42 protein-coding genes and 1 pseudogene are annotated in these 57,671 nt (G+C 57.3%); 15 read left to right on the top strand and 28 right to left on the bottom strand.

The annotated features are described in order from the left end of the window. Positions 1 to 9: 9 nt before the first annotated feature. On the top strand, positions 10 to 1,065 hold the full coding sequence (locus tag RZ35_RS00205) for an NAD(P)-dependent alcohol dehydrogenase (protein WP_026741489.1): 1,056 nt from the start codon (positions 10 to 12) through the stop codon (positions 1,063 to 1,065). 143 nt (positions 1,066 to 1,208) lie between these two features. Here RZ35_RS00205 and bcsG read toward each other — a convergent pair whose 3' ends face one another. From bcsG to bcsE, 3 genes are read right to left on the bottom strand one after another with little or no spacing between them, the layout of a single operon-like run. Continuing rightward, positions 1,209 to 2,870 carry a cellulose biosynthesis protein BcsG gene (gene bcsG / locus RZ35_RS00200; RefSeq protein ID WP_026741488.1) on the bottom strand — a complete coding sequence of 554 codons (1,662 nt, stop codon included), beginning with the start codon at positions 2,868 to 2,870 and terminating at the stop codon, positions 1,209 to 1,211. A 2-nt stretch (positions 2,871 to 2,872) separates the two neighbouring features. Next, entirely contained in the window at positions 2,873 to 3,058 is a 186-nt protein-coding gene (locus RZ35_RS00195) for a cellulose biosynthesis protein BcsF (protein WP_026741487.1), read from the bottom strand. After that, on the bottom strand, positions 3,055 to 4,596 hold the full coding sequence (gene bcsE, locus RZ35_RS00190; protein WP_026741486.1) for a cellulose biosynthesis protein BcsE: 1,542 nt from the start codon (positions 4,594 to 4,596) through the stop codon (positions 3,055 to 3,057). Before bcsE ends, RZ35_RS00195 begins: the two co-directional genes overlap by 4 nt. A 214-nt stretch (positions 4,597 to 4,810) precedes the next feature. Here bcsE and bcsR point away from each other — a divergent pair, with 214 nt between their 5' ends. From bcsR to RZ35_RS00160, 7 genes are all read left to right on the top strand, one after another. After that, on the top strand, positions 4,811 to 5,017 hold the full coding sequence (bcsR, locus tag RZ35_RS16990) for a cellulose biosynthesis protein BcsR (RefSeq protein WP_071999713.1): 207 nt from the start codon (positions 4,811 to 4,813) through the stop codon (positions 5,015 to 5,017). Further along, the gene (gene bcsQ, locus RZ35_RS00185; RefSeq protein WP_026741485.1) at positions 5,008 to 5,739 is read left to right on the top strand and encodes a cellulose biosynthesis protein BcsQ; all 732 of its coding nucleotides are present in this window, start codon (positions 5,008 to 5,010) and stop codon (positions 5,737 to 5,739) included. Before bcsR ends, bcsQ begins: the two co-directional genes overlap by 10 nt. Beyond that, on the top strand, positions 5,736 to 8,330 hold the full coding sequence (gene bcsA / locus RZ35_RS00180; RefSeq protein ID WP_026741484.1) for a UDP-forming cellulose synthase catalytic subunit: 2,595 nt from the start codon (positions 5,736 to 5,738) through the stop codon (positions 8,328 to 8,330). The genes bcsQ and bcsA overlap by 4 nt, the downstream gene beginning before the upstream one ends. 19 nt (positions 8,331 to 8,349) lie before the next feature. After that, positions 8,350 to 10,653, top strand: a complete 2,304-nt coding sequence (gene bcsB / locus RZ35_RS00175) for a cellulose biosynthesis cyclic di-GMP-binding regulatory protein BcsB (protein ID WP_026741483.1) — start codon at positions 8,350 to 8,352, stop codon at positions 10,651 to 10,653. Then, positions 10,650 to 11,762 carry a cellulose synthase complex periplasmic endoglucanase BcsZ gene (gene bcsZ, locus RZ35_RS00170; protein ID WP_026741482.1) on the top strand — a complete coding sequence of 371 codons (1,113 nt, stop codon included), beginning with the start codon at positions 10,650 to 10,652 and terminating at the stop codon, positions 11,760 to 11,762. Before bcsB ends, bcsZ begins: the two co-directional genes overlap by 4 nt. Continuing rightward, a complete protein-coding gene (gene bcsC / locus RZ35_RS00165) occupies positions 11,744 to 15,241 on the top strand; it encodes a cellulose synthase complex outer membrane protein BcsC (RefSeq protein ID WP_026741481.1) in 3,498 nt (1,165 codons plus the stop codon). The genes bcsZ and bcsC overlap by 19 nt, the downstream gene beginning before the upstream one ends. Before the next feature lie 224 nt (positions 15,242 to 15,465). Next, the gene (locus RZ35_RS00160; RefSeq protein ID WP_051625413.1) at positions 15,466 to 17,073 is read left to right on the top strand and encodes an EAL domain-containing protein; all 1,608 of its coding nucleotides are present in this window, start codon (positions 15,466 to 15,468) and stop codon (positions 17,071 to 17,073) included. 45 nt (positions 17,074 to 17,118) lie between these two features. On the opposite strand, the gene RZ35_RS00155 is transcribed toward RZ35_RS00160, so the two are convergent. Continuing rightward, positions 17,119 to 18,270, bottom strand: coding sequence for an alanine racemase (locus RZ35_RS00155; protein WP_026741479.1), 1,152 nt, complete (start codon positions 18,268 to 18,270; stop codon positions 17,119 to 17,121). A 224-nt stretch (positions 18,271 to 18,494) separates the two neighbouring features. Between RZ35_RS00155 and RZ35_RS00150 the strand changes: the two genes are divergently transcribed. Next, the gene (locus RZ35_RS00150) at positions 18,495 to 19,610 is read left to right on the top strand and encodes an acyltransferase family protein (RefSeq protein ID WP_081825669.1); all 1,116 of its coding nucleotides are present in this window, start codon (positions 18,495 to 18,497) and stop codon (positions 19,608 to 19,610) included. A gap of 85 nt (positions 19,611 to 19,695) precedes the next feature. On the opposite strand, the gene RZ35_RS00145 is transcribed toward RZ35_RS00150, so the two are convergent. After that, positions 19,696 to 20,862 carry a pyridoxal phosphate-dependent aminotransferase gene (locus tag RZ35_RS00145; protein ID WP_026741477.1) on the bottom strand — a complete coding sequence of 389 codons (1,167 nt, stop codon included), beginning with the start codon at positions 20,860 to 20,862 and terminating at the stop codon, positions 19,696 to 19,698. Between the two features lie 385 nt (positions 20,863 to 21,247). Between RZ35_RS00145 and RZ35_RS00140 the strand changes: the two genes are divergently transcribed. Both RZ35_RS00140 and ggt read left to right on the top strand, forming a co-directional pair. Beyond that, a complete protein-coding gene (locus RZ35_RS00140; protein WP_026741476.1) occupies positions 21,248 to 23,524 on the top strand; it encodes a molybdopterin-dependent oxidoreductase in 2,277 nt (758 codons plus the stop codon). A 196-nt stretch (positions 23,525 to 23,720) separates the two neighbouring features. Then, positions 23,721 to 25,484: a gamma-glutamyltransferase gene (gene ggt, locus RZ35_RS00135; RefSeq protein WP_026741475.1), complete on the top strand. Its 1,764-nt coding sequence runs from the start codon at positions 23,721 to 23,723 to the stop codon at positions 25,482 to 25,484. A gap of 83 nt (positions 25,485 to 25,567) precedes the next feature. Here ggt and RZ35_RS00130 read toward each other — a convergent pair whose 3' ends face one another. Continuing rightward, positions 25,568 to 26,584, bottom strand: a complete 1,017-nt coding sequence (locus RZ35_RS00130) for a Ppx/GppA phosphatase family protein (RefSeq protein WP_051625412.1) — start codon at positions 26,582 to 26,584, stop codon at positions 25,568 to 25,570. Between the two features lie 928 nt (positions 26,585 to 27,512). Between RZ35_RS00130 and RZ35_RS00125 the strand changes: the two genes are divergently transcribed. After that, positions 27,513 to 28,703 carry a multidrug effflux MFS transporter gene (locus tag RZ35_RS00125; protein ID WP_026741473.1) on the top strand — a complete coding sequence of 397 codons (1,191 nt, stop codon included), beginning with the start codon at positions 27,513 to 27,515 and terminating at the stop codon, positions 28,701 to 28,703. Between the two features lie 56 nt (positions 28,704 to 28,759). On the opposite strand, the gene fdhE is transcribed toward RZ35_RS00125, so the two are convergent. From fdhE to RZ35_RS00105, 4 genes are all read right to left on the bottom strand, one after another. Next, the gene (fdhE, locus tag RZ35_RS00120; protein ID WP_026741472.1) at positions 28,760 to 29,683 is read right to left on the bottom strand and encodes a formate dehydrogenase accessory protein FdhE; all 924 of its coding nucleotides are present in this window, start codon (positions 29,681 to 29,683) and stop codon (positions 28,760 to 28,762) included. Between the two features lie 439 nt (positions 29,684 to 30,122). Next, the gene (locus RZ35_RS00115; RefSeq protein ID WP_026741471.1) at positions 30,123 to 30,458 is read right to left on the bottom strand and encodes a YgaC family protein; all 336 of its coding nucleotides are present in this window, start codon (positions 30,456 to 30,458) and stop codon (positions 30,123 to 30,125) included. Positions 30,459 to 30,526: 68 nt separating this feature from the next. Beyond that, complete coding sequence (locus RZ35_RS00110; RefSeq protein ID WP_051625424.1) at positions 30,527 to 31,258, bottom strand: glutamine amidotransferase; 732 nt, start codon at positions 31,256 to 31,258, stop codon at positions 30,527 to 30,529. A 236-nt stretch (positions 31,259 to 31,494) separates the two neighbouring features. Beyond that, complete coding sequence (locus RZ35_RS00105; RefSeq protein ID WP_026741469.1) at positions 31,495 to 33,087, bottom strand: ABC-F family ATPase; 1,593 nt, start codon at positions 33,085 to 33,087, stop codon at positions 31,495 to 31,497. Positions 33,088 to 33,267: 180 nt separating this feature from the next. On the opposite strand from RZ35_RS00105, the gene RZ35_RS00100 reads away from it, so the two are divergent. Continuing rightward, on the top strand, positions 33,268 to 34,146 hold the full coding sequence (locus RZ35_RS00100) for a PhzF family phenazine biosynthesis protein (RefSeq protein ID WP_026741468.1): 879 nt from the start codon (positions 33,268 to 33,270) through the stop codon (positions 34,144 to 34,146). Between the two features lie 118 nt (positions 34,147 to 34,264). Here the strand turns inward: RZ35_RS00100 and RZ35_RS00095 are convergent, their stop codons facing one another. The 15 genes from RZ35_RS00095 to lrhA all read right to left on the bottom strand — a co-directional run bounded on the left by RZ35_RS00095 (position 34,265) and on the right by lrhA (position 51,431). Beyond that, entirely contained in the window at positions 34,265 to 34,576 is a 312-nt protein-coding gene (locus RZ35_RS00095; protein WP_026741467.1) for a DUF883 family protein, read from the bottom strand. Between the two features lie 157 nt (positions 34,577 to 34,733). Then, positions 34,734 to 36,197, bottom strand: a complete 1,464-nt coding sequence (nuoN, locus tag RZ35_RS00090; RefSeq protein ID WP_026741466.1) for an NADH-quinone oxidoreductase subunit NuoN — start codon at positions 36,195 to 36,197, stop codon at positions 34,734 to 34,736. A gap of 6 nt (positions 36,198 to 36,203) precedes the next feature. Beyond that, a complete protein-coding gene (nuoM, locus tag RZ35_RS00085) occupies positions 36,204 to 37,739 on the bottom strand; it encodes an NADH-quinone oxidoreductase subunit M (protein ID WP_026741465.1) in 1,536 nt (511 codons plus the stop codon). 99 nt (positions 37,740 to 37,838) lie between these two features. Further along, positions 37,839 to 39,689: an NADH-quinone oxidoreductase subunit L gene (gene nuoL / locus RZ35_RS00080; protein WP_026741464.1), complete on the bottom strand. Its 1,851-nt coding sequence runs from the start codon at positions 39,687 to 39,689 to the stop codon at positions 37,839 to 37,841. Further along, positions 39,686 to 39,988 (bottom strand): NADH-quinone oxidoreductase subunit NuoK, encoded by a 303-nt coding sequence (nuoK, locus tag RZ35_RS00075; protein WP_026739918.1) that lies wholly within the window; start codon positions 39,986 to 39,988, stop codon positions 39,686 to 39,688. Before nuoK ends, nuoL begins: the two co-directional genes overlap by 4 nt. Further along, complete coding sequence (gene nuoJ / locus RZ35_RS00070; protein WP_026741463.1) at positions 39,985 to 40,530, bottom strand: NADH-quinone oxidoreductase subunit J; 546 nt, start codon at positions 40,528 to 40,530, stop codon at positions 39,985 to 39,987. The genes nuoK and nuoJ overlap by 4 nt, the downstream gene beginning before the upstream one ends. A gap of 10 nt (positions 40,531 to 40,540) precedes the next feature. Further along, entirely contained in the window at positions 40,541 to 41,083 is a 543-nt protein-coding gene (gene nuoI / locus RZ35_RS00065) for an NADH-quinone oxidoreductase subunit NuoI (RefSeq protein WP_026739920.1), read from the bottom strand. A 14-nt stretch (positions 41,084 to 41,097) separates the two neighbouring features. Beyond that, positions 41,098 to 42,075, bottom strand: coding sequence for an NADH-quinone oxidoreductase subunit NuoH (gene nuoH / locus RZ35_RS00060; RefSeq protein ID WP_026741462.1), 978 nt, complete (start codon positions 42,073 to 42,075; stop codon positions 41,098 to 41,100). Next, complete coding sequence (gene nuoG, locus RZ35_RS00055; RefSeq protein ID WP_026741461.1) at positions 42,072 to 44,798, bottom strand: NADH-quinone oxidoreductase subunit NuoG; 2,727 nt, start codon at positions 44,796 to 44,798, stop codon at positions 42,072 to 42,074. The genes nuoH and nuoG overlap by 4 nt, the downstream gene beginning before the upstream one ends. Positions 44,799 to 44,917: 119 nt before the next feature. Then, entirely contained in the window at positions 44,918 to 46,267 is a 1,350-nt protein-coding gene (nuoF, locus tag RZ35_RS00050) for an NADH-quinone oxidoreductase subunit NuoF (RefSeq protein WP_026741460.1), read from the bottom strand. Continuing rightward, positions 46,264 to 46,794 (bottom strand): NADH-quinone oxidoreductase subunit NuoE, encoded by a 531-nt coding sequence (gene nuoE, locus RZ35_RS00045; RefSeq protein ID WP_051625411.1) that lies wholly within the window; start codon positions 46,792 to 46,794, stop codon positions 46,264 to 46,266. Before nuoE ends, nuoF begins: the two co-directional genes overlap by 4 nt. Positions 46,795 to 46,796: 2 nt before the next feature. Then, positions 46,797 to 48,596, bottom strand: a complete 1,800-nt coding sequence (nuoC, locus tag RZ35_RS00040) for an NADH-quinone oxidoreductase subunit C/D (protein WP_026741459.1) — start codon at positions 48,594 to 48,596, stop codon at positions 46,797 to 46,799. 100 nt (positions 48,597 to 48,696) lie between these two features. Then, positions 48,697 to 49,371, bottom strand: a complete 675-nt coding sequence (locus tag RZ35_RS00035; RefSeq protein WP_026739926.1) for a NuoB/complex I 20 kDa subunit family protein — start codon at positions 49,369 to 49,371, stop codon at positions 48,697 to 48,699. Positions 49,372 to 49,385: 14 nt separating this feature from the next. Next, positions 49,386 to 49,841, bottom strand: coding sequence for an NADH-quinone oxidoreductase subunit NuoA (nuoA, locus tag RZ35_RS00030; RefSeq protein ID WP_164477200.1), 456 nt, complete (start codon positions 49,839 to 49,841; stop codon positions 49,386 to 49,388). A 639-nt stretch (positions 49,842 to 50,480) separates the two neighbouring features. Further along, positions 50,481 to 51,431, bottom strand: a complete 951-nt coding sequence (gene lrhA, locus RZ35_RS00025; protein WP_026741457.1) for a transcriptional regulator LrhA — start codon at positions 51,429 to 51,431, stop codon at positions 50,481 to 50,483. Positions 51,432 to 52,682: 1,251 nt separating this feature from the next. Here lrhA and RZ35_RS00020 point away from each other — a divergent pair. Continuing rightward, entirely contained in the window at positions 52,683 to 53,897 is a 1,215-nt protein-coding gene (locus RZ35_RS00020; protein WP_026741456.1) for a pyridoxal phosphate-dependent aminotransferase, read from the top strand. 147 nt (positions 53,898 to 54,044) lie between these two features. Beyond that, positions 54,045 to 54,644: a 5'-deoxynucleotidase gene (yfbR, locus tag RZ35_RS00015; RefSeq protein ID WP_026739930.1), complete on the top strand. Its 600-nt coding sequence runs from the start codon at positions 54,045 to 54,047 to the stop codon at positions 54,642 to 54,644. Here the strand turns inward: yfbR and RZ35_RS00010 are convergent. From RZ35_RS00010 to RZ35_RS17860, 3 genes and pseudogenes are all read right to left on the bottom strand, one after another. Beyond that, complete coding sequence (locus RZ35_RS00010) at positions 54,639 to 56,480, bottom strand: SLC13 family permease (protein WP_036152231.1); 1,842 nt, start codon at positions 56,478 to 56,480, stop codon at positions 54,639 to 54,641. The genes yfbR and RZ35_RS00010 overlap by 6 nt on opposite strands. Before the next feature lie 107 nt (positions 56,481 to 56,587). Beyond that, positions 56,588 to 57,244, bottom strand: a complete 657-nt coding sequence (locus tag RZ35_RS00005; RefSeq protein WP_026741454.1) for a sugar phosphatase — start codon at positions 57,242 to 57,244, stop codon at positions 56,588 to 56,590. 106 nt (positions 57,245 to 57,350) lie between these two features. Then, a pseudogene (locus RZ35_RS17860) lies at positions 57,351 to 57,585 on the bottom strand (hypothetical protein); the annotation flags it as partial. Positions 57,586 to 57,671 lie beyond the last annotated feature (86 nt).

Here is a 57,671-nt window from a genome sequence, read left to right as displayed (position 1 = left end):
AACAGGAGAATGAACATGAAAGNGCTCGGTTATGCCGCTAAGTCCGCCCAGGCCCCTCTGGCGCCGCTTGAGTTCACCCGCCGCGAACCGCGACCTGACGATGTCGTCATTGAAGTCTTGTACTGCGGCGTCTGTCATTCCGACCTGCATCAGGCACGCAACGACTGGGGAATCAGCTTTTATCCGCTGGTGCCCGGCCATGAAGTCGTTGGTCGCGTCACCGAGGTCGGCAGCGAGGTGACCCAGTTCAAACCGGGCGATCTCGCGGGCATCGGCTGCATGGTGGACTCATGTCGCGAATGTCAGCCCTGTCGGCAAGGTCTGGAGCAGTACTGTGAAGAGGGAAATATTCAGACCTACAACGGACACGATCGCCACGATCACCTGCCGACCTACGGCGGCTATTCGCAAAAAATCGTCGCGTCGCAGGACTTCGTGCTGCGGATCCCGGACAGTATCGATCTGAAAGCCGTCGCTCCGCTGCTGTGCGCGGGCATCACCACCTGGTCGCCGCTGCGCAAGTGGAACGTGACCAAAGGCAGTAAAGTCGCCGTCGTGGGGCTAGGCGGTCTGGGTCATATGGCGCTGAAGTTGGCGCATGCGATGGGCGCGGACGTTACGCTGTTCACCCGCAGCAAGAGCAAAGAAGCCGACGCTCGCCGTCTGGGCGCGCATCACATCGTGCTCTCATCCGATCCGACGCAGATGGAAGCGGTGAGCAACCACTTCGATCTGATTATTGATACGGTGCCTTACGAGCACGACGTGAATCCGTATATGACCACTTTGGCATTGGACGGTACGCTGGTGTTTGTCGGCCTGATCGGCAACGTCGAACCGGCGCTAAGCACAATGCCGATGGTGTTAGGCCGCCGCTCCATCGCCGGCTCCTGCATCGGCGGAATTGCGGAAACACAGGAAATGCTCGATTTCTGCGGCAAGCACGGCATTGTCTCTGNCGTCGAGGTGATCGATATCCAGCAGATCAACCAAGCCTATGAACGGCTGCTCAAAAGCGACGTGAAATATCGCTTCGTCATCGACATGGCCTCGCTGAAGGCATGACAATCAAGCGTTAATCCTCGGCGTATCCAGCAGCCCGCATCGTGATGAGATTCATGGCGATGCGGGCCGTTTTTATTACAGGCAAAAAAAGCGCCGAGGAGCGATCCACGGCGCCATCGCCAGAACGCTCACGGTCGTCAGCGTCAGGGGTAGTTCACCCAGTCGCCGCCGTTGAGTCGTATCCAGGTTTTCCCCTGATAACGCATGACCACCGCCCCGTCGTTTTCTGACACTACCGGCGTCTTCGGCAGATTGTCGGTCAGGACAGACATATTGACGTTGGCCGCGTTAAACACCTGGCCATCTACCACGCGGGAAATCAGCTCGGACAGCGCCAGCATACTGGTCGGCGCATCGACGCGCAGCGGCTGCTCCTGATGCGGCGCTTTCATCCCAGCGAACAGAATGCCCACCGGCACATGCGTGATACTGGGGCTCGGGATATCCCTCAGACCGGACATCTGCATCTTGTCGCCCGCCAGCGCCGCGCCGTGTTCCGGCACGACGATCACCATCACCCTCCGTCCCGACTCATCGAGCTGGCGCATAAAGGCTTCCAACTGATCGAACATCTGCTGCGCTCGCGGCTGATACGGCGCGGATCGCGTCGTCCCCAGTTCGCGCGTGCCGTCATGCAGCGGGATCATGTTGACGAAGGTCGCGCTGCGCGTCTCATTACTCTGCTGGCGGTCATCAGCCCAGCGTTGCATCAGCTGCGCGTCGTTGAATACCGGCGTGCCATCGAAAGAGGTATAGGCCGGCGCTATCCCCGCCTGAGACAGCAGCGGCGCCCCGATCCCGCCCTGCTCACGCAGGGACTTCAGGTAGTTGCCGAAATTACCGGGGTGATCCAGCATTAACTGCTGACGGAAGCCCAGTTTTTCCAGATTTTCGAATAGATAGCAGTGATCCGCCGTCGGCTTGTAGATCTCGCTGTGCGGCGTCTGACCACAGCTGGCGCGTAGCAGACGGATGCCCGCAGGGCCGCTGTAACCCGTCGCCGAATTGTAGTTGCCGAGCAGAATATCGAACCGTTTCCACAGCGGATGATGACGGAGCTGCACCGTGTCCAAGTCAGACCACGACAGCGAGCAGATATTGACGATCAGCACGTCAAACGGCTGCGAATCCGCCGGGAGCGTTTCAGGAAAGTGCGTAACCCGCAGCTTTTCCTGCGCGTAAAATCGCGACAAAAAGGCCGTCAGATTGGCGCTCGTCGGCGGCGCGCTCTCGTCGAGTCCATCCGCAGAGGCGTTGGGCGCGCCGGGCTGCGGCGCATTGGAGTTGATGACCACTTGGGGGGTGGCGGCCGTCGTCGGCAGCAGTGAAAACGCCGGACCGGCAATATTGATCATATTGATCCAGCACAACATGGCCGTCACCAGCACGGTAACGCGCACCCACTGGGCGATAAACAGGTACAGAACCCACATCACAAACGCGCAGGCCACCATCCGGCCATTGATGAATCGATCCGCCAGATCGAGCAGATAATCGCCCGAAAACTCGGTAAGCTGCTCTCCCTGACTGAGAATAGTTTGAATCCCCGGCAGCCAGGTGTCGTGGTAAAGCAACGCGATCCCGACGGGGATCGAGATCCACTGACGCAGGCGGCGCAGGCGCTGAGACGGCAGCGGAAAAACCAGCCAGCATAGAAAGACCAGGTTATCCAGCGCGTGAAAGTTAAGATAGCCGAACCACAGCAGTGCGAACTTCAGCAAGAAATAGAAATTCCAGCCGCCCAAACCTCGCCAGCAGCTCCAGGAGGACGCCCCATTGGACGCCGCTTGTTTTACTTCAGTCATGATTATTTCACATCCGATTGTGAAGATTTTCGCCGCCAGGTTCCCACATATTTCATCGCGCGCGACGGCGTCAAACGATAAATAATCCCCCGCCAACGAGCAGACAGCCTGCGGGGAAAAAGCGTTCTCAACACTAAAATAGTCAGCAGGAAGAGAATGCCTGCATGCATGATTTCCATCAGGTTCATTTGTCCGTTCCTTTTCCCTGCGCCAGTGCGATGCGTTGCGGTACCCGTCGCGGCGCTGGCGGTGCCGATTCAGTTTTCGTCACGCGTACGGCAGCGTCGGCCGCCGACGNACGCGGAACCCTCGCCCCCATCAGACGGATTTCCGACAGAACAGGCAGATCTTCACACCAGACCTGACGCTCGGAGAACATCTCGTCGCACGGCAACGGGAAGATGGACGCCAGCGCCGTTTCAAGATCGTGCAGATGGCAGGAAAATAGGAAAAGGTATAAGCGGTTATCCATCACCGTGAACACATCGCCGTTACGCCGGGTTTTGCACAGCGTCAATGCCTGCTCCGCCCGCAACTGGCTCACTGGTGTCAACGCCACCAGCACACCTTTGCTGTTTTCCGGCAGCAGCGGGTCGTTCATCAGCAGCGTCACCGTATGACAGAACATTTCAAGAGCCATAAATCCTTTCTGGCGCAGCGGCTGCTGCAGCTTCCGCAGTACACTGAAATCTTTCGGCACGTCGCGTTGATAACGTTGCCCTTGCAACCCTTCGAGCATCATCAGAAAGCGCGACAACGAAGTGCCAAACGGCACGATAATATTGACCCCGCAGGCTAGCAACAGGCGCTCGTCGTTCTGACGCTGACCGACCTCCATCTCGCGAACGACAATCTTCAGTCCGGGGCCGCGAAGGCTGCGCAGTCGGTGGATATGGCGAGCCAGCCCGCCGGTCTGATCGTTGTGGCTGAGGCTGAAGATCACCGTCGCGGAATCGGCCCCTTCGGCCTGTGCATAAACCCGCTCGTTGCCGTCATGTAATTGCCACTGGTCCGATAATGGGGGCGCCCCTTCCAATACGCTGCGTTCGGCAATAAAAATATGTTCGTCATTTAAGGTTAATGGCGCGNTTTGCTCTTCTTTTTTCATCAACGAAAAGCGATTTTGCTCAAAATTTAACGCTAACTGTCGGTCTGCCAGTAATCGCGTAGCGTTATACCACCAATGTATTCTGTATTTCCAATTATCTTTTGGATATTCGAGACAGGAAAGACCATTTAAATAACAAAATAGGCCATGCAGATGATCACTGAGGGAGATTATTTTTCTTCCGTAAGTAATAATTAGCAATGAAATCTTTTTCCTTTTTAATACACTTTTTACTCTTTTTAACCACTCAGACAATTCTGAAGACGTTAATTTATCCCAATCACTAACCTCGGTATAAAACAAAACCAAGCGAGGAGTAGAGGAGGATGAAAATAGACGTAAAAAATCTTTATCCAACTTCAATAATGCTCTGTTGGTTTGCGGTAATGAATACATCGGAATACGATTCGGCCCTGAAGTCAGCGGCGGAGTCAGCAGCTCCTGCGGCGCGGTGGCTGAGCTGAGCAGCGTCACCGCTGACTGGGCGCTCATGACCTGCCGCGCCAGTGCAATAGCATCTTCCTGCCGTTGAACCGTAATCCAATAACACCCTGCCGGTTGAATCAGCATTAATTCATCCGGCAGTTGTTCTATTCCTAACGTAGAAAAATATTTCATAGGTTGTTTTTTATAATAGAGAGAACAAAAACGACGTTATCACTTGTCGTTAATTTTAAATTAAATGTAATATACTCAACAATGATTACCTTTTATCCCATTAATTATGGCAACGAACCACCCTTTAGCTCACAATGCAGATTAATCCGATAATTATAATTAAGCCAAAAGCTTTATTCTTAATCAATTATAAAATGATAACCATCAGTGGACGATGAAAAGAGAAAACGCCGTTTATAAAAATTCGGGTTGCCTACACCCGCAAAATGACATTGCCATATTGAATAAAGTTTTTTCATTAGCGCCTATTCGGTATGTCGATATTGCCAGAGAAAATCGTCTGGCCAGAATTATTGCGCGCTGGTCTTTACTGCATGAATTTAATTCCAGACAGCAAGAGAATCGTGACCCATGCCAATAATTGCTTTCCAGGGAATACGCGGCGGCGCTGGAACCACCGCACTCACTTCCGCGCTGGCCTGGGCTATCAACCAGAGCGGTGAATCGGTCATAGCGTTGGACTTTTCTCCCGCCAACCAGCTTGGTACCCAATTCAACACGCCGGTGTCCTACTGCGACGGCTGGATGCGCGCAACGCTGGACGATGGTGACTGGCGGGAAAACGCCCTGCGCTATCTCTCCGGCCTCGACTTCATCCCGTTCGGCCGCTTGGACGCCGACGAGCAGATGCGCTATCAGACGTCGTCGGATTTCCTTCAGCCCTGGATCGACGATCGCCTGAAGGGCCTGCGTCAGGACTACCGTTGGATTCTGCTGGACGTACCGGCGCATCCGCTTCCGTCAACGCAGCAACTGCTACACGCGGCAGACCGGGTGATCCGCGTGATCACGCCGGACGCCAACTGCCACCTGCGTCTGAATCGCGACCCCGTCGACGCCAACAACCTGTATCTTATTAACCGGTTCAACGTCAACAGCGCCGTACAGCGGGATCTGCACCAGCTGTGGAGCAGCACGCTGCAATCGCTGCTTCCGGTCATCGTCCATCAGGATGAAGCCCTTTCCGAAGCGATGATGATGAAGCAGCCCGTTGGAGAGTATCNCCCATCCAGTCTGGCGTCGGAGGAGGTGGCGACGCTGGCGACCTGGCTGCAATTGAACGTGACGGAGCGAAAAGCATGAATCTACTACGCTGGCTGCTCTGTCCGCCGATTCATCAGGCGCTACAGCGCCGCTACCACAGCTATCGTCACAGAGGCGTGTCAGGCCCGACGGCGTGCTTGCAGTGTCTGTGGGTGGTGCTGGCGTGGACTTTCTGTCGTCTGGAAACCCCCGCCTGGCAGCGCATTATCGCCGAACGGCATCAGCTGTTTCCACATATCGCCTCTCAGCGACCGCGACCGCTGGACGCGCTGCGTTATCTGCTGCAACTGGCCTGGCTGCTGCTGGTTTTCCCCAACGACGCCCGGCGTTCTTCGTTCAGCTGGCTGCTGAACGGCCGTCGGCGTCTCTACCGTTGGTTTGACGGCCTGCCGGAACGCGCTTTCCAGCGCAGGCTCCCTGCGCGAGCCGAGCGCCAGGTCAGTCGGCTGCCGCTCTGGCTGCGACGGCTCACTCTCATCGGCTGCGCAATCCTCGTCGGGCTGCTGGGACTGCTCTGCATCTCGCAGCCGTTTGATATCGCCACCCAGTTTATTTTCGTCCTGTTGCTGTGGGGCATGGCGATGGTAGTGCGTCGGCTGCCTGGCCGTTTGCCGACCATCATGCTGATCATGCTGTCGCTGACCGTCTCCTGCCGTTATCTCTGGTGGCGCTATAGTTCGACGCTCAACTGGGACGACCCGGTGAGTCTGGTCTTCGGACTGCTGCTGGTCGTCGCCGAAACCTACGCCTGGGGCGTATTGGTTCTGGGCTATTTTCAGACGCTGTGGCCGCTGCACCGCCAGCCGGTCGCCCTGCCCGACGATCCTGGGGTCTGGCCGACGGTCGATCTACTGATCCCCNCCTACAATGAACCGCTCAGCGTCGTCAAACCCACGCTCTATGCCGCGCTGGGCATCGACTGGCCGCAGGACAAGTTGACCATCTACGTACTGGATGACGGCGACCGACCGGAGTTTCGCGAGTTCGCCGACAGCATCGGCGTTCGCTATATCGCGCGCACCACTCACGAACACGCCAAAGCCGGCAACATCAACCACGCCCTGCGCACCGCCTGCAATAGCGAATACGTCACCATTTTCGACTGCGACCATGTGCCGGCGCGTTCCTTCCTGCAGATGACGATGGGCTGGTTCCTGAAAGACCCGAAGATGGCGATGTTGCAAACGCCGCATCACTTCTTCTCGCCGGACCCGTTCGAGCGCAATCTGGGCCGTTTCCGGCGTACGCCAAACGAAGGCACCCTATTCTACGGACTGGTGCAAGACGGCAACGACGTCTGGGACGCCACGTTTTTCTGCGGCTCCTGCGCCATCATCCGCCGCAGTGCGCTGGATGAGATAGGCGGCATCGCCGTCGAAACCGTCACGGAAGATGCGCACACCTCGCTGCGTCTGCACCGACTGGGCTACTCGTCGGCCTATATCCGCATCCCGCAGGCGGCCGGGCTGGCGACGGAGAGCCTGTCCGCGCATATTGGCCAGCGCATCCGCTGGGCGCGCGGCATGGTACAGATTTTTCGTCTGGACAACCCGCTGATGGGGAAAGGGCTGACCTTCATGCAGCGGCTGTGCTATGCCAACGCCATGCTGCACTTTCTCTCCGGCATCCCGCGACTGATCTTCCTGTTGGCCCCGCTGGCTTTCCTGCTGTGCCATGCCTACATCATTTTTGCGCCAGCATTGGCCATCGCCATTTACGTACTGCCGCACATGCTGCATACCAGTCTGACCAACTCCCGCATTCAGGGACGCTATCGTCACTCGTTCTGGAGCGAGGTATATGAAACCGTGTTGGCCTGGTATATCGCCCGGCCCACCACCGTCGCACTGTTCAATCCCAACAAGGGCACGTTCAACGTGACGGCCAAAGGCGGTTTGGTGCCCCAGAAACACCTCGACTGGGTGATCACCCGCCCTTACGTCATGCTGGTGCTGCTGAATCTGGCAGGGCTGGTCATGGGGTTCTGGCGGCTGTACTGCGGTCCGCAGCACGAGGTGCTGACGGTGGTCATCAGCCTGATCTGGGTGCTGTACAACATGGTGATCCTCGGCGGCGCCGTTTCCGTCGCGGTCGAAGCCAGGCAGTTGCGCGAGTCGCACCGTGTAGACATCAATATGCCCGCCGCGCTGGCGCGGGAAAACGGCCATATGCTGCCCTGCACGCTGCGCGATTACTCAGACGGCGGCGTCGGCGTAGAGCTGCGGGAAGAACTTGCGCTGCGCGCGAAAGAAAAGGTGTTTCTGATACTGCAACGAGACGGTCAGGAGTTCTATTTCCCTTGTTATGTCCAACGCACTCTCGGACGCGCAGCCGGAATTCGGCTGCACAATCTGACGACCGAGCAGCAGGTCGACTTCATTCAATGCACGTTTGCTCGCGCCGACACCTGGGCGCTGTGGCAGGACAGCTTCCCNCAGGACAAACCCCTGCATAGCCTCGCGGATATCACCGTGCTGGGTTTCAAAGGTTACTTACGTCTGGCCGAGTACGGACCGCCCCGATTACGGCGGCTGTTCATGATACTGACGACGNTCGTCGCCTGGATGGCTTCATTTTTTCCCCAACAGGTCAGGATCAACTCTGCCGGCACGTCCGGCCAGAAGGCATGACCACAATGATGATGACACAATGACAAGAAGATTACGTTGGTTCACTTTTATACTATTTGGACTCTCTCCAATCACTCATGCGGACGTGCTCTCCGAGCAAGCCGCCCCGGCGGATACGGTTGCCGCCATCGATAATGTCGCGCCGCAGAGCATGTCCGAGCAGACGGAGGCTTCGGCCCCGCTGCGCGACATCCTGCTGCCGTTCAGTCGTCTGGCTCCCCCTCCGGGCAGCTTCCAACTGCAAGGGATGCGTCCCGACGGTCAGATAGAATTCGGCGTGCGCAGCGATGAGCTGGTCACCCGGGCCGTACTGCAACTGAGCTATCGACCGTCGCCCGCACTACTGCCCTCACAGTCGCACCTACAGGTATATCTCAACGACGCGCTGGTAGGCGTTGTGCCCATCACGGCCGAACAACTGGGTAAGAATAACCAGACCCAGCTGGCGCTGGACCCGCGTTTTATTACCGATTTCAACCGCGTCCGGCTGTCGCTGGTGGGCCATTACAGCAACCAGTGCGAAAACACCACCAACACGGCGATCTGGATGGCGGTAGGTCAGGACAGCGCGATGAAACTGACATTGCAAAAGCTGCCGCTCAAGAACGATCTCTCTCACTTTCCGGAGCCATTCTTCGACAGCCGCGACACTCAGCCGCTTCAGCTACCGGTGGTCTTCTCCGCCCGCCCTTCGACGACCGAACAGCGCGCCGCGGCCATATTGGCGTCCTGGTTCGGCGTCAAAGCCGATTGGCGCGGACAACGTTTCCCGGTGCTGTATAACCAGCTGCCGTCGCATCAGCACGCCGTCGTATTCGCCACCAACGCGCACCGCCCGGACTTCCTCAAAGATTATCCGCTGGTCGACAAACCCACCGTGGAGATCCTCAGCCAGCCGGACGATCCGTACAACAAAATGCTGCTGGTGCTGGGCCGGGACGACAGCGATCTAATCACCGCCGTTCAGGGGATCGCTCAGGGCGATGTCCTGCTGCGCGGCCAGTCCGCCACCATCGACAACGTCCGTCAGTTAGCGCCGCGTCTTCCTTACGACGCGCCGAACTGGGCGCATACCGACCGCCCGACCCATTTCTCCGAGCTACAGCAGTATGACGCGCAATTTCAGTCGGACGGGTTGCAGCCTTCGCCGATCTCCCTGCTGCTGAGACTGCCGCCGGATCTGTATCTGGTGCGCGAGCGCAGCATCGATATGAATGTGATGTACCGCTACACCTCGCCGCGCCAGAATGACGGCTCTCGCCTGGCCGTGAACCTGAACAATCAGTTTGTGCAGGACGTGCCGTTGACGACGAAAAACAGCAGCGGCCAGTGGCTACTGCACGTCCCGCTGATTCAGGGACAGCAGGACACCAATACGGCGGTGACGCTGCCCGCGCTGCGCCTTGGGGCGGCGAACCAGCTGCGTTTTGACTTCGACTACGCCGCCCACCAGATCGGCGGCATTCAGGAAGAGCGCTGCGAAACCGTGATGCCGGTCGCCAACCACGTAGTGATCGACGGCGACTCGACCGTCGACTTCTCCGGCTATCGCCACTATCTGGAAATGCCGTCGCTGCGCGCCTTCGCTAACGCCGGCTTCCCGTTCAGCCGCCATGCGGACCTGTCGCAGACGCTGCTGCTGGTGAACGCGCACCCGCAGCCGGCCCAAATCAGTACGCTGCTTAACGTGATGGGCAACATCGGCGCACAGACCGGCTTCCCGGCCCTCAACGTTCGCATTGCAGACGACTGGGAGCAGGCTGAAAACCAGGACGTGGATCTGCTGATGATCGGCGGACTGCCGGACAATCTGCGCGAAGGTCACGACGTGAATCTGCTGGTGGACGCCACCAAAAGCTGGGTGAAGAAGCCGCTGCGTCAAATGGCGTTGGATACGTCGGTCGCCGCCTCCGAGCGTAAGGCTGAAAGCCAGACCACCATCGTGTCCGAGGGACCGATGGCCGCTATCGTCAGTTTCCAGTCCCCTTACCACGATCAGCGCAGCGTCGTCGCGCTGCTGGCCGATACCCCGCGCGCCTACGCGCTGCTGAATGACGCGCTGAACGATACCGGCAAACGCGCCGCTATCTTCGGCGCCGTCTCCATTATTCGCGAGTCCGGCGTCAATAGCCTTCGCGTGGGCGATACCTGGTTCGTGGGCTACCTGCCGTGGTGGGAAAGCATCTGGAGCGCGATGTCGTCTCATCCCGTCTGGCTGGCCTCCCTCGCCATCTTCATGGTTATCCTGTTGGCATTGATAACTTGGCGACTCATGCGCCGTATCAGTCATCGTCGCCTCGACGACGAGGACGCCTCGCTGTGAAACGGCTGACCGTTTACTGCTGTGGTTTGCTGGCGCTGTGGTTCAGCAGCGTCACAACCGCAGAGTGCCGCTGGCCGCAGTGGGAGCAGTTCCGGCAGGCCTATATCAGCGCCGACGGTCAGGTCATCGATCCTAACGAGGGCGATCCCATCACCACCTCCGAAGGACAAAGCTACGCGCTGTTTTTCGCCCTGGCGGCGAATGACCGCGACAGCTTCGACCGCATACTGACCTGGACGGAAACCCATCTGGCGAACGGCGATCTGACGCTGCGCCTCCCCGGTTGGCTGTGGGGACGCGATGCCGCGACCGGTCGCGAGACGCTGTTGGACGATAACTCCGCGGCAGACGCCGACCTGTGGATCGCCTATTCGCTGTTACAGGCCGGAAAGCTGTGGCAAAGCCGCACTTATCAGGTCATGGGCACCCTGCTGCTCCAGCGCATCGCCCGGGAAGAAACGGCCGAGATCCCCGATCTTGGTCCGGTACTGCTGCCGGGCAAACATGGTTTTGCGTCCCAGACAAGCTGGACGGTGAATCCAAGCTATCTGCCGCCGCCGTTGCTGGCCAGCTTCGCCGAGCAATCCAGGCTCTGGTCTCGCCTGCATCGCACGACAATCAAGCTGTTGATCGATACCGCGCCGCGCGGATTCTCGCCGGATTGGATCGTCTGGACGTCGGGAGCGGGCTGGCATTTCGATGAGACCAAAGGCCCGATCGGCAGCTATAACGCCATTCGGGTCTATCTCTGGGCCGGAATGCTGGAGGATGGCGATCCGGACAAGACGCCGCTGTTGCAGGCGTTTATGCCGATGGTGCGCTATGTGGAAGCCCACGGCGCGCCGCCGGAACGCGTCAACGTCAGTTATGCCGCCGGCGATCCCCTCGGCAACGTCGGCTTTTCCGCCGCGCTGCTGCCGCTGCTCCAGCACTCACCCGCCCTGTCCGACCAACGCCAAAGAGCGTGGAATTCCCCTTTTAGCGAAAAGGCCTATTACCGCACCGTTCTGACCCTGTTCGGCACCGGTTGGGACAGCCACTTTTTCCGCTTTTCGCCACACGGCGATGTCATCCCCGCCTGGAAAGAAACATGCGTAACATCAAGATAAACTGGCTGCGATTCATGCTGCCTGCCCTCGCCGGACTCTCTGCCGCGCCCGCCGTATCCGCCGTCTCTGCGCCCGTTACGGATCACCAACGCGGCATTTTGCCCGTCAGCTGGCTGCTGCAACAGGTTCGGATGGGGGAAACCACCCACCAACTGGAGCTGGTGAAGCAGTCGCTCTATCGGCTGGAAAATATCGCGCCCGATAACCCGGACGTCCTCGCCGCCCTGTTGCGGCACGCGCTGATGCAGAGCGATAGAGACAAGGCACAGAGTTACATGGACCGGCTGAACGCCGAGGCGCCGAACTCCGCGGCCGCCCGTGAGTCCGCGGTCAGTATGATGCTGGCGACGGCAGAAGGCCGTCAGCAGTGGCAAGAGGCCCGACTGCTGGCGGCCTCGGGTCGGTTGGTGGAGGCGCGCGCGGCCTACGACGCGCTATTCAACGGCGTTTATCCCACCGTGGATACCGAGTATGAATACTGGCGGCTGGTCGCACGCATTCCCGGTCAGGAAGCGCTGGCCCTAAGACAGCTACAGGCTATTGATCGACAATACCCCGGCAATGTCAGCGTACGGATGCAGATTGCCCGGATGCTGTTTACGCGGGACGATGTGCCGCAAGCCGTCGCCACGATTCGGACGTTGGCCGGCGATGCCCGTGGGCGCGATGACGCCGCCGAGCTGTGGCTTAAGTACATTAAAGCCGATCCGATTACCGACGACAGCGTGGCGCAGTTGCGCGACTACCTGACAACGTTCACTTCCGGCGATGGATACGAAAACGGGCGGCAGGAGCTGGATCATCAGCTGAAGCTACTGGCCGACCCGGTGTTTCAACAGCGGGCCGCCAGCCTGACCCGCATCGCGCGAGGTGAAGGCGCCACGGCCATCCCCGCGCTACAGAAGGCGCTGCGCGCTAATCCTAACGATGCCGAAGTGCTGGGGGCGATGGGACAGGCGCTGGCGCGCAGCAATCAGCGCGCCGCCGCGGTCCGCTATTTTGAGCAGGCTATCCAGGCCGACAGCATGAGCCTTAAGGTCGCCAAATGGCGAAGCCTGCTGCAATCCACTCGCTACTGGCTGGCTCTTGATGGCGGAGACAGCGCGCTCGCCGCGCGGGATCTTGACACCGCCGAGCGACAGTACCGGCAGGCGCGNTCACTGGATGACGGCGATAGCGATGCGGTGATCGGGCTTGGCGACGTAGCGCTGGCTCGCCATCATCCCAGCGCGGCGGAACAGCTATACCGTCAGGCGTTACAGATGGACAGCAACGCTACGGCGGCGCGGCGGCTGGTGACGCTCTACCAGCAGGAATCGCCGCAGAAGGCGATGGCGTTTATCGAAAACGGACTCACGCCCGCGCAGAAACACGCCCTGCTCGCCACCCTCAACGCGCTGCGCAGCGACACGCTGCGGGCCGACGCCGACCGACTGGCCGCTCAGTCCCGCTGGACGCTGGCGGTCGAGAAGTACCGCGAGGCGATGGGCTTCGCGCCGAATGATGTCTGGCTGCACTACCGCCTGGCCACCGCGCTGCGCGCCGCCGGACAGCCGCAGGAAGCCGACCGTGAAATGGAGGCGATGTCGCGCCAGCAACCGCACGACGCCACCCGTCTTTACGCCTACAGTCTCTATCTGTCCGGCAGCGATCGGGCACATCGCGCGTTAGCGCTGCTGAACAGCGTGCCGGAAGCTCGTCGTGAGCAGAGCCTGCAGGATTTGATGAACCGCCTGCAACAGGAAGAGATTTATACCCGCGCCTATGCGCTGCACGCCGCCGGACTGGATGCGCAGGCGCACAGCCTGTTGTCCACGCTGCCCGACACGCCGCGCCGCGACATCGTGCAGGCCGACTGGGCGCTGGAGCAAGGAGAGGCGAATACGGCGCTAACCGGGTATCAGCACGTACTGACGCAAGACCGGTTCAATAGCGACGCGCGCATCGGTCAGGCAGAAGCGCTCGCCGCTCTGGGCCGTGGACAGGAAGCGCAGGCGACGCTGAACGCGTTGTCGGCGAGTCCCGTCGCCCCCTCGCTGGATCAAGGCAGGCGTACCGCCAATCTGTGGTGGCGACTGGGTGAACCACAGCGGGCCGAATTACTGTATACGCAGTTGAAGCGCCGCGCCGCGCAGACGCCGCCCTCCCCGGACGGCGCGCGGGTTTACCGTGACGCCGCCAGTCTCGCCCGCCAACAAGGGCATCCCGACGAGGCGCTGGAGGACTATCGTCAGGCCATGGTCGACAGCGGCATCACCTCGGCCCCGCCGAGCGATAACGCCGCCCTCACCGCCTTGACTCGCCTGCGCCCGCAAGACAGCTGGCTACAGCGCTCGGTGCGTGCCGACGCCGCCTCGCTCTATCGCCAGCAGGACAGCACGCTGTCGATGGCGCAGGATTATTCGCGCAACAAGGGGACCGGCGGTCAGTCCGACTTCACCGCGCATACCACCATGCTGCAAGGGGAAACGCCGGTTGCCGACGGGCGGGGATTCCTGCGCGTAGACCACGTCGCCGTCTCCGCAGGGCAATTCAGCACCGCCAACGGCACGCATACCAGCCTGTTCGGCACCTGCGCGGACTCCGGATGCAGCCGCGATCTGACGCAGCGCGCGGAAGGTGTAGCGCTGGGCGCAGGCTGGCGCAATCAGGACTGGACTGCGGATGTGGGAACGACGCCGATTGGTTTTCGCGTTCTGAACTGGGTCGGCGGTATCAGCCGTAAAACCGACGTCCACAATGTGGGCGTGACGCTTACCGCTTCCCGCCGTCCTATCTCCAGCTCGCTGCTGGCGTTCGCCGGCGCGCGGAACCCAGGCGTCGGCAACAGCAACACCTGGGGCGGCGTCGTGGCGACGGGAGGCTCGATCGGTCTGAGCTACGATCACGGCGGCGATCAGGGTCTGTGGGGAGACATCAGCGCGCATCGCATCGACGGTAAAAATGTCGCCGAAAATCAGCGACAACGCTTGATGGGGGGATACTACTATAAGCTGATCAACGAAGATCATCGCCGCGTGACGGTCGGTTTCAACAGTATGTTTTGGCGTTACCAGAAAGATCTCAGCGGTTACACCTACGGGCAGGGCGGCTATTACAGTCCACAGCGCTATTTGTCGCTCGGCGTGCCGGTTACGTATCGGCAGCGCTTGGATAACTGGTCGTTGGATTTGGGCGGCTCAGTATCATGGTCTCGTTCTAAAACCACCGGTCAGCGGCGCTATCCGATCTACCCCGGATTTTTCAGCGATCAGGCCTCGGCCAACGGCAGCAGTCAGGGGATCGGCTACACCTTGCAGGCACAAGTGGAGCGACGCCTGACGGATCATTGGATGCTGGGCCTCGGCGTCGATATTCAGAAAGCCAAGGATTATACGCCCAGCCATGTACTTCTCTACTTGCGCTATTCGAACGCGGGCTGGCAAGGCGATATGGCTATGCCGATTCAGCCGATGACGCCTTACGCGGATTTCAAATAGCCTCTTTTTCGGCGCGGTCTCCGCGCTGGCGTTGCCCCTCTCCGACCTGCCGTTTGGCAGGTCATTCCTCCCTATAGGCCTCAACAACTTTTTCCCGCAGCGTGACAGCGGGTGCTACACTTGTCGCATGAAGATTTCTGCGTTATTGCGTCTGGTATAGAACCGCTTCCCGCTGTTCCCCCGCCCTTTTCAACCCAGCAATCATGTTCTGAATCACCTGTAGAATGGAGGCATCCTTGGTCGTGTATAGTCGCATTCAGGCTCGTAAATACAGCGCAGGGCTCCTTGCCGCCGCCATTTTTCCCCTGCTCCTCGGCATCATATTCAGCTATATCATCGCCCGACAGGACGTGAGGCGCGATCTGGAAGCGACGACACAGGTGATTCTGCATCAGGCGGAGACGATTAACAGCATGGCCTGGAATCAGGTGGCCAAGCTGGCGCCTTTGGAGGGGAAGNCGTGTGATTCGGTACTCAACGATCTGATAAGGCAAGGCACGCTCTCCGCCTATTTCCGCTCGCTGGGGCTGCTGCGCGGGCAGGATATGTACTGCTCCTCCGTCTCCGGCGATCGGGTCGTCCCGCTGACGCAGATCATCCAGTATCCGTTACCGGCGGTACAGCCCGAAATGTGGAGCATATCGGTGCCGCGTACGCATGGCGTGGCCTCCCGCCCCGCCATCATTTTTACCCGACAATTTTCGCCGACCTACGGCGCATTTGTGGTGGTCGACGGTCAATATCTGCTCGACTTCATGAGCGCCATCAATAACGCCCGCCCCTATTATCTCGCCGTCCAGTTCAACGGCGGTTTTCGTGTCGAGGAAGGCGACAAGAGTCAAACCCCGCATTGGTTTATCTCGCCGTTGTTTCACGAACGCGCGTCCAAGCGGTATCCGATCGTCGTCAGCGCCGAGGTCCAGCCGGAAGAGATCCAGCAAGACTGGGTCAATGATTTCCTGACGTTCCTACCCCTATCGCTGTTTCTGTCGCTGACCTTCATCTACATCGTGCGATCCTGGAAAAAGCGCAAGATGTCGCTGCGCGATGAGCTGCGCAAAGGGATGCAATCCAATGAATTTTCGGTGCACTACCAGCCGTTGTACGACATAAAAACCGAGCGTTGTATCGGCGCTGAAGCGCTGCTGCGCTGGTTTAGACCGGGTGGCCGTACCATCAGTCCCGACATTTTCATTCCCTCCGCCGAGAACGAGGGGCTGATTATTCCGCTGACGCATCACCTGTTTAAACTGCTGGTCGCCGACGTGAGCCAGTGGAAATTGCCACAGGATTTTCGGCTGGGGATCAACGTCGCCGCGGCGCACATTCATCATCCTAACTTCGTTAGCGATATCAGACAGTTGGCGAAAACGCTGCGGTCCCAACGCGTTCAGCTTACGCTGGAACTCACGGAGCGCAGTCTGATCAGCGATATGCAAGACGTGGTGGCGAAGCTGACGCAGCTTCGGAGCGAGGGCATTTTAATCGCGGTGGACGATTTCGGGACGGGCCACTGCTCCCTGTCCTACCTGCAAATGTTTCCGCTGGACTATCTTAAGATAGACAAAGGCTTCATCGGCACAATCGAATCCGCGAACCGGGATACGCCGGTGCTGGATGCCATTATTAATCTCAGCCACCGTCTGGCGCTCAGAATGGTGGCCGAAGGAGTCAACTCCGCCTATGAATACGACTACCTCAAACGGTGCGGCGTGCAACTGATGCAGGGATATCTTTATGCTCGCCCGATGAGCAGCGAAGCGCTAATGGCGTGGTTGAAAGAGCAAGGCCAGCAAAAATTCGTCCCCGCACCGAAGACCGAGACGGCGTAACCGCGCTCATAACGCGATGCCCGCGCCGCCATCCGCTTTCTTCTGCTACAGGAAACAGCCCCGTCCTTCCGTCTGCATCACCTGTCCCGCATCATCCTCCCCGCGCAACACCCAGCTGTTGAACTGCGCCATTACCGCGCAGGCGTGATTGGGAAAGACCCGTATCAGGCTGCCCAAACGCGGCGGCTGCCCCTGATGCGGGACAAAACCGTGCTCTTCGGAGAGTTTCTCCACCTTATAGGCCAACGGCAGGTGTTCGCTAATGGCAATCCCCCAATGACCCGCGCCCGTGCCATGAGGCCCGCGATCGGACGTCAGCGCTTTTGAACCGGCATCGATAATCGCATAGCGGTCGTTGATGGCCACCACCCGCGCCACGACGCTCATCGCCAGATCGTCCGGTTGGCACAGTCCGAGTCGAATCGCCGTTAAATCGAGCAGCGCGTAGTTGCCCGGTCGAACCTCATCCGTCCCGGGTGAGATCGGCGCACCCAGCGCCGTCGGCGTCGCCCCGGTGGAGAGCGCGCAGCGGCTGACCGCACCCTGTTGCAGAATACGTGTCTGTAGCAGACGCAGCCGCGTCGCTTCGTCTTTCGCGATGGTCTGGATCTCGGTGATGTCCGACGCGCCGTAGGCATGACCGGCATGGGACACCAAGCCGCCGAACCGCAGCTCGGGACAGCGTGCGATATGCCCCGCCAGCGTGACGCCGTCTTCGCTATGCGCATTGACGCCCACCCGCCCCAACCCCACATCGACCTTCACAAACACCGTGACGGGATCGTGACCTTGTTCCCGCACCGCGCGAGCGATAGCTTCTACCCCCAGCGGTTCGGCAACGATGAAAGACACCTGCGCCCGGCGATAGGCCGCCACGACCAGCAGCTCGCGAATGCTCTCGGGGATAATCACCGGATAAGCCAGCAACACATCTTCAATGCCGCCTTCGATAAAGGCGACGCCTTCGCTCGGTTTGGATACCGTGATCCCCACGGCGCCCGCCGCGATCTGCCGACGCGCGATCACGACGCTCTTGTGCGTTTTAACATGGGGTCGCAGGCTCACGCCCGCCTCATCCGCTTTCAACTGCATCTGCCGCAGATTCCGCTGCAGACGCCGATCGTCGATCTCGATATAAGGCGTCAACCTATCGTCGCGGTAGGGCCGCAGGTAATCCGATCCCCGATTCTGGCGCATGGCAACACTCCTGATAATGAAGAGAAAAATGACGAAGCGGGTCAACACCCCGTTCGACAGGTCGCGAAACCGCCCGGTTTGGCGTCGGCGACAGAGACGTTCCGCTAGTCATACCTCCTCCGTCGATGGGGGGAAAGTAAAACTGAGGTCATCGGCGGTAGGTGATGACCGGATGAACGCATCCGCGACGAAATCGACGCCGGGAAATAGAGATAATTCTGTTTATGGTGAGAAAGCGTAGTATTTCGTTGAGAATGAAAATAGCTTCACCTACTCTGAGCCTCAGAAATAGCCCCGACCCACGGAGTTTCACAGTCACTACTATGAATAAAAAACTGAGTTATATACAGTACTTGCGTGGTATTGCCGCCGTCATGGTTATTTTCGCGCACGCCACCACGGCTATCTATGATGGCGGTATTCAGAATGGATACCGACTCGAAGATCTCGGCACGTTGGGCGTCTATATCTTTTTCATCATCAGCGGTTTTATCATGATGAAGGCGACCTATAAAAAGACCTGGTCGCCGCAAGAAGCGAAAACATTTTTGATCCACAGATTTAATCGGGTGATTCCCCCCTATTGGTTCTGGACCACCGCGTTGCTGGCGCTGTGGTTTGCCGGGCTGGCGTTAAAGAGTCATCACTTTGATATGGGCAAAATCCTCAGCTCTTACCTGCTGTTGCCGCGCATCGGCGAGGACGGGCGTATTAACCCGATCTTGTCTCAGGGGTGGACGCTGATTTACGAAATGTTTTTTTATTGCCTGTTTGCGGTGTGTATTTTCTTCGGTAGGAAAAACCGTATATTGCTGACCCTTTCGTGCTGTTTCCTGCTGTCCTTTCTCATCGGGAAATGGCTCCCGGCGGATACGGGCGCGAGCATAGTATTGACCAATCCTATTCTGCTGTATTTTCTGGCGGGAATGGTTATTTTCTTTGTATCCGAGCGATTGACCGTGAAAAACGGTTTCTTATTATCCGCGATAGTTCTGGTCCTTTACCTGATTTGCCGTCTATTCCAACCCACCTGGCTGCCCGTTATTTTTTATATCAGCCCGATTTTCGTTGTCCTGTTTTCTGCCTGTTCTTTGGAAGGATGGNCCTCCCGCGCGTTAATGCTGATCGGCGATGCGTCTTATTCCATTTATCTGGCGCACGGGTTCGTTACCATGACGCTGTCGATGCTGATGAAAAAGCTGGCCGTGAGCGACATCAATCAAACGGCGGTGATTATTCTGACCACGCTGGTTTCGTTAGTCTTCGGGATTGTTGCCTACCGGGTGGTGGAAAAACCGCTGACCGCGCTTATTCCCAGCAAGCGCATCGTCAAGGCGTAGTGAACCTGGGTGACAAAGTTCGGAAATAGCATTATTACGTCAGAGGCGGTTTCATGGCTGCCTCTGNCGCCTCACGACAAAACGCTTACAGCCAGCCCTTCGTTCTGAATTCCCGCATCAGCTTGGTAAAGGCGTGCATTTCTTCCGGCGTTCCCATGGAAATGCGACACCAGTCAGTGGCGGGCGGAAAAGCCCGGCCAATCAAGACGCCGTGTTCTTTCATGCGCTTCTGATACCCCTCCAGCGGCACCTTGATACGGTGGAACAGGAAGTTGGCTTCGGACGGCAGATACGCCAGATCCAGGGATTTCAGCGTATCGATCAGAATCTGACGTGACGTATCAATGGTTTTCTTGCTGTAGTTGATGAAAGCCTTGTCATCAAGCGAAGCGCTGGCAGCCGCAATCGCGCAATAGTTCAGCGACTCGGACGTGTTGTAGTTCGCCATCTTCGTCAGAAGAGCGGGATTGCCGATCGCATAGCCCGCGCGCATCCCAGCCATCGCGAAGATCTTCGAAAAGGTCTTCAGCAGGATAATGTTGTCATACCCTTCACGGATCAGCCCATCCACCGACCGGAATTGGCGATCGTTTACGAACTCGGCGTAGGCTTCATCCACCAGGAACAGCGTGTCCTTCGGCTTACTTTTGATCCACGGCTCGATCAGATCCGCAGGCGTGATAGTGGCGGTCGGATTATTAGGATTAACGATGTAAACGAGGGTCGGACCGCCGTAGGACGCCACCGCTTTTTTCATCCCCTCGATATCAAACTTCCAGCCCGGCAACATGGGCAGCCGAACGATATTCATCCCCATGACCTTGGCGTACTTGGGGCCGCCCTCGTAGGTCAGCTCGGGGATGACCAACTGGGTTTTCTCCGTGCCCAGGGCCTCGAAGCTGGACCGAATCCCCTCGCAGGAGCCTTGCAGCATCAGCACCTTGCTTTTATCCACGCCGTGCAGCCCGGCGATTTTTTCCCGCAACTGCCCCTCTTCCTTGTAGGGATAGCGGTTGGCTTTGGCGATAGCCAGCCGGGCCGCCTCTTGCCCCTTAGGCGACATCCCCAGCGGGTTTTCGTTGTAGTTGATGCGAATCACCGACTCCGTGGTGCCGCTGTCACTTTTGCTGCTGGCAATAGCGGAAGCCAGCGCCGATTTGTTCAACCCTGCCAGCGCCAAACCGCCGAGTAACGCCCCTGAATATTTAAACATCTCGCGGCGTTTTTGATTGATATGGGTGATGTCGCTCATAGGCCTGTGGTCCCTTAGGTGAATATACACAACTTTACACAAGCAAAGGTTATACCAACCGTACACTGGATAGCGTCATGCCGAATCGGCCAAAGCCTGGTTTGCGGCTGGCAAGGTGAACCGGCGCCTGAAACTGGTATTACGCCGTTCGGTCAGGTGTCATCGACGCGCGCCCTGCAAGGTCTTCCCGCGGTATCATCTCACCTAATCAAGGCGGTTAAAAAACAACCACATGCACCTTGAGCGATATTCGGCTGCACTAAAAAAGCGCCGCCCCTCTTTACCATCTGGTCCACATCGTGTTTATTGCTTATCCGGATCATTATCCGCAGACAATACATGCCGGCTCTTCGGCGAGGAAAACCACCGATTTTCCGAGGGCACTATGACAATCACGCGTTACCCCCATCTCGCGCACTGGGGCGCATTTACGGCCGTAGTGGAAGACGGCAGGCTGATTGGCTGCGAACCGTTTGCCGCCGACCCCGATCCTTCTCCGATGCTCGACAGCATTGTACCGCTGGTCTATTCGCCGCAGCGCATCCGCAAACCCGCCGTCCGCCGTTCCTGGCTGGCTAAACGGGAAAACAGCGACACCTCGCTGCGCGGCAAAGAGCCGTTTGTGGAGGTGGACTGGGACGTCGCGCTGGATCTGGTGGCCGAAGAAAACCGGCGCGTGCGCGACCGTTACGGCGCAGACAGTCTGTTCGCCGGCTCCTACGGCTGGTCTTCCGCCGGACGCTATCACCACGCGCGCTCTCAAGTGCGCCGCTTCTACTTCAGCGGCGGCGGCGCGGTCGATCAGGCGGGTAACTACAGCTGGGGCGCGGCGCAGTTCTTCTTGCCGTACGTCATCGGCACCTTCCATCCGCTCACCGGTAAAGTCACCGAATGGCGCAGCGTGGCGGACCACTGCCAGCTGTTTATCGCCTTTGGCGGTCTGGCGCTGAAAAACGCGCAGGTGGCCTCCGGCGGTGCGGGTCAGCACACGCTGAAAGTCGCGCTGGAGACGCTCAAAGCCAGGGGGATCCCGGTCATCAACATCAGTCCGATGCGCGACGACTGTCCGGCGTTCGTCGACGCGGAATGGATTCCGATTCGCCCCAACACCGACGTGGCGCTGATGCTGGCGCTGGGGTTCGAGATTCGCCGTCTCGAAGCCGATGATCGCGCGTTTCTCGAACGCTACTGCGTGGGCTACGAGGCGCTGAGCGATTATCTCGACGGCCGCACCGACGGCACGCCCAAAACGCCCGAGTGGGCCAGCGTCATTACCGGCATTCCGGCAGCCCGGATCGCGCGGCTTGCGCAACAACTCATCGGCGTGCGCAGCTTTATTACCTGTTCCTACTCCGTACAGCGCGCACATCGCGGCGAGCAGCCTTACTGGATGATGATCGCCCTGTCCGCCATGTTGGGTCAGGTCGGCCTGCCCGGCGGCGGCTTCTCGTTCGGACACGGCTCGATGAACAGCGTCGGCAACGAACGGATCGCCACCCCCGCCCCGGCCTCGCCTTCCGTGCCGAATCGCGGCAGCATCATCCCCGTCGCGCGCATCGCCGACATGCTATTGCAGCCCGGTCAGCCCTATACGTTTCAAGGCCAGACGCACACCTATCCGGATATCCATCTGATCCACTGGGCGGGCGGCAACCCGTTTCACCATCACCAACAGCTGAACCGGCTGGTGGAAGGCTGGCGCAAGCCGGATACCGTGGTCGTGCAAGATATCGTCTGGACGCCCGCCGCCCGCATGGCCGATATCGTGCTGCCGGTCACCACCACGCTGGAGCGCAACGACATCGGCGGTTCCTCGCGGGATCGCTACATTTTCGCTATGCATCAGGCCATTGCGCCCCAGCATCACGCACGTAACGACGTGGATATCTTCAGTGAGCTGGCGGAACGGCTAGGCTACGGAGNCGACTTCACCCAGGGCCGCAGCGAGCGCGACTGGCTGGCGATGATGTACCAGCAGTGCCGCGAACGTCAGGGNGACGCGGGACAGGCGTGGCCGGATTTCGGGACGTTCTGGCGTCAGGGTTTCGTCGAAATTCCGATGGACGACAAACCGTTCGTGTTCTTTGAAGCGTTCCGCGATGACCCGGAGCAGCACGCGCTGAAGACACCCAGCGGTAAAATCGAACTGTTCAGCAAGACGCTGGCAGGCTATCGCTACGACGACTTCGGTCCGCATCCCGAGTGGCGTCCGCCGGTCGAATGGCTGGGCGCCGATATGGCGAAAAAATGGCCGCTCCNCTTTATCTCCATCCAGCCCTCGGACCGGCTGCACAGCCAGCTCGGCAGCACGCCGCAGGTCACCGCCAACAAGACCGCCGGGCGGGAGACGCTCTATATGCACCCGCAGGATGCGGCTGCGCGAAATATCGCCGATGGCATGCAAGTTGAAGTGCATAACGCGCGCGGACGCATTTACGCCGGGGTGAAGATCACCGACGGCGTCACGCCGGGCGTGGTGATCATGGCCACCGGCGCCTGGTTCGATCCGGGCTGGGAGCAGAAGAAGTGGGACGAGGTGGAGAAATCCGGCAACGCCAACGTGCTGACGCTGGATATCGGCACCTCTTCTCTCACCCAAGGCCCTAACGCCATGAGCTGTCTGGTCGAGGTGGTCGCCGCGCCGGAAAACGCGACGGCCTGACCCCCTCGTTCACGCCAACGGCCCTTAAGACAGGGCCGTTTTCTTTTGCGCCACGTCCTGGTACTTGATTGCCAATTTTCTATTCACGAATGGTACCCTCGTCGTAGACAGCTCCGTATGCTGTTTCATCATCGGTAGGCAGCCCTGCCGGATATAAAATCAACAGAACAGGTATTACATCGACAGGAGTCAAGGGATGACATCAGGAAAAAGGTGGTTAGCATTAAGCCTATGGGGACTACTGACCGTGGGGCCGGCCTATGCGGTCTCCATCCCGGCCGTAGAGGCGAAAAGGGGAATGGTGGTTAGCTCGCAGCATCTGGCTTCGCAGGTCGGCGTTGATATTCTGAAAAAGGGAGGTAATGCGGTGGATGCGGCGGTTGCCGTCGGCTACGCCCAAGCGGTGGTCAATCCCTGTTGCGGCAATATCGGCGGCGGAGGCTTTATGACCGTACATCTGGCGAACGGTAAAGATACCTTCATCAATTTCCGCGAAACCGCGCCAGCGGCGGCCAACGCGGAGATGTATCTGGACGCGGAAGGCAAAGTGAAACCCGGCGCCAGCCTATACGGCTATCTGGCGGTCGGCGTGCCCGGCACCGTGATGGGGCTGGAGACCGCGCGGCAGAAATACGGGACGATGAGCCGCCAGCTGCTGCTGGCGCCGGCCATCAAGCTCGCCCGCGAAGGGTTTATCCTGAACCGCGGCGACACCGATATCATGGACACCACCGTCAAGCGTTTCCGACAAGACCCGGAAGCCGCCCGCCTCTTCCTGCGCCCGGATGGTTCGCCGATGCAACCTGGCGACCGGCTGGTGCAACAAGACCTGGCTCGCACCCTGCAAAGTATTGCCGATCGCGGTCCCGACGCCTTCTACAAGGGAGCGCTTCCGCACAACATCGAGGCGGCCGCGAAAAAANGCGGCGGTATCATTACGGCCGCGGACTTCGCTCGCTATACGGTCACGGAAACCGCGCCGATTAGCTGCACCTATCGGGGCTATAAGTTCATTTCTGCTCCGCCGCCCAGCTCTGGCGGCGTGACGCTGTGCGAAACGCTGAACGTTCTGCAAGGCTACAATCTTAAAAGCATGGGCTTTAACTCCGCGCAGGCGATCCATACGTTGACCGAGGCGCTGCGCCACGCCTATAAAGATCGCAATACCTATCTGGGCGATCCGGCGTTTGTACGCAACCCGATCGATCAACTGCTGAGCGAAACCTACGCCGCGGAGATTCGCAGCCAGATCGCCCCGGATAGGGCCACTCCGTCGACGCAGGTCACCCCCGGCGCGGAACCGCGCGAGAAGCCGGAGACCACCCACTATTCCATCGTCGACAATCAGGGCAATGCGGTGTCGACCACCTATACCGTCAACGGACGTTTCGGCGCAGTCGTGATAACGCCTGGCACCGGCTTCTTCCTGAACGATGAAATGGACGACTTCACCACCAAAGTCGGGGAAAAGAACCTTTATGGATTAGTCCAAGGGGAACGAAACGCCATCGCGCCGGGAAAACGTCCGCTGTCGTCCATGAGCCCGTCGCTGGTCACCAAAAACGGCAAGATTTTCCTGGTGCTGGGGTCACCCGGCGGCTCGCGCATTATTAGCATTACGCTGCAAACCGCATTGAATATTATCGACTTCGGGATGACGCCGCAGGAAGCGGTGGATGCGCCGCGTATCCATCACCAGTGGCTGCCGGACCAGGTCTACTACGAACGNCGCGGTTTGTCCGCCGATACGCTGAAGCTGCTGGCGGAACGCGGGTATAAGATGATCGAGCAAACGCCCTGGGGCGCCGCCGAGCTCATTATGGTCGGTCTGCAGGGTATTCAAGGCGTGGAGCCCGCCAATTCAGGCAATGACTCCGCCGTGTCCGATAAAGTACGCGAAGGTTATCTTTATGGCGCCAATGACTCACGGCGACCCGCGGGGTCCGCCGTTGGCGACTAACGGATAGGGACGAAAGTTACAGGGTGCAGAGGCCATATCCTCTCGGGAGACGGTCTCTGCCCAAATGAAGCGGAGCGAAAAGATTATTGCAGCAACACGCCTTGAATCAGACTGGCCTTCACGACGTGAACTTCTGCAATATCGAGCGCTTCCATGAAGCCTTCAACCAATAGCAGGTTAGTCACGTCCGTGGCTTTATATTTGCCCTGTAACTGCGAGTCATCCATGAGGCTCTTTTTCCCGATGATGTTCTTCAACTCTTCCAGACGATAGCTGTTGCGACCGGTTCCGAGCTGCCCGGAAATGGAGTAACTGTGCACCCCGCCGATACCGATGACCAGCTTGCGGGCGGCGGCAAGGCGGATCTCCGGTCGGACATGCGTCGTTGCATAGAAACGGATGAAGCGCAGGATCATCGGCACCTGATCGCCGACCGGATTGGGCGATGTAACCGCTCGCAAATCCTTGTTCTGGAAGACATCGATGATCATGTCTTTAAGGCTGACCGCCGCCAGCTTACCCAGATAGACAACCGGCCGCAGATGTCCGTTGATCGGTTCGAAGCTGGTCATCTGCATCGATCCGCCGCCGATGTCCCACACCAAGATATCGCTGTTGCTCAGCGCAGGTTGATTGAGCGTAGCCTTCGCTGACAGGAACCCCAACAGCGCCTCCTGCTCTTGACTGAGGACCTTGATAGAAAGTCCGGTATTGCGCTCAAAGTCGGCGATGACCTGTTCGCCGTTGCTGGCGGAGCGAAAAACCTCCGTCGCCACGCCGCTGATGCGGGTCGGATGCCATTGGTTCACCGCATGGAGCAGCGATTGCAGCGTCGCCAACCCTTCGTTGGCGATAGCCGGACTCAACTCGCCGTTGAGGGAACGCGCCAGATCCGCGTTGTAGCCTACCGGTTGTTCGCCTTGATACAAGACATTGCCGAGTATGCCATGGCAGACATCCACCTCCGCGACCATCGCTTTGGTGGTGCCGGAGCCGATGTCGAACCCGGCTCGGGTTTCAATACAGTCCGAAGCCTGTACATAACCGATACTTAAAAAAAAGCCGGCAAGCGCCAGCAGGCTGCGTGTAGTTTTTATCATGGTAGTCCCTTGATCTCGGCCGTTCCCGCCGCCAGAGAAAACGCATAATGCTGCGTGGGCATTTCAGCCGCTCTGAGCGGAATCTGGGTTTCGGCGCGATGGTTATAATTGTTTTGAATCCCCAACGGAGAGCATGTCAAGCCGCACAGCGCGCTCACTCTCGCGTGCGTGGCAGGCCATCTAGCTTGCGTCATTGCGGACACAAGAAGCGATGACCTCACCGTGACATACCGCGCCGAAGGTTGCCTGAAGGGAAATGACCGTCCCACGGCCCCCGCAAGCGCGCCCATAATGCGATATGCCGACAGGCGGGNCAAATATCCATGCGAATTAACTTACCGGATATTTCGCATCTCTAATGCCTTTTTTTACAATCACTTAACCTTAATTATGCTATTTTGAAACGGCTGAGGAGAGCGTCGTGCGGGCCTGCGGCGCCATGGTGTAAGCATAGAGGTAAAGCAGGGTATCGCCAGTACACATATTCCCTTCCCAGCCGCTGTTGGAAAAGAACTCGGCCTCTTCTGGCGCGGCGCTCGATTTGTCTTATCCGGCGATCACGCCTATCATTCTCATCTTGGAATTCAACGAGATAATGAATTTCCTCAGTTTCCCCGGAGTCGTTGATGCCGTCAGATACCCGCTACAATTTGTCTATCCCCGAGCGTCAGCCCTTCTTTTGCGCCACGGAGCGCCCAGGTTTTCGCCAAGCGGGTTTCCACGGTGCGGGTAAGGGCGACCTTCTCCATGTCGTCGGCTCAAGCATCGACCCATTCTCCCGCAGGCCTCCATCGCCGCACGCGTGGACCGAATACCGTGCTGGCGTTAGGCATACAAACACACAGCTTTTTATCCCTTGCTCCTCGGTCGCCACGATATGCGCCATATCAACACATCATCACTGTGCTTTTCTGGAAAAAGAGATTGTATGAAAAAAAACGTCCCTACCCGTCTGGGCTATGCGCTCATGCTGGGTTCCCTCGCCGCCCTCGGCCCGTTGTGCACCGATTTGTATCTGCCAGCGCTGCCCCAGTTGACGAACGAACTCAACACCTCCAACTCGACCGCGCAGCTTAGCCTGACTGCGGGGCTGTTAGGACTCGGCGGCGGCCAGCTGATTTTTGGGCCGCTTAGCGATGCGCTTGGCAGAATGCGCCCTCTGCTGTTTTCGCTGGCGCTGCTGCTGGCAGCCTCAATCGGGTGCGCCCTCGCCACCGATATCCATCAGCTCCTTGCGGCGCGTCTGTTGCAAGGCATTGCCGGAGCGGGCGGCGCCGTATTATCGCGCGCGGTGGCCCGCGATCTGTACGCCGGGCATGAGCTGACCCGCTTTTTCGCGTTATTGATGTTGGTGAACGGGTTGGCGCCGATATTTGCGCCGGTGCTGGGCGGCGCGTTAATGGGGATGACCGACTGGCGCGGCATCTTCATCGCGCTGGCGGTGGTCGCCATGATCTTACTGCTGATGTCGGCATTCCGCATGCACGAGACGCTGCCGCAAGATCGTCGCATTCACGGCGGACTCGGCGCAATGCTGTCGTCACTCGGCAGTCTGCTAAAAGAACGTCAGTTTATGGGAATGTGCCTGGCGCAGGGCCTGTCGGGCGCCGGTATGTTCGCCTACATTGGGGCATCCCCGTTTGTGCTGCAGCAAATCTACGGCCTTAGCCCGCAGATGTTTAGCCTGTGCTTCGCCCTGAACGGTATCGGTCTGATTGTCGCCGGACAGCTGNCCGCCCGCTTTAGCCGCAATCATCAGGAGGAGCGCGTTCTTCGCGCGGGGTTGACGATTGCAGTACTGTCCTCCGCGATACTACTCACCGCCGGTCTGACGCAGGCATCGCTCGTCTGGATTTTGGTGCCGCTGTTTTTCGCCGTCGCGATGATTGGGGTGATTGGACCATGCGCCTCCGCGCTGGCCATGCAAAGTCAGGGAAATCAGGCGGGAAGCGCTTCGGCGCTCATTGGTCTCAGCATGTTCGCGCTGGGCGCGTTGAGCGTGCCGCTGACCGGACTGGCGGGCACCAGCGCCACGTCAATGGCGCTGGTGATGCTGGGATGTTACGTGCTGGCCGTGCTGTCCTATGTGCTGCTCGCCGTTAAAACGCGCGCGGCCTAAGGCTTTCAACCCGACAACGCCCTGACCTCAGGGCGCTGTCTCCTCCCCCGCGCGACTCAGATTGCGCTTTCCGGGAACAAAAAGGGATTGATGCTACTGCGAAAGAAGCCTTCCTCTTCCATTCTGATATCCAGCACCACCGACGCCAGATCGTCCGCTACCGCTTCCACCCGGCAGTCTTTCTCCTGATAGAGCAGCTTGATGTAGGTGCCGCAGTCGCCGCAGCTTTCCGTCTGGTTAGCCGCCAGATCGTCCTCTAGCGACCAGTAACTCAGATGTTCCGACTGTTCGCAGTTGCTGCATATCACGCGCGCCATGTGCCATTCCGTTTCACACAGGTTGCAGTGCAGATAACGCAGACCGCTTTCCGCCCCCATATGCACCACACCGGAGACCGGGATGCCGCCGCACACCGGACAGAATTGGCGATGTTCGCCTTCTTCCGGGAGCACCTGACCGGGCAGTTGGCTCGCCATTTGCGCCCAGTAGAGCGACAGCGCGGCCCACACGAAGGGGGCTTTGTCATTGCTATCGGCGCTAAACGATTGGCTGAACAGCGCATCGGCCAGCGCTTCCTTCTCCGGCACGGACATCTTTTCCAGATTTTCCAGCGCGCTGAGGATCTGGCCGCTCATCTGCGGCTTTAACTCCTCAATCAAGGCCTGCAACAACGTGAGCCAGTGCGCATCGCGCCGGAAATGCCCGGCGTCCAACGGCGGCTTTCCGCCCGTTTGCAGGAGGGATGTGAAGTCCATCTTCAGCGGATGATCGTGTTGGACGTGCTGCTGCGCTTCCACCACCTGAGCGGCAAACGTCAGGTAGTCTCCCAGCGGGTGATTATCTGCCAGTTGGCGCAGCCGTTCGGCGCGGCCGCTGTATAGGCTTTTCAGATTGGCGAACAATAACGACGGGACCGTTCCCAGTGTGGACGTCGCCGCCTCGCCTGCAGGCTGTTCCTGAGGAACAATATGAAAACTCATCAGGGTTCTTTTCCGGTTGTAGTGACAGTGACGGACTGACCATAATTAGCCAGAACGACGCGCTTCCAAGGGGAGTATACCCCACATGCGGTATTCGTTCCCCGCGGCGCCAGCCGCTGGAACAAAACGGTGCAACGTTGACCGTGTCACTTTAAGTGTAGGACGAAAATACCTTTTTAACCGGTTTAGCGCGGCGGAGGGGTCTCTTAGGCGGAGGAAAGTCGTGCGGAGCAGATGTTTTCGCGGCGTCGAGTGCGCCCGAGGGAAGTATTTCGCCGCCCCGCCGGACCTGAGCATGTCGCCACTCTGCACCGGTATTTGAGGGACTGCTGGTCAAGCATAGCCCTATCCGGCGGACGGTCTTTTCAGGCCGCGAGTCGCTCGCGGCCAACAAAGAGAACGATGCGCGCTGGGTTCACCGTTCACGCGCACAGCGTATTCAGCCGAACATCCGCTCAAGATAACGAGACAGCATGGCCCTTGAGGTGAAACCATGCGGAATCCCCACATAAGATGGTGTTTCAGACGCTGGATCGCGAGGGAAGCGCTCATAGGCCGGGCTGCTGCGCAGCGTTTCAGCGGGATGCGCATATTTCAGACTTTTCGCCCCCTGATCGGGGTGGATGACCACGGCGGTACGCCCCATTCTGGCCTCGCGATTGACATAAACATAGTGATCGCCTTTGTAGAATCCATAGGCTTTTTCCGTCACGGTATCGCGAGTAAATCCTTCTTTCTCAAATACTTGAGCTACTTCATCAGGGCGTAAATACATCAATTGTCCTCCCTCTACGCTAATCTGAGGGAGTGACCATAACTCATTGAATTCGAGGGACAACCGGACTACTCCGAACCTGCCCTGGCCGCGGCGGGCCGCGCCAACCTGGCCTGACGCACAAACTCCACCAACAGTCGACGCGCCCAACGAGGTTCTTCCTGCACCGTCAGCGTCGGCTGCCGGTTATTTTTCAGACAGGCGTTCATCACGTTCGCATCCATTTCCGGGTGGAACTGGAAAGATAGCGCGGTGGGCGAATAGCGCAGGATCTGGCAACCGTCCAACGCCGATGACGCCAGTACCTGCGCGCCCGGCGGCGGCGTCACCACCGACTGTAAATGCGTCAGATAGGCGCTGAAATGCGTCGGCAGTTCGGACAGCAAAGTATCCTGCGACGCCAGCGGCGCGAGCGAGACGGTTTTCAGCCCGACTTCCTTCCCCTGCGGGTTATTGGTCACCGTTCCACCCAGTGCGTCCGCCAGCAGTTGATGCCCATAACATACGCCCAGCAGCGGCAACTGTTCGTCCACAGCCTGACGCAACCACNCGCCCGTTCGTTCGCTCCACGCCAACCGGTCGGTGACCATGGCCCAAGAGCCGGTCACGATCGCGGCGGTCAGAGAGGAAGGCGGCGGCAACGCCTCGTTCAAGTCGGGACGAACAATCAGCAGTTCGCCCAGTTCCAGCTGCGCCAGCGCGCTACGGAACCAGTCCGACTGCTGGCCGACATCTGCTGCGATAGGCGCAGGAGGTTGCCCCATCTGGATAATCAAAACGGGTTTTTCAGCACGGTTCATGCGTTTTTCTTCAAGCCAGCGTGAAAAGAATAACGCTGAACGTAGCATTACCTCGATCATTTGTCATCGCCGAGAAGCGTCGCCAAGCACGCGGCATCCCTCGCACCGAGCGGGCGATATACGGATACGGTTCGACGGGAAAAAGCGCCAGACCATACCCGAATTCCGCTAACAAAAAAGCCGTCGCAAAAGCGACGGCTCGATACTGCTGCGATGGAAACCGCGAAAGCCGGGCGTTATTCAATCCCGCGGCTGCGCAGATAGTCCTCATAGCTGCCGGTGAAGTCGATGACCTTCTCAGGCGTGATTTCCAGCACTCGGGTTGCCAGTGAGCTGACGAATTCTCGGTCGTGCGAAACGAAGATCAGCGTCCCCTGATACATCTCGAGCGCCATATTCAACGATTCGATGGATTCCATATCCAGGTGGTTGGTCGGTTCATCCATGATCAGCACGTTGGGCCGCTGCATCATCAATTTGCCGAACAGCATCCGCCCTTTTTCCCCGCCGGACAACACTTTCACTTTCTTACGAATGTCGTCCTGTGAGAAGAGCAGACGACCCAGTACGCTACGCACCGCCTGCTCATCGTCGTTTTCCTGCTTCCACTGGCTCATCCAATCAAAGACCGTCAGCTCATCGTCGAACTCATATTCGTGATCCTGCGCATAGTAGCCAACCTGCACATTTTCAGACCATTTGACGGTGCCAACATCCGGCTCCAGGTCGCCGACCAGCGTTTTCAACAGCGTGGTTTTACCAATACCGTTGGTCCCGAGCACCGCGACTTTCTCTCCGACTTCAACCAGCAGTTTGAGTTTGCTGAATAGCGGGCCATTGTCGAATCCTTTCGCCAGATCTTCGATTTCCAATGCGTTACGGAACAGTTTTTTATCCTGCTCGAAACGGATGAACGGGTTCTGGCGGCTGGAAGCCTTGATCTCTTCCAACTGAATTTTGTCGATCTGGCGCGCGCGCGACGTAGCCTGACGGGATTTAGATGCGTTCGCGCTGAAGCGGCTGACGAACGACTGTAGCTCGGCAATCTGCGCCTTCTTCTTGGCGTTATCCGCCACCAGACGCTCGCGCGCCTGCGTGGCCGCCGTCATGTACTCGTCGTAGTTACCCGGATAGAGACGCAGTTCGCCATAATCCAGATCCGCCATGTGCGTACACACCATGTTCAGGAAGTGTCGGTCATGGGAAATGATGATCATGGTGCTGTTGCGTTCGTTCAGCACCTGCTCCAGCCAGCGAATGGNATCGATGTCCAGGTTGTTGGTCGGTTCATCAAGCAGCAGAATATCCGGGTTGGCAAACAGCGCCTGCGCCAACAGCACGCGCAGTTTCCAGCCCGGCGCGACTTCGCTCATCGGACCGTAATGCTGCTCCAGCGGGATCCCCACGCCCAGCAACAGTTCACCCGCGCGCGCTTCGGCGCTATAACCGTCCATTTCACCGTATTTCACTTCAAGATCGGCCACTTTATAGCCGTCTTCTTCGCTCATTTCCGGCAGCGCGTAAATGCGATCGCGCTCCTCTTTCACATCCCACAGTTCGGCGTGGCCCATAATGACCGTATCCAGTACAGAGTACTCTTCGAACGCGAACTGATCCTGGCGCAGCTTGCCGAGACGTTCGTTAGGATCGAGAGAGACATTGCCGCCGCTGGGGGTCAGATCGCCCCCCAGAATTTTCATGAAGGNGGATTTGCCGCAGCCGTTGGCGCCGATCAGGCCATAGCGGTTGCCGCCGCCGAATTTGACGGAGATGTTCTCAAAAAGCGGCTTACTGCCGAATTGCATCGTTATGTTATTCGTTACCAGCACAGTATTTACTCAGATCTAAGTGTGATTTGCCGCACATTATGCCATAAGCCGCCTTCAGAATCCCGGCCATCTACGCGCACTATTTAACCAGAGACGCTTCTGTGAGATTCTGAATATAAACAAGTGCTAATCTTGGATAAAAAAACCTATTATGTCGAAAAAACCCTGAAGGAAGCGCAAATGTCATCAGAGCGTCAGTTTAAACAGGTCGATGTCTTCACCCACCATGATTTCCAGGGTAACCCGCTGGCCGTCATTCTGAACGCCGAGGGGCTGAGTGATGAGCAGATGCAGGCCATCGCCCGATGGACCAATCTCTCTGAAACGACCTTTGTGCTACCGTCCACCGACCCGACGGCGGATTACCTGGTTCGCATTTTCACCCCCTCTCATGAACTGCCTTTTGCCGGCCACCCGACGCTGGGCACGGCGCATGCGTTGCTGGAAGCCGGACTCACGCCGCATGTCCCGGGGCAACTCATTCAACAGTGCGGCCTCGGCCTGATACCCATCAATCTGTCCGACAACGGTCAACTGGCCTTCAGAGCGCCGGAAGCCGCCATCGATAGGGTGGACGCAAGCCACTATGCCTTGATTGACACGGCACTCGGCAGCAACCATCGTCACGGCGACGTGCCGCCTTCCATCGTCAGTATGGGGATCAATTGGATGATCGTGCGGATGGACAGCGCCGCGTCCTGCCTGGGCGTCAGAATCGCTCAGCCCGCGTTTGAAAAACTGCTGGCGGCGACAGGCGCCGAGGGCATCGCCATCTACGGCCCGCACGATAGCGCCATGCCAACCGATTACGAAGTGCGCGCATTTTTCCTGCTGGATAGCGTGATTGAGGATCCCGTAACCGGGAGCGCGAACGCCTGCATCGCTCGCGCATTGCAGCATGGCAACGATTTGGACCACGTCACGAGTAAACTGGGCTACAGCGTCCGTCAGGGCACCATGCTGTACCGTAACGGGCGCGTCAACGTCGCCTACATCGATAGTCAGCCGTGGATTGGCGGCTACAGCCGCACCTTGATTGACGGTATGCTTAACGCCTGAATCCTTTCCACCCGCTATGCCCCAAGCATAAAAACAGGCGCCGTATCCATAATAAAGAAAAGATACGGCGCCTGTTCACTTCACGGCGTCGACAACATCCGACGTTACGTGAGAAACCTTATTTACGGGCGAGCAAGATCCCTAACACCAGTCCGACTGACGCTCCGATGCCTATTCCATGCCACGGGTTGTCCTGAATATAGCTGTCCGCCTTCTTCACAAACTTTTTGGCTCGATGGCGGCAGCCTTTGGAGGGGCCGAGACGTGATCGGACATCCTGCAGCGAGTCATAGGCCTGTTTTTTGAGATCCTGATAGGCGCTGTCGGCGTAATCGCCGGAATACTTCAATAGCTCGTCCAGCGTAGTGGACAGCAACTTTACGTCATCCTCAATACTCACTTCTTGTGACTGTTTATCATGCGGTGCCATTATTTTCTCCTGTTGGTGAAAATGCGAGAACCCTATAACTATAGATAACCTGACGCCGATGCGGGGCCGAATCACGGCAGATAATTCCTGATTATCTGTCCATGGTCATAAAAAAAGCCGCGACACGTCGCGGCTTTCATCATTGACGCGCCATAAGTCACATCAAGGGCTGCGCCATCTGTACCAGTGAAATCAGCGGCTGGGGGTAAAGGCCCAGCGCGACGACGACGATGGCGGAAAGCACCACCACAACACCGCCCAGTGAGAACGGACAGGCCGCCGCTTCATTTTGGTCCGAGACCTGCGCCGGTGGTTTGGAGAGATACAAATTCACCATGGCGCGGAGGTAGTAGTAAAGACCAATAGCGCTGCCGACGACGACAGCTGCGGTCAGCCACCACAGCTGCGCGTTCACGCTGACCGCCAGCACGTAAAACTTGCCGAAGAAGCCCAGCGTCATCGGGATCCCCGCCAGCGACAGCATCATGACAGACATGGACGCGGCGAGCACCGGACGACGCCAGAACAGGCCACGGTACGCTGCCAGCGAATCTTCATCGGCGCCGCGATAAGGACTGGAGATCAGGCTAACGACGCCGAATGCGCCCAGGCTGCTAAACAGATAGCCAACCAGATAGACGCCGACCGTTTCCAGCGCCAGTTCATGCGACTGCACGGCAATCAGCGCCACCAGCAAATAGCCCATGTGCGCGATCGACGAGTAGCCCAGCAGACGTTTGATGTTGGTTTGCGCCACCGCCATCACGTTACCCACGATGATGGAGACAAAGGCCACCACGGCCAGCGCCAAGCGTACCGAGTCGCCATCGACCAACGGCGCGTACAGGAACAGGCGCATCACGGCACCGAAGATGGCGATCTTGCTCGCGGTCGCTAAAAAGGTAGAGACCGGCGCGGGCGCGCCCTGATACACATCCGGCGTCCACAAGTGGAACGGCGCCAGTGACAGCTTGAAGCCGATGCCCACAATCATCATACCGAGACCCGCCAGCAGCAGCGGCTGATACAACTGCTGGTCGCCCAGGCTTTTGCCCAGGCTGGCGAAGCTGAGTTCGCCTGAACCGGCATAGACCAACGCCATCCCGAACAGCAGGAAAGAGGACGCGGCGGCGGACAGCAGCATGTATTTGACGGCCGCTTCCAGCGATCTCGCCTGACGGAAGACATAGCCCACCAGCCCAAACAGCGGCAGAGAAATTAGCTCAATGCCGATGAACAGCGACGCCAGATGGTTAGCGCTGGCCAGCAGCACGCCGCCTAACGTGGCGATGAGCACCAGCAGGTAGAACTCGTCGCGGNTATCCGAATATCCCTTGAGCCAGGCGTAGCCGTAGAGGCAGGTCGCCAATCCGGCCGTCAGCACCAGGCCGGTATACAGCATCGAATAGCCATCCACGCGGATCAGCGGCGTCACGTCCGTTGGGCCGGTCTGTCCGACCCAATAAAGGGCGGCCAGCGAAATACCCAGGCCGATGACAGAGAGAGAGGCATTCACAACGTGGTTGCGTCGCCACGCAATGGACAGCATCACAACCACTACCGTTAATCCGACGAGGAGTAGCGGCGAAAGTGCGATCAGTTGTTGAGGAGTTATTGTCATGGCGAATTAAAGCCTTGTTGTTGGAATAATGGAACTCTGAACCGACGACGTATACCACTGTTGAATATTAGCCATCGCCGCGCTGGACGTATCCAGAACCGGCTGAGGATAAATACCCAGCGCGACCAGCAGCACAATCAGCAGCAATATGATGGACAGCTCGCGCGTCGTCATTCCTGCCAGCGGTGCGTCTGATTTCGGCGCGCCATAGTAGGCGCGCTGCATCATGATCAACGAGTACACCGAAGCAAACACCAGACCAAAGGTGGAAATGACCGTCATCACCGGCACCACCTGATAGCTGCCGAACAGAATCATAAATTCGCCGACGAAGTTACCGGTTCCCGGCATCCCCAGCGTCGCCACAGCGAAGAACAGCGATACGGCAGGCAAATAACGAATACGTCCCCACAGACCGCCCATCTCACGCATGTCGCGCGTTTGCAGGCGCTCATACAGTTGACCGCAAATAATGAACATCCCGGCAGCCGACAGACCGTGCGCAATCATTTGCACCACTGCGCCCTGATATGCCAGCTGACTACCGGAGTAGATGGCGACCATTACAAAACCCATATGCGATACGGAGGTATAGGCCACCAGACGTTTGATATCGGTCTGTTTGAACGCCAACCAGGCGCCGTAGAAAATACTGATCACGCCCAGCCACATGGCGATTGGCGCGAATTCGTGAGACGTGGTGGGAAACAGCGGCAGACTAAAGCGTAGCAAACCGTAGGCTGCGGTCTTCATCAGCAGACCCGAGAGATCGACAGACCCCGCCGTCGGCGCCAACGCATGGGCATCCGGCGACCAGCCGTGTACCGGCACCAACGGCATTTTCACTGCGAAGGCGACGAAGAAACCCAGCATCAGCAGATATTCTACGCCGTGAGACATCTCGGTACGCAGCAGGGCGTCGTAGTTAAACGTCCAGACGCCGGTGGACGCGTGGTGCGCCAGCACCAGACCCAGAATGGCGATCAGCATCACCAGACCGCTGGTCTGCGTATAGATGAAGAACTTGGTCGCGGCCTTGCTGCGGGCGCGCTCGTCCGCGCCTTCGTGACCCCATACGGCGATCAGGAAGTACATCGGAACCAGCATCATTTCCCAGAAGAAGAAGAACAGGAACAGGTCCACCGCCACAAATACGCCGATCACCCCGACCAGCGTCAGCAGCAGGTTGAGGTGAAACAAGCCCGAACGGCGATGCTTTTCGTTCCACGAACACAGTATGGACAGCAGTCCCAGCAGCGCGGTCAGTACGACCATCAGCAGCGACAGGCCATCCAAGGCCAGATGGAAACCGATGCCGAAGCGCGGGATCCACGGTGCGTCAAACACTTCTTGCCATTGCGGCACGCCGTGCGGCACCGCCAGAGAATAGCCACCCTGCAGCCAAAGCTGTACGGATAGCGCTAATGTTAACCCCATAGTAATCAGTGCAATCCACCGCGGCACGTTGGCGCCGAATCGCTCGAACAGCCAGCTCAGCAGACCGCCGATAAGGGGGATAAGAAGTAGCCAAGGTAGTAGCATGGCGTTTTGTGTCCCTAAATATAAAGAAAACGAGAAACTTGCTGCCGGCAGGGACGCCTGACTCAGACGTCCGCTACCCTCAACGTCGCTGTATCGCCATTACGCCAGCAACAGCAATCCCAGCACCACGACGGCGCCCATACCCACAGAGGCGACATACCAGCGCACTTGACCGTTCTGACCGACCGCCAGACCACGATTGCCCCAGGCCACCAACAGCGCCGGGATCGTCATCAGCTTGTCGAACGGATCGTGTTTCAGCAGCGCGCCAATCGCCAGATAGGGCTTGACGAAAATCTTGTCGTACAACCAGTCGAAACCCCAGGCGTGGAACCACCAGGTCGAGAAGAAACGACCGGGCGCGCTGTTGGCGATGCGGGTGACGAGGCGACGTTGCCCCAGCCACAAAGCGGCGGCCAGCAGGATACCGACCACCGCGACGACGCCGGACGCGATTTCCAGCGTCAGCATATGGCCGTGTTCCAGCTCCGTGGTTTGCGGCAACACACCGTGCAGCGGCGGCACGATCAATGCGCCGACGAACGTGGACAGCACCAGCAGTATCAACAGCGGCAGGTGGTGGGAAATCCCTTTAAGCGCATGTGCTTTCGTTTTTTCTTCACCGTGGAACACGATGAAAATCATTCTGAAGGTATAGAGCGAGGTCATGAACGCGCCCGCCAAACCGGCGATGGCGAAGTTGATGTGTCCATTCGCCCAGGCGCCCGCCAGAATCTCATCCTTACTGAAGAAGCCTGACGTCACCAGCGGCAGCGCGGAGAGTGCAGCCCCACCAACCAGGAAGCAGACGTAAACCAGCGGAATGGTTTTACGCAATCCGCCCATCTTGAAGATGTTCTGTTCGTGGTGGCAGGCCAAGATCACCGAGCCGGAGGACAGGAACAGCAGCGCTTTGAAGAAAGCGTGCGTCATCAGATGGAAAATAGCGGCGTCCCATGCGGCGGCGCCCAGCGCCAGAAACATGTACCCAATTTGGCTCATGGTGGAGTAAGCCAGCACGCGCTTGATATCCGTTTGCACCAGCGCGGCGAACCCGGCCAGCACCAACGTGACGGCGCCGATGATGCCGACCAGATGCAGAACTTCCGGCGCCATCAGGAACAGACCGTGCGTACGGACGATCAGGTACNCNCCCGCCGTGACCATAGTCGCGGCGTGGATCAGCGCGGAGACCGGCGTCGGNCCCGCCATGGCGTCCGCCAGCCAGGTCTGCAACGGCAACTGCGCCGATTTACCGACCGCGCCGCCCAGCAGCATTAATGTCGCCATCGTGATGGCCGGCGAACCTTCCGCCAGATGTTGCGGCGCCAGAACCATCAGTTCGCGGAAGTTTAGCGTCCCCAGCTCGCGATAGAGGATAAACAGCGCGAAGGCCAGGAATACGTCGCCGACGCGCGTCACGATGAATGCCTTCATCGCCGCCGCGCCGTTGCTTGGATTGGTGTAATAGAAACCAATCAGCAAGTAGCTGCACAGCCCTACCCCTTCCCAGCCGAGATACATCAGCAGCAGGTTATCGGCCAGCACCAACACCAGCATGCTGGCGATAAACAGGTTGGTGTAGGCGAAGAAGCGGGAATAGCCCTCTTCTCCGCGCATGTACCATGACGCATACAGATGGATCAGGAAGCCGACGCCGGTGACCACCGAGAGCATGGTCAGCGACAGGCCGTCCAGCGCCAGGTTGACGGTGATATCGAAGTTGCCCACCGACATCCATGTCCACAGATGCTGACTAAAGAAGACAACGCCGTCGCCCTGCTGATGGTTGAAAAAGTCTATACCAATCCAGCAGGTCAGCAGCGCAGACAGGCCGACTGAACCCACGCCGACGGTCGCTGACACATTTTCAGACCAACGGCCGCGGGAGAAGGCCAGCAACAAAAATCCGAGTAGCGGAAATAAGAGAGTTAAATAGAGTAAGTTCATCCGCGCATCTCACTGACAGTATCAATATTCAGGGTCTGACGGCGACGATACAGCTGCAGCAGCAGAGCAAGGCCGATACTGGCTTCAGCCGCGGCCAGCGTGATCGCCAGAATGTACATCACCTGACCGTCCGGGTGACCCCAGTAGCTACCGGCTACCACAAACGCCAGCGCAGCCGAATTGATCATAATTTCCAGACTGATCAGCATAAACAGCAGGTTGCGCCGGATAATCAGCCCGGTCAGGCCCAGCACAAACAGAATGGCCGCCAGCAGCAAACCGTGTTGTAGGGGAATCATGCCCGTCCCTCCGTTGTTTTCTTATCGGCGTCGGCGTCCGCCACGCCGTCGAGCCGGTCTTCACGGCCGACGTGAAAGGCGACGACCAACCCGGCCAGCAGCAGCATAGAAGCCAGCTCTACCGCCAGCACATAAGGTCCGAACAGCGTAATACCAACCGCTTTGGCATCAATCACACTGCCCTGAATGCCTTCGCCATTAACGCTGTAGATTCCCTTGATAATGACCGCCAGCAGCAGCAGCGACAAAATACCGGGGCCGATCCAGACGGCAGGCTTGAGCCACTGTTTTTCCTGCTCCGCTACGGCGCTGCCGAGATTCAGCATCATCACCACGAAGACGAACAGCACCATAATGGCGCCGGCGTAGACGATGATTTCCAACGCGCCCGCAAAATAGGCGCCCAGCGAGAAAAACACGCAGGCGATGGCCAGCAGAGACACGATTAAATAAAGTAGTGCATGCACTGGATTGGTATGGGTAATGACACGCAACGTTGCCAGTACCGCAATCAACGCAGCCGCATAAAAAGCGAATTCCATGCTTGGCTCCTTAAGGCAGCAGACCTTTGACATCAATGGGCTTGGCTTCGTTTTCGGCTTCGCCTTTGTCTTTCCCATTGATCGCCATGCCGGCCATCCGATAGAAGTTATATTCCGGATATTTACCCGGCCCCGAGATCAGCAGATCTTCTTTTTCGTACACCAGATCCTGGCGTTTGAATTCACCCATCTCAAAATCGGGCGTCAGCTGGATGGCTGTCGTCGGACAGGCTTCTTCGCACATGCCGCAGAAGATGCAGCGTGAGAAGTTGATGCGGAAGAATTCCGGATACCACCGCCCGTCTTTCGTTTCCGCTTTCTGCAGCGAGATGCAGCCGACCGGACAGGCTACGGCGCACAGGTTGCAGGCGACGCAGCGTTCGTCGCCGTCGGGGTCGCGCGTCAGGACGATACGACCACGGTAACGAGGCGGCGGATTCACCGGCTCCTCAGGATACATGCGGGTTTCACGTTTTTTGAACGCGTTGGACCCCACCATGCAAATGCTGCGGACCTGGGTGCCAAAACCCACCAAGAGTTCTTTCAGTGTCATGGTTTATTCACCCCTTATTGAGCGTTGTACAAAATGACCGCGGCGGTCGCCAACAGGTTAAGCAGCGTCAACGGCAGACAAATCTTCCAGCCGAAAGCCATCACCTGGTCATAACGCGGACGGGGTAACGCAGCACGGATCAGGATGAACATCATCATGAAGAAGGCCGTTTTGAGTGCAAACCAAACGATGGGGGGCAGGAAAGGTCCGTGCCAGCCGCCGAAGAACAACGTCACGATCAGCGCTGAGACGGTGACGATGCCGATGTACTCCCCGACGAAGAATAGACCGAATTTCATCCCGGAGTATTCGATGTGGTAGCCGTCAGCCAGTTCCTGCTCCGCTTCCGGTTGGTCGAACGGGTGACGGTGACACACCGCCACGCCTGCGATGGCGAAGGTAACGAAACCGAAGAACTGCGGGATGACGTTCCAGATGTACGTCTGGCTCTCGACGATGTCGCGCATGTTGAATGAACCGGCCTGCGCCACCACCCCCATCAGCGACAGCCCCAGAAACACCTCATAGCTAAGCGTCTGGGCGGAGGCGCGCACGGCCCCCAGCAGCGAGTATTTGTTGTTGCTGGACCATCCGGCGAACAGTACGGCGTACACCGCCAGACCGGCCATCATCAGGAAGAACAGCAAACCAATATTCAGGTCGGACACGCCCCAGGTCGGAGTGATTGGCACGATGGAAAACGACAGCAGCAGCGACGTGAACGCAATCATCGGCGCCAGCGTGAAGATAACCCGGTCGGCGAACGGCGGCAGCCAGTCCTCCTTGAAGAACATCTTCAGCATGTCCGACACCAGCTGCAACGAACCTCCCCAACCCACGCGGTTCGGCCCGTAACGTCCCTGGAACAAGCCCAGCAGTCGGCGCTCGCCCATACTCATGAAGGCGCCGCAGGTCACGACGACCAGCAGGATCACGATCGCCTTGAGGACGGCGATTAAAATATCCACCACTTCCGGTGTAAACCAACTCATTGTGCCGCCTCCCGCATTGTTTCAACGGTCGCGCCCGCCAGAACCGGGGCGATGCCCGGGAAGCCCAGCGGCAACCCTACCTGTCCCTGACGCAACTCCGCGCTGACCTGTACCGGCAGACGCAAGGTCTGTCCATCACAGACAATCTCCAGCAGCGCGCCCGGATTGACGCCCAACTGGGCCGCATCCGCCGGGTTCACCATCGCGTAAGGCTGAGGCATCCGTTGCTGGATGNCGTCGGCGCGCTGCGACATTTCTTCGCTGCCGAACAGATGATAGTAAGGCGCTACCTGCCATTGGCCCGCCTGTACCGCAAACGGCTCCGGGATCTGGTTGAAGTAGTCCAGCGCGCCCTCGCCCGCTTCAATCAGCCTGACGCCCGGATCGCCGTGGCGCAGATGGCCGCCGACTTCATCCTGGAACTTGTTCCACGCCTGCGGGGAGTTCCAGCCCGGCGCCCAGGCAAACGCGACCTGACGGCTTTGGGCCTCGGGACTGTTGTTCCCTTCCATAGAGAAAGTGAACATCGTGTCCTGATCCTGCGGCTGGCGCGGTTCGTTCACGTCGATGTTGGCGCGCATGGCGGTACGACCGCTGTAACGGTGCGGTTCGCGCGCCAGCTTCTGACCGCGAATGCGGAAAGAGGCGTCCGGCGCGGCGTCCTTGATGGCCGCTAACTGCGGCAGCGCGGCGGCGCAAGCATCGACCACGTGGTCGAGCTGCGTCCAGTCGACTTCACGGCTGGCGATAGCGGCCTTGACCGCATGCAGCCAGCGCCAGCTTTCCAGCATCACCGTGGCGTTGTCGTAGTAGGCGGGATCGTAAACCTGGAAGAAGCGCTGCGCGCGACCTTCCTGATTAATCAGCGTGCCGTCGCTCTCCGCAAAGCTGGCCGCCGACAAAATCAGATTAGCTTTATCCATGACGCGAGTGCGTTGATGGTCTACCACGATCAGGTTGGCAACGTTGTCCAGCATCGCATCAATACGCTTCGCCGGCGCATGTCGATACAGATCGTTTTCAAGCACCACGACGCTGTCCGCTTCGCCGGACTCCAGTCGGGAGAGCGCCTCGTCAAGCGAGCCACCGCCGATCATGCCCAGCCCCATACTGTTGGCGCTGCTGGCGACGAACGTTAAACCGACATCCGCACCCCGCCCCTTCAACGCTTTGGCGACGTTGGCCGCCGCGGCGATAATTTCTTCGCTGCCTGCATTCGTGCCGGTGACGATCAGCGGCTTTTTCGCACCCGCCAAAGCCTGAACGATGACATCCAGTTTGGGTTCAAGGTCGCCCGCCAAATTGGTCACGGCCGGTGCGGCATCATCCAACGCGTGGGCGATGGCGAAGCCCAGACGCGCCTGCTCATCGACCGGAGCGTGGTAGCTCCACGCGGCCACGTCATCCAGCCGGGTGCTGTCGACGTTCGTCACGAAGAGCGGATGTTTGGCGTGCTGACCGATATTCATGATGGCGGCAATCTGCCAGTCCGCCACTTTCTGCGCGGCGGCCATTTCGCGCGCTTTCCCCTTCACCGCCTGACGCACTGCGAGCGCAATGCGCGCGCCGGTCTGCGTCAAATCTTCGCCTAGCACCAGCACGGCATCGTAATTTTCGATCTCGCGCAGCGCCGGGGTATGAACACCGCTCTCTTTCAGCACTTTCAGCATCAGCTGAACGCGGTTCTGTTCGCTCTGGGCAATGCCGCTGTAGAAGTTGTCTGCGCCGACCAGTTCACGCAGCGCAAAGTTGCTTTCGATACTGGCGCGCGGAGAGCCGATGCCGATGACCTGTTTCGACTCGCGCAAGAGATGGGCCGCGCTCCGCACCGCCTGTTCAGCGTTCTGCGTCGTCCATTCGTTGCCGAGACGCTGCTGAGGCTGGCGAGGACGGTCTTTCAGGTTGACGTAGCCATAGCCGAAGCGGCCGCGATCGCACAGGAAATAGTGGTTCACGCTGCCGTTAAAACGGTTTTCGATACGGCGCAATTCGCCGTAACGCTCGCCGGGGCTGGTGTTGCAGCCCACGCTGCACTGCTGGCAAACGCTGGGCGCAAACTGCATGTCCCACTTACGGTTGTAGCGTTCGGAATGGGTTTTGTCGGTGAAGACGCCGGTGGGGCAGACTTCCACCAGGTTGCCGGAGAATTCGCTTTCGAGCACGCCGTCTTCGGGACGTCCGAAGTAGACGTTGTCATGCGCGCCGTAAACGCCCAGGTCTTTACCGTCCGCGTAATCTTTGTAATAACGTACGCAGCGGTAACAGGCGATGCAGCGGTTCATTTCGTGAGAGATGAACGGCCCGAGGTCCTGATTATGATGGGTTCGTTTGGTAAAACGATAGCGGCGGGTGTTGTGCCCGGTCATCACCGTCATGTCCTGCAGGTGGCAGTTGCCGCCCTCTTCACAAACCGGACAATCATGAGGATGGTTGGTCATCAGCCACTCGACGACGCTTTTACGGAACAGTTTGGCTTCCTCATCGTCAATCGCGATGAAGGTGCCGTCCGCAGCGGGCGTCATACAGGACATGACCAGGCGACCGCGCGTATCTTCCGCGTTCTGGTATTGCTTGACCGCGCACAGGCGGCATGATCCAACGCTACCCAGCGCCGGATGCCAGCAAAAGTAAGGAATATCAAGGCCCAGAGTGAGACATGCCTCAAGGAGGTTGTCCGCTCCGTTCACATCATATTCTTTGCCGTCTACATGAATCGTTGCCATAGTCAGCATGCTTCCATAAAGGCCCGCGTCTTAAGCAGGCGCTAATCAAAAATTCTGTCTATCAGATGAAGAATCGCTTACGTCGGTGCGAAACATCGCATCTGCGACTCGGCCATTGCTTACCAGCGCTGTTTCAGCAGGTTCGGTTGAATCCCGCCTATCGCTTTTGTATTGCTGATAGTCTGCTTGGCGATACCCGCCTCAAACTCATGCCGGAAATACTTTATTGCGCTCTGCAGCGGCTCAACGGCCCCCGGCGCATGGGCGCAGAAGGTATGACCCGGCGACAGGAAGCGACACAGCTGTTCCAGCGTTTCGATATCGCCCGGCTGCCCTTCACCGGCTTCGAGCGCGCGCAGCAGCTTCACGCTCCACGGCAAACCATCGCGGCACGGCGTACACCAGCCGCAGGATTCGCGCGCGAAAAACTCTTCCAGATTGCGCGTCAAACCGACCATATTGATCTCGTTATCCACCGCCATCGCCAGCCCGGTGCCCAGACGGCTTCCCGCTTTGGCTATGCTTTCGAAGTCCATCGGCAGATCCAGATGATCCCCGGTCAGGAAGTCGGTCCCTGCGCCGCCCGGCTGCCAGGCTTTCAGCGTCAGCCCATCGCGCATACCGCCAGCGTACTCTTCCAGAATTTCACGCGCGGTGGTTCCAAACGGCAGCTCCCAAAGACCGGGATTTTTCACCCGACCGGAGAAGCCCATCAGCTTAGTGCCCGCATCTTTACTCTTGCCCGCAGACAGCCCCTGATACCATTCCACGCCGTGCTCGATGATGGCCGGCACGTTGCACAACGTTTCGACGTTATTAACGCAGGTCGGTTTGCCCCACACGCCCGCCGACGCCGGGAAGGGCGGCTTGGATCGCGGGTTGGCGCGGCGGCCTTCCAGCGAGTTGATCAACGCGGTTTCTTCACCGCAGATATAGCGTCCGGCGCCGGTATGAACGAACAGTTCGAAGTCGAAACCGCTGCCCAGGATGTTTTTACCCAGCAGGCCAGCGGCCTTGGCTTCTTCAATCGCCCGCCGCAGGTTAGCCGCAGCCTGCACATATTCGCCGCGCAGGAAGATATAGCCGCGATAGGACTTCAGCGCATAAGCGCCAATCAGCATGCCTTCCACCAGCAGATGGGGCAGTTGCTCCATCAACAGCCGGTCTTTATAGGTGCCAGGTTCCATCTCGTCCGCGTTACACAGCAGGTAGCGGATGTTCATGCTTTCGTCTTTCGGCATCAGGCTCCACTTGAGGCCGGTGGAGAACCCCGCTCCGCCGCGGCCGCGCAGACCCGCATCTTTGACCAGCGTCACCACGTCGCTCTGGGCGATACCGGTGAGGGCTTTTTGCGCGCCGGCGTAGCCATTCTTACTGCGGTACTCATCCAGCCACACCGGCTGTTTGTCGTCACGCAGACGCCAGGTGAGAGGATGCTGTTCGGCAGTGAGAACAATGTTTTTAGTCATTGATACTGCTCCAGTAATGAATCGATATCGTCAGGCTTGACGTGGCTGTGGGTGTCTTCGTCGATCATCATCGAAGGCCCTTTGTCACAGTTGCCCAGACAGCAGGTCGGCAGCAGTGTGAAGCGACCGTCGAACGTGGTCTGACCCGGCTGAATGTTCAGCTTTTTCTCCAGCGCGGCGCGCACGCCCTGAAAACCGTTGATGTAGCACACGACGCTGTCGCAGTAGCGAATGACGTGACGCCCAACCGGCTGACGGAAGATCTGGCTATAGAAGGTGGCGACGCCTTCGACATCGCTGGCCGGAATGTCCAGAATCTCGGCAATCGCGTAGATGGCGCCGTCCGGCACCCAGCCGCGCTGTTTCTGTACGATTTTCAGCGCTTCAATCGACGCCGCGCGGGCATCTTCATAGTGGTGTTTTTCATGCTCGATAGCGTCACGCTCTGCGTCGCTGAGCACGAACACATCTTGCACATCCGCGCCCTGAGCTTCTGGAGAAGGTTGAGTGTTGTTATGATCGTGCATAATTAGCGGTCCACATCTGACATGACGAAATCAATACTGCCGAGGTATACGATCAGGTCGGATACCAGGCATCCACGGATGACCGACGGAATCTGCTGCAAATGAGCGAAGCTCGGCGTGCGAATGCGCGTACGGTAGCTCATGGTGCTGCCATCGCTGGTCAGGTAGTAACTGTTGATCCCTTTGGTGCCTTCGATCATCTGGAACGATTCGTTGGCCGGCATAACCGGTCCCCAGGACACCTGCAGGAAGTGGTTGATCATGGTTTCGATGTGCTGCAGCGTGCGCTCTTTCGGCGGCGGCGTCGTCAGCGGATGGTCGGCCTTGAACGGCCCTTCAGGCATGTTGTTCAGACACTGTTCCAAGATGCGCAGACTCTGGCGTAGCTCTTCCACTTTCAACATCACGCGGGTGTAACTATCGCTGATGCCATCGCCGACCGGCACCTCGAAATCGAAGTTTTCATAGCCGGAGTAAGGCCGCCATTTGCGCACGTCGAACGGAATGCCGGTCGCGCGCAGGCCCGCGCCGGTGACGCCCCATTCCAGCGCCTCTTTGGCGTTGTAGGCGGCGACGCCCTGAGAACGGCCTTTCAAAATGGTGTTTTGCAACGCCGCTTTGACATAAGTGTCCAGTCGAGCAGGCATCCAGTCCAGGAATTCACGCAGCAGTCGGTCCCAGCCGCGCGGCAGGTCGTGCGCCACGCCGCCGATCCGGAACCAGGCTGGGTGCATGCGGAAACCGGTGATTGCTTCCACCAGATCATAGATTTTCTGGCGGTCGGTAAACGCGAAGAAGACCGGCGTCATGGCGCCGACGTCCTGAATAAAGGTACTGATGTACAGCAGATGGCTGTTGATGCGGAACAGTTCAGACAACATCACGCGGATGGTTTCAACACGCTCCGGCACTTCAATGCCCGCCAGCTTCTCGACCGCCAGCACGTAAGGCATTTCGTTGACGCAGCCGCCGAGATACTCAATACGGTCAGTGTAAGGAATATAGCTGTGCCAGGACTGGCGCTCACCCATCTTTTCCGCGCCGCGATGGTGATAGCCGACATCTGGAATACAGTCGATGATCTCTTCGCCATCCAACTGCAGGATCAAACGGAAAGCACCGTGTGACGAGGGATGGTTCGGCCCCATATTCAGGAACATAAAGTCTTCGTTTTCCGTTCCACGCTTCATGCCCCACTCTTCAGGCTTGAAGGTCAGCGACTCCATTTCCAGATCTTCACGCTGTTTGGTCAGCACAAAAGGATCGAATTCGGTCGCGCGCGCCGGGAAGTCTTTGCGCAGCGGGTGTCCTTCCCAGGTCTGCGGCATCATGATGCGAGTCAGGTGCGGGTGGCCATTGAAGGTAATGCCGAACATGTCCCACACTTCACGCTCGTACCAGTTAGCGTTCGGGAACAGAGGGGTCATCGTCGGCAGGAACAGATCGTTTTCCGCCAGCGCCACCTTCAGCATGATATCGCTGTTTCGTTCCAGGGAGGTCAGCAGATAAAAGACGGAGAAGTCTGCGGCGGGTAGCCCCTCGCGGTGCGTACGCAGACGTTCATCCATGCCATGCAGGTCCATCAGCATGACATAAGGTTTCGGTTGTTTTTTCAGGAAGTCGACGACGTCGAGTAATTGCTCACGTTTGACCCAAACTACCGGCATCCCCGTCCGTGTGGCCTGAACGGTAAACGCGTCCTGACCGAAACGGTTCCACAGCTCGCCAACAACCGGATCATCAAGATGATCGCGGGTTTGCCATGCGGGCAGAACGGCGTCGTGTGTCGTTAAATCTGTCATATGTAATGTCACCACATTAAATGTGTTATTTCCGTGACTGATGATGGCGGCGCGCTGTTATGTTGATATTACGCAGCCATCACGGCCTATCATTCACAGGTCAAATTTCATCCGGGGAACGCAGGTGGGTTACCGCAATACGTTCTTCGCGTTTACGTTCACGTTCGGATTGCATGTTGGCGCGGTACACGCCCTGATCGCCAACAACCCATGACAGCGGGCGACGCTCTTTACCGATAGACTCTTTCAGCAGCATCAGCGCCTGCATGTATGCTTCCGGTCGCGGCGGACATCCTGGGATGTACACGTCTACCGGTAGGAATTTATCGACGCCTTGAACCACGGAGTAGATGTCATACATGCCGCCAGAGTTGGCGCATGCGCCCATGGAGATAACCCATTTGGGTTCCAGCATCTGGTCATACAAACGCTGAATGACGGGGGCCATTTTCAGGAAAGGTGTTCCGGCGATGACCATAAAATCAGCCTGGCGGGGAGAAGCGCGCAGCACTTCAGAACCGAAGCGCGCTACGTCGTGTACGGCGGTGAAGGAAGTCACCATCTCCACGTAACAGCAGGAAAGACCAAAGTTGAAGGGCCACAGGGAGTTACCGCGTCCCCAGTTGACCATATTTTGCAGCGTCTGCTCCAGATTGCCCATAAACACGCTTTTGTTAACGTGCTGTTCGAGCGGGTCGCTGACGACCTCTTTCTTCTGTAGCGGATAACGGTCGTTCTCACCGTCGGGGTCTATGCGGGTGAGCGTATAGTCCATTTATTGCCTCGCTATTACTGCTGATGAGTATTGGTGGTGGAGTGGTTTACGACGATGTCGGACTTCACGACTTGCCGCTTGGAACGCTTCGGTGTCCAGTCCAGCGCGCCGATACGCACCAGATAGACCAGTCCGGCCAACAGCACCAATATAAAAATGGTGGCTTCGATAAAACCTACCCAGCCACTTTCCCGGATAGAGACGGACCAGGCATACAGGTATAGTGCTTCCACATCGAAAATGACGAAAAACATCGCAACAAGATAGAACTTTGCAGACAGCCTCAGCCGGGCAGACCCTACAGAATCAATACCGGATTCGTAGGGCGTATTTTTAGCCCGACCGTGGGATCGACCTCCAAGCAGAAAGCCCCCCAACAGCATGAACCCGCAGAGCCCCACGGCGACGATTAGAAATAAAGCAAATGCCCAGTGGTGGGCGAGGACTTCAGTAGTAGTTGACATACTCATTGCTTACTCATCAAAAGTGGCTTGGGCAGCTGCTCTTCTAAGGGCAGTTAATAGCCACATCGATTAAAAGGAAGGATTTGTAACCATAAAAATACCACAAATTATAGGGTTAAGGCGCGGTAAATGCGGTTATTCATCCTGTTTTTGCAACCTTTTCTTAACTTTTGTAAAAATAACAGCGGGATAATTAACAAAGATGCATCCCAATTAACCTATTACAAACATAGCAAAGACTGAATGGCATCAATGCTACTCCTGGTTGTTTTGGAACAATGCGAAGAAAAAGACCCTATTTCTGTAGTGACTATATCAATTTCAACATGAATGCAGGTTAATGAATAAGGCTAAGGCAAGTATTTTTTGATCTCTCACACGTTTTTTCGGTTTTAGTTATTAAAAAAAGTACGTTCGGTAAGCGATTGTTAATAAAACAAACCCTGTGGATATCAGTAGGTGTGGGAAGAGAAGTGCGCAAGAGGAATAACAGAGCGGTGCATTGCAGACAGAGAGGCGCACTCCGGCGCCAGAAACGAAAAAACGACAGAATGTCGATGAGCGCACACCCTGTCGTCGGTATTCGGACGGTTTCTGTCACATTTCACACTGACGCATACCGCTCAGCGCCGGGAGATGTAAAAGTCAGAGAATATCTTTTAACGATTCGTCCGTGGAGGAAATGCGGATATCTCCTTCCGGAACACTATTTACAGAAAGCAGATTGGAACGCGTACCTGATTCGATAGCACTGAAGATTGCCGTACTCAACTCGTTATTTTGCTGTGGATTCTTACACAGGTAGTAACGGGTGTCGGGCAACTTCGGCAAACCTTCTTCTTCACCGAGCACACGAAGGTCCGGCGTCATCATTTCAACGGAACGCACGGTAATACCCAGCCCCGCCTTTACCGCCGCCCGAACCGCCGACAGCGTAGAAGCCACGTACGAAATTTTCCAGGGGATCCCGGCTTCGGTCAGCTTTTCCAGCGCCAACGTGCGGAAAGGACTCGGTTCGTCCAATACCACTAGCGGCACAGGACTGCCGTGTTGGAACTGGTACTCCGCCGAGCAGTACCACAACGTCGGTGACGAACGTAGCAATACATTAGGAAACTCGGTGCTGTTTTCCGTCGTGATGACTAAATCAATTTTGCCCTGATGCAACATTTCCATCATTTCAGGGCTGCGTTTGATACTCACTTCGATCGATAGTTTGGGGAAAACCGACGTTACACGCTGCAAGATAAACGGCAGGATAGTATCTGCTGTATCGTCGGAAGCGCCGATCGTCAGCGTTCCCTGAATGTCGCTGAACATTAAAGAGGCACAGGCCTCATCATTGAACTGTAGTATTTTTCTGGCATAACCAAGAAACTGGATCCCATGTTCGGTCAGTAGTTTATTTCTCCCGTGACGGGCGAATAACTCTTTACCGATGAGTTGTTCCAGCCGCTGCATCTGCTGACTAACGGCAGATTGCGTTCTGCATACTGCTACGGCCGCGGCCGCGAAAGTATTCAAATCGGCGACAGCGACAAACGTTCTCAGCAGATCCAGATCAAGATTGAGAACTGGGCGATTTGCATTTGTCATACGGTTCTTCACTTATCTATTTTATTTATTAACTAACATACCTGGTGTTGGATACGTATCCCGACAACGTCGGCATACAATGAAAGACAGTATCGTAGATGAACGGCTACGGCAAAAAATACTTAATATTTCGTTACCACATCGCTTTTTTTTTCGCCCTCTCCCTTACCTATTNATTTTATTGATTCAAGCCGTCGATAAAAAGAACGGCTAATTATTTTAGATAATAAAATAAAAGTCTTGCACGCTCTAGTACGCTAAAGATAAAGGGTGAACATGATGAAAGCTTAGGTTTAGGACCGACACTCTATTCATAGGGGTATCGCTCCCAAGGAACACAACTTAATGCCTTTATTTCAATACGTTACAACTCATCTGATTTCAGTGCGATGACGAACCGCAGGACCAAACAATATAAGATGACCCACTCGTAAAATATTCTGATATAAGATACCAGAATTAAGTTTTCTGTCATCTATAAACTCAGGAGCAGCTTTAATGTAACCTGAGTGATTAATCAGCCAATAGTCTATCTATAACAATCTGAAAATTCCTATATTACCTATTAATATTACTAGATTGATCATTCTAAAAAAACTTTTGTAAACGCATCGAAAACAAAAGACGAGTCTCTATTAATTGCATATTCGAATTCAAAATAGACGAATATTCATTGGTTAGCCTCACCTTTGTGACGAGATGTTCTAAAATAGTCACGTCTATTACAAATGGTGTTAATTTCATATCAGGGAAGGAAAGTCTCAATAATAAAATAAGAAAACCCTTTATTTTAATCGGTTACATCCAATGGCTACTCTGAAATAAGATGGTGTTTTTACCCGTTATTCCAGTCATTGAAAAAATAGGGTTATTGCAGGTATCCAGTGACCTCTCAGACGCCAGCGTATTAACGACAGGAGTCGACGATAAATAGTGGTGCATTTGCGTTCAAATGAAAAAATCACTTTGAAATTGCGTACCCATCTCCGCCACGAGCCTCAGCATGGCGTCGTATAAATAACCTTATCCATTGCCGTCGACAATCATAAACAACAAACAAATAGCCATATGCAGCCCAAAAACCCAATAAATAGAAAAATAACAGACTTTTACACTGTAAAATAAGCGTCCGTCACCGTCTTGAGATGACCCATTGATTTAGGATCATTCTTCAAAATCATCGTCAGGAAGAGTACATTAGGCCGACTAAGCGTCTACTATTCAGGAACCTTCCTGTACAAGGTTTGTTAAATGTCCCCTATCGAAAAATCCAAGAAATTGGAAAATGTTTGTTATGACATCCGTGGTCCGGTGTTAAAAGAAGCCAAACGGTTGGAAGAGGAAGGCAATAAAGTTCTTAAACTTAACATCGGCAACCCCGCGCCGTTCGGCTTTGAAGCCCCCGACGAAATCCTGGTTGACGTCATTAGGAACCTGCCCACCGCGCAAGGCTATTGCGACTCGAAAGGACTCTATTCCGCTCGCAAAGCCATCGTTCAGCACTACCAGGCGCGCGGACTACGCGATATCACTGTGGAAGACGTTTATATCGGCAACGGCGTTTCCGAACTCATCGTACAATCCATGCAGGCTCTCCTGAATAACGGCGACGAAATGCTGGTGCCGGCCCCGGACTACCCTTTATGGACCGCCGCCGTATCGCTGTCGAACGGTAAGGCCGTGCATTATCGTTGCGACGAAGAGTCCGGCTGGTTTCCCGACCTGGATGATATCCGCAAAAAAATCACACCGAACACTCGCGGTATCGTCATCATCAACCCGAATAACCCCACCGGCGCCGTCTATAGCAAAGCGCTGTTGATGGAGATCGTCGAGATCGCCCGTCAAAACGATCTGATCATTTTCGCCGATGAGATCTATGACAAGATTTTGTACGACGAAGCACAGCACCACTCTATTGCGGCGCTGGCGCCTGACCTGCTGACGGTGACCTTTAACGGTCTATCTAAAACCTATCGCGTTGCGGGTTTTCGTCAGGGATGGATGGTATTGAACGGTCCCAAGAAACATGCCAAGGGGTATATAGAAGGGCTGGAGATGCTGGCTTCGATGCGTCTGTGCGCTAACGTGCCCATGCAGCACGCCATTCAGACGGCGCTCGGGGGTTATCAAAGCATTAGTGAATTTATCCGCCCCGGCGGCCGTCTGTACGAACAGCGCAACCGCGCCTGGGAGCTGATCAACGAGATTCCCGGCGTCTCTTGTGTCAAGCCATCGGGTGCTTTATATATGTTCCCGCGTATTGATGCGAAGCGTTTCAATCTCCACGATGACCAGAAGCTGGTGCTGGATCTGCTGCTGCAGGAAAAGGTGCTGCTGGTTCAAGGCAGCGCGTTCAACTGGCCGGAGCCGGACCATGTGCGCATCGTGACGCTGCCCCGCGTCGATGAACTGGACATGGCCGTGCACAAGCTGGGGCGTTTCCTCGAACACTACCACCAGTAATCGCGCCGATAAATTTATTAGACGGGCGACGCCTTATGGCGCAGCCCGTTTTTTCATCCGTTTCTCTTCCCAGCGCTTAGGGCTGAGTTGCTAATTCCTCGTCGAGCGACCACAATGGTTTTTCCCTCCGCGTATTGAGAGAGTGCTATGGTTCAAAGTCATTTCTTCGCCCATTTATCCCGTCTAAAGCTGATCAACCGCTGGCCGCTGATGCGCAATGTCCGTACGGAAAACGTCTCGGAACACAGTTTGCAGGTCGCTTTCGTGGCCCATGCGCTCGCCGTGATCAGAAACCGCAAATTCGGCGGGGATCTCAATGCCGAGCGTATCGCCCTGCTTGCGATGTACCACGATGCCAGCGAAGTGCTGACCGGCGATATGCCGACGCCCATCAAGTACTACAACGCCCAGATGGCCCACGAATATAAAAAGATAGAGAAAATCGCCCAGCAGAAGCTCATCGATATGCTGCCGAGCGAACTTCAGGAAGACTATCGCATGCTGTTGGATGATGCCTATACCAGCGAGGAAGAACATGCCGTGGTCAAACAGGCCGACGCGCTGTGCGCCTACCTGAAATGTCTGGAAGAGCTGTCGGCGGGCAATAACGAATTCGTATTGGCTAAAGCGCGTTTGGAAAAAACGCTGCAACAACGACACAGCCCGGAGATGGACTATTTTATGACCGTCTTCATACCCAGCTTCAGCCTCTCTCTGGATGAAATCAGCCAGGACTCCCCGCTATAACGGGGAGAACGGATAGAGCCACGGGATCATCACGACGCTCACGCCCATGACCAGTACCGTAAAAGGCACCCCGATTTTAAGAAAGTCGCTGAACCGATATCCACCCGGCGCCAACACCAACGTATTCACTGGTGAGGAGACGGGCGTCATAAATGCCGCCGAAGCGGCAATTGCGATAATCATGGCGAACGGATAGGGCGACACCTGCATCTGGTCGGCCGCGGCGATGGCGATGGGCGCCATGAGCACCGCCGTCGCGGTATTCGAAATGAACAGTCCGATCGCCGCACACAGCACGAACAGGCAGGCCAGCATCATCTGCGGTCCGGCGTCCCCCGCCACGTCCATTAGCCCTTTCACGATCAACGCCACGCCACCCGTTTTCTCCAGCGCCAGCGCAAAGGGCATCATGCCGATAATGAGCATCAGGCTCGGCCAGTGCACGGCGCGATAGGCGCTCTCCATATCGATACAGCGAAATTGCCCCATCATCAGGCAGGCGATCAGCGCCGCAACCGCATTGGGGATTTCATCAGTCAGCATCATGGCGATCATCAACGCGAGACAAAACAGCGCATGAGGCGCCTGACTTTTCGCGGGCGCCACCTCGTCCACTTCGGCAGGTAAATTTAGTACGATGAAATTCTGCTTTTGCTGATACAGCTGGCGAATATTACGCCAGTCTCCGATCACCAGCAGGATATCGCCCAACTGCAGCGGCTCATTCGATAACGCGCCGTCCAGCGCTTCGCCATTACGGCGAATCCCCACTACCGTCAGGCCATACCGACTGCGGAACATGGCGTCCTGAAGCGTTTTTCCCACCAGCCCCGAGTCCGGGATCAATGAAACTTCCGCCATGCCGACATCGCGCGCCTGCTCAGAAAAATATTCGCCGCGCAGCACCATGGGTTCCAGCATATGCGTGGCGCAAAATTCGCGTAGATCGACGTCGGACGCTGACATGTCGATTAATAAAACGTCGTTCAGGCGCAGTTCCGTATTCACCGCGACGCTGATCATGACACGTCTGAACTTGCGCCAGCGCTCAATGCCCACGACGTTGGCGCCGAAACGCTGGCGCAGATTAAGATCGTCCAACCGCTGGCCGACGAACGGTGAGCCGCTGCGAATCGCGAGCCGCCGCGCTCTTCCGGTCAGTTTGTAGTCGCGAATAAGATCCCGAAACGTCTTTCGCTTCCAAACTTCTTTGTTATCGTCACGGTTGTTACTGCCCAGCCAGAAACGCGCCACCAGCATATAGGCGATCCCCACCAGCAGGACCACGATGCCGATGGGCGTCATGCCGAAAAAACCAAAACCCGCGATATCGTTACGCATCAGTTCACTGTTGACCACCATGTTGGGCGCCGTAGCGACCAACGTCATCATGCCGCTGATCAGACCGGCAAAGCTCAAGGGCATCAGCAACCGAGCCGGCGAACTTTTCATCCGCGCGGCAACGTTGAGCACCACCGGAATGAAAATCGCCACGACGCCGGTGGAGCTCATGAACGCGCCCAGCCCGGCGACGGTCAGCATGAGCAGCACCAGCATACGGACTTCACTCTCACCGGCGACATGCATCAGCCAGTCACCCACCTGATAAGCAACACCGGTCCGAACCAGGCCTTCGCCGATGACGAACAGGGCGGCAATCAATATTACGTTCGGATCGCTAAATCCCATCAACGCTTCCGGCAACGTCAACGTGCCGCTTAATACGAACGCAATGATGACCAGCAGTGCGACAACGTCCATTCGCAATTTGTTGGTGGCGAACAAAACGATGGCGATGAACAACAGCGTCAACACCCATAGCAACTCACGGGTCACTAGCACCTCCTGTTAGTGGCAATCCTTAAAACCGACCATTCAGCATGACATAAAAAAACCCTGCAAAAGCAAGGTTTATCATTTTATTCCCCACCCTCTCGTTGCCTTCAACGTGACGCGGTGACGACGAAAGCCGCGTCGCCGGGAGTCACATCCAGTTGCTCCAACGAGTACAGCACCATATCGACTTTGTCTAAATCGGGCGTGTCCGACGGCGCGTTGACGGCGATGACTTTCGCCTTAGCGGCAAGGCCAGACTGTATTCCGGCGGGCGCATCTTCGACCACGGCGCACGCCTGCGGGTCAAGGCCTAACAGCTGTGCGCCAAGCAGGTAGGCGTCCGGGTGCGGTTTTCCATTCGCGACCCGTTCAGCGGTCACGAAGTGACGCGGCATCAATAATCCTGCGGCTTGGTGACGAGCATAGGCTATCGGCACAGATCCTGAGGTGACGATGGCCCAAGGAACATTGAGCGCTTCAAGGCGTTGCAACAGCGCCTGCGCGCCCGGCATGGCGGTAATGCCCTCCAAATCCGTGGATTCTCTTTGTTCCAAGACTTGGTAAGCATGCTGGATTTCCGTTTCGCTTTTATCGTGAAGAAAATGACGTAATGACGTGATGGCTTGCTTGCCATGAATGAACTCAAGGACCTCCTGAGAATCGAGACCTTGCCCCTCCGCCCACCAACGCCAGGCGTTTTCAACGACAGGAAGAGAGTTGACCAATGTACCGTCCAGATCGAACAGAAAACCTTTAACTTCCACCGCTAACCTCTCTGATTTGTCAGGCATTGACGATTTATAAAATGGCCACCGCGCTGAAATGATAGTGGCGCGGNCAGGCAAGCCGCACGTTGAGCTTGCCCGTTTATTTATCCCACATTTTGGTTTAAGCGTTAAAGCCGAGCGTGCTGACATCGAAATGCTGGTAACGCATTTCCGTCTGCACAATCAAGTGAACCGAACCCGGATGGCGGATCTCCGCCGCTGCGTTCACGCCCGGCCCCTCATTCGGCGTTCGCTGATAACGGGTGTTTGGGAGGGCATAACCTCGCACAATAATAGTCTGTAACCGCCGATAGCGCTCCGCGTTCCGGCATTGTCATGGCTTGATGTTGATTTGACAGAAATATTCGTTGGGCATTGGTTATGTCCCTGGCGCTCTTTAGAATCACCTTCCGCGGCGGGGGGG

This window comes from Lonsdalea quercina subsp. quercina (assembly GCF_000688655.1).
In the GTDB taxonomy this organism is placed as follows: domain Bacteria; phylum Pseudomonadota; class Gammaproteobacteria; order Enterobacterales; family Enterobacteriaceae; genus Lonsdalea; species Lonsdalea quercina.
The sequence above is the reverse complement of the archived record's forward strand: the minus strand, read 5'-3'. Positions and strand labels throughout refer to the sequence as shown.

What these genes read in the sequence shown, in the direction of transcription:
- bcsG (WP_026741488.1), bottom strand. Translation starts at nt 2,870, where the DNA reads ATGACTGAAGTAAAACAAGCGGCGTCCAATGGGGCGTCCTCCTGGAGC.
- RZ35_RS00195 (WP_026741487.1), bottom strand. Translation starts at nt 3,058, where the DNA reads ATGAACCTGATGGAAATCATGCATGCAGGCATTCTCTTCCTGCTGACT.
- bcsR (WP_071999713.1), top strand. Translation starts at nt 4,811, where the DNA reads ATGAAAAGAGAAAACGCCGTTTATAAAAATTCGGGTTGCCTACACCCG.
- bcsB (WP_026741483.1), top strand. Translation starts at nt 8,350, where the DNA reads ATGACAAGAAGATTACGTTGGTTCACTTTTATACTATTTGGACTCTCT.
- RZ35_RS00155 (WP_026741479.1), bottom strand. Translation starts at nt 18,270, where the DNA reads ATGCGCCAGAATCGGGGATCGGATTACCTGCGGCCCTACCGCGACGAT.
- RZ35_RS00145 (WP_026741477.1), bottom strand. Translation starts at nt 20,862, where the DNA reads ATGAGCGACATCACCCATATCAATCAAAAACGCCGCGAGATGTTTAAA.
- RZ35_RS00130 (WP_051625412.1), bottom strand. Translation starts at nt 26,584, where the DNA reads ATGATAAAAACTACACGCAGCCTGCTGGCGCTTGCCGGCTTTTTTTTA.
- fdhE (WP_026741472.1), bottom strand. Translation starts at nt 29,683, where the DNA reads ATGAGTTTTCATATTGTTCCTCAGGAACAGCCTGCAGGCGAGGCGGCG.
- RZ35_RS00115 (WP_026741471.1), bottom strand. Translation starts at nt 30,458, where the DNA reads ATGTATTTACGCCCTGATGAAGTAGCTCAAGTATTTGAGAAAGAAGGA.
- RZ35_RS00100 (WP_026741468.1), top strand. Translation starts at nt 33,268, where the DNA reads ATGTCATCAGAGCGTCAGTTTAAACAGGTCGATGTCTTCACCCACCAT.
- RZ35_RS00095 (WP_026741467.1), bottom strand. Translation starts at nt 34,576, where the DNA reads ATGGCACCGCATGATAAACAGTCACAAGAAGTGAGTATTGAGGATGAC.
- nuoM (WP_026741465.1), bottom strand. Translation starts at nt 37,739, where the DNA reads ATGCTACTACCTTGGCTACTTCTTATCCCCCTTATCGGCGGTCTGCTG.
- nuoK (WP_026739918.1), bottom strand. Translation starts at nt 39,988, where the DNA reads ATGATTCCCCTACAACACGGTTTGCTGCTGGCGGCCATTCTGTTTGTG.
- nuoJ (WP_026741463.1), bottom strand. Translation starts at nt 40,530, where the DNA reads ATGGAATTCGCTTTTTATGCGGCTGCGTTGATTGCGGTACTGGCAACG.
- nuoI (WP_026739920.1), bottom strand. Translation starts at nt 41,083, where the DNA reads ATGACACTGAAAGAACTCTTGGTGGGTTTTGGCACCCAGGTCCGCAGC.
- nuoH (WP_026741462.1), bottom strand. Translation starts at nt 42,075, where the DNA reads ATGAGTTGGTTTACACCGGAAGTGGTGGATATTTTAATCGCCGTCCTC.
- nuoF (WP_026741460.1), bottom strand. Translation starts at nt 46,267, where the DNA reads ATGACTAAAAACATTGTTCTCACTGCCGAACAGCATCCTCTCACCTGG.
- nuoE (WP_051625411.1), bottom strand. Translation starts at nt 46,794, where the DNA reads ATGCACGATCATAACAACACTCAACCTTCTCCAGAAGCTCAGGGCGCG.
- nuoC (WP_026741459.1), bottom strand. Translation starts at nt 48,596, where the DNA reads ATGACAGATTTAACGACACACGACGCCGTTCTGCCCGCATGGCAAACC.
- RZ35_RS00035 (WP_026739926.1), bottom strand. Translation starts at nt 49,371, where the DNA reads ATGGACTATACGCTCACCCGCATAGACCCCGACGGTGAGAACGACCGT.
- nuoA (WP_164477200.1), bottom strand. Translation starts at nt 49,841, where the DNA reads ATGAGTATGTCAACTACTACTGAAGTCCTCGCCCACCACTGGGCATTT.
- lrhA (WP_026741457.1), bottom strand. Translation starts at nt 51,431, where the DNA reads ATGACAAATGCAAATCGCCCAGTTCTCAATCTTGATCTGGATCTGCTG.
- RZ35_RS00020 (WP_026741456.1), top strand. Translation starts at nt 52,683, where the DNA reads ATGTCCCCTATCGAAAAATCCAAGAAATTGGAAAATGTTTGTTATGAC.
- yfbR (WP_026739930.1), top strand. Translation starts at nt 54,045, where the DNA reads ATGGTTCAAAGTCATTTCTTCGCCCATTTATCCCGTCTAAAGCTGATC.